This is a genomic window from Enterobacter sp. SECR19-1250 (assembly GCF_013391025.1).
Taxonomy (GTDB): domain Bacteria; phylum Pseudomonadota; class Gammaproteobacteria; order Enterobacterales; family Enterobacteriaceae; genus Enterobacter; species Enterobacter cloacae.
Window position 1 is genome coordinate 1 of sequence record NZ_JACASJ010000028.1, and the last position, 50,426, is coordinate 50,426.

General features: G+C 55.7%; 42 protein-coding genes, 1 pseudogene and 1 riboswitch. Of the genes and pseudogenes, 22 read left to right on the forward strand and 21 right to left on the reverse strand.

The genetic code is table 11. The annotated features are described in order from the left end of the window. Nucleotides 1-288 precede the first annotated feature (288 nt). Together murI and btuB are read right to left on the reverse strand one after the other, a co-directional pair. Nucleotides 289-1,140 (reverse strand): glutamate racemase, encoded by an 852-nt coding sequence (murI, locus tag HX884_RS09665; RefSeq protein WP_032618543.1) that lies wholly within the window; start codon nt 1,138-1,140, stop codon nt 289-291. After that, a complete protein-coding gene (gene btuB / locus HX884_RS09670) occupies nt 1,085-2,938 on the reverse strand; it encodes a TonB-dependent vitamin B12 receptor BtuB (RefSeq protein WP_045901652.1) in 1,854 nt (617 codons plus the stop codon). The genes murI and btuB overlap by 56 nt, the downstream gene beginning before the upstream one ends. A 65-nt stretch (nt 2,939-3,003) precedes the next feature. Beyond that, nucleotides 3,004-3,180, reverse strand: a riboswitch (cobalamin riboswitch). A gap of 104 nt (nt 3,181-3,284) precedes the next feature. On the opposite strand from btuB, the gene trmA reads away from it, so the two are divergent. After that, the gene (gene trmA / locus HX884_RS09675; RefSeq protein ID WP_013099295.1) at nt 3,285-4,385 is read left to right on the forward strand and encodes a tRNA (uridine(54)-C5)-methyltransferase TrmA; all 1,101 of its coding nucleotides are present in this window, start codon (nt 3,285-3,287) and stop codon (nt 4,383-4,385) included. A gap of 79 nt (nt 4,386-4,464) precedes the next feature. Here the strand turns inward: trmA and HX884_RS09680 are convergent, their stop codons facing one another. Further along, complete coding sequence (locus HX884_RS09680; RefSeq protein WP_008501783.1) at nt 4,465-4,824, reverse strand: YijD family membrane protein; 360 nt, start codon at nt 4,822-4,824, stop codon at nt 4,465-4,467. A 9-nt stretch (nt 4,825-4,833) separates the two neighbouring features. Continuing rightward, nucleotides 4,834-5,472: an HTH-type transcriptional repressor FabR gene (gene fabR / locus HX884_RS09685; protein WP_008501784.1), complete on the reverse strand. Its 639-nt coding sequence runs from the start codon at nt 5,470-5,472 to the stop codon at nt 4,834-4,836. 196 nt (nt 5,473-5,668) lie between these two features. Between fabR and sthA the strand changes: the two genes are divergently transcribed. Continuing rightward, nucleotides 5,669-7,069, forward strand: a complete 1,401-nt coding sequence (sthA, locus tag HX884_RS09690; protein ID WP_014833741.1) for a Si-specific NAD(P)(+) transhydrogenase — start codon at nt 5,669-5,671, stop codon at nt 7,067-7,069. Here sthA and oxyR read toward each other — a convergent pair. From oxyR to argC, 4 genes are all read right to left on the reverse strand, one after another. Beyond that, on the reverse strand, nt 7,052-7,969 hold the full coding sequence (oxyR, locus tag HX884_RS09695) for a DNA-binding transcriptional regulator OxyR (RefSeq protein WP_178328053.1): 918 nt from the start codon (nt 7,967-7,969) through the stop codon (nt 7,052-7,054). The two genes, sthA and oxyR, sit on opposite strands and share 18 nt — an antisense overlap. Before the next feature lie 326 nt (nt 7,970-8,295). Further along, nucleotides 8,296-9,669: an argininosuccinate lyase gene (gene argH / locus HX884_RS09700; RefSeq protein ID WP_095428051.1), complete on the reverse strand. Its 1,374-nt coding sequence runs from the start codon at nt 9,667-9,669 to the stop codon at nt 8,296-8,298. A gap of 74 nt (nt 9,670-9,743) precedes the next feature. Next, entirely contained in the window at nt 9,744-10,520 is a 777-nt protein-coding gene (gene argB, locus HX884_RS09705) for an acetylglutamate kinase (protein WP_095428052.1), read from the reverse strand. Between the two features lie 6 nt (nt 10,521-10,526). Continuing rightward, a complete protein-coding gene (gene argC, locus HX884_RS09710) occupies nt 10,527-11,531 on the reverse strand; it encodes an N-acetyl-gamma-glutamyl-phosphate reductase (RefSeq protein WP_178328054.1) in 1,005 nt (334 codons plus the stop codon). 88 nt (nt 11,532-11,619) lie between these two features. Here argC and argE point away from each other — a divergent pair, with 88 nt between their 5' ends. From argE to HX884_RS09725, 3 genes are all read left to right on the forward strand, one after another. Beyond that, nucleotides 11,620-12,771: an acetylornithine deacetylase gene (gene argE, locus HX884_RS09715; protein ID WP_013099301.1), complete on the forward strand. Its 1,152-nt coding sequence runs from the start codon at nt 11,620-11,622 to the stop codon at nt 12,769-12,771. Nucleotides 12,772-13,078: 307 nt separating this feature from the next. Continuing rightward, complete coding sequence (gene ppc / locus HX884_RS09720; protein WP_013099302.1) at nt 13,079-15,730, forward strand: phosphoenolpyruvate carboxylase; 2,652 nt, start codon at nt 13,079-13,081, stop codon at nt 15,728-15,730. 94 nt (nt 15,731-15,824) lie between these two features. Continuing rightward, nucleotides 15,825-16,673, forward strand: coding sequence for an AraC family transcriptional regulator (locus HX884_RS09725; protein WP_029882884.1), 849 nt, complete (start codon nt 15,825-15,827; stop codon nt 16,671-16,673). Here the strand turns inward: HX884_RS09725 and HX884_RS09730 are convergent. Genes HX884_RS09730 through HX884_RS09750 form a run of 5 tightly spaced genes read right to left on the reverse strand, consistent with a single transcriptional unit; the run spans nt 16,660 to nt 21,622 of the window. After that, nucleotides 16,660-17,016 carry a PTS fructose-like transporter subunit IIB gene (locus tag HX884_RS09730; RefSeq protein ID WP_029882885.1) on the reverse strand — a complete coding sequence of 119 codons (357 nt, stop codon included), beginning with the start codon at nt 17,014-17,016 and terminating at the stop codon, nt 16,660-16,662. The two genes, HX884_RS09725 and HX884_RS09730, sit on opposite strands and share 14 nt — an antisense overlap. A gap of 2 nt (nt 17,017-17,018) precedes the next feature. Continuing rightward, nucleotides 17,019-17,894, reverse strand: a complete 876-nt coding sequence (locus HX884_RS09735; RefSeq protein WP_178328055.1) for a [formate-C-acetyltransferase]-activating enzyme — start codon at nt 17,892-17,894, stop codon at nt 17,019-17,021. After that, nucleotides 17,860-20,154 (reverse strand): formate C-acetyltransferase, encoded by a 2,295-nt coding sequence (locus HX884_RS09740; RefSeq protein WP_178328056.1) that lies wholly within the window; start codon nt 20,152-20,154, stop codon nt 17,860-17,862. Before HX884_RS09740 ends, HX884_RS09735 begins: the two co-directional genes overlap by 35 nt. Nucleotides 20,155-20,207: 53 nt before the next feature. Continuing rightward, entirely contained in the window at nt 20,208-20,528 is a 321-nt protein-coding gene (locus HX884_RS09745; RefSeq protein WP_029882888.1) for a PTS fructose-like transporter subunit IIB, read from the reverse strand. A gap of 14 nt (nt 20,529-20,542) precedes the next feature. Beyond that, a complete protein-coding gene (locus tag HX884_RS09750) occupies nt 20,543-21,622 on the reverse strand; it encodes a PTS fructose transporter subunit EIIC (RefSeq protein ID WP_020686915.1) in 1,080 nt (359 codons plus the stop codon). A 302-nt stretch (nt 21,623-21,924) separates the two neighbouring features. Between HX884_RS09750 and ptsP the strand changes: the two genes are divergently transcribed. From ptsP to HX884_RS09765, 3 genes are read left to right on the forward strand one after another with little or no spacing between them, the layout of a single operon-like run. Beyond that, nucleotides 21,925-24,426 carry a phosphoenolpyruvate--protein phosphotransferase gene (gene ptsP, locus HX884_RS09755; RefSeq protein WP_178328057.1) on the forward strand — a complete coding sequence of 834 codons (2,502 nt, stop codon included), beginning with the start codon at nt 21,925-21,927 and terminating at the stop codon, nt 24,424-24,426. Between the two features lie 14 nt (nt 24,427-24,440). Next, nucleotides 24,441-25,103: a fructose-6-phosphate aldolase gene (gene fsa / locus HX884_RS09760; protein ID WP_040020293.1), complete on the forward strand. Its 663-nt coding sequence runs from the start codon at nt 24,441-24,443 to the stop codon at nt 25,101-25,103. A gap of 12 nt (nt 25,104-25,115) precedes the next feature. Beyond that, nucleotides 25,116-26,219 (forward strand): glycerol dehydrogenase, encoded by a 1,104-nt coding sequence (locus tag HX884_RS09765; RefSeq protein WP_045294674.1) that lies wholly within the window; start codon nt 25,116-25,118, stop codon nt 26,217-26,219. Between the two features lie 39 nt (nt 26,220-26,258). Here the strand turns inward: HX884_RS09765 and katG are convergent, their stop codons facing one another. The 4 genes from katG to metB all read right to left on the reverse strand — a co-directional run bounded on the left by katG (nt 26,259) and on the right by metB (nt 33,295). Then, the gene (gene katG, locus HX884_RS09770; RefSeq protein ID WP_023621815.1) at nt 26,259-28,439 is read right to left on the reverse strand and encodes a catalase/peroxidase HPI; all 2,181 of its coding nucleotides are present in this window, start codon (nt 28,437-28,439) and stop codon (nt 26,259-26,261) included. 147 nt (nt 28,440-28,586) lie between these two features. Continuing rightward, nucleotides 28,587-29,474 (reverse strand): methylenetetrahydrofolate reductase, encoded by an 888-nt coding sequence (gene metF, locus HX884_RS09775; protein WP_178328058.1) that lies wholly within the window; start codon nt 29,472-29,474, stop codon nt 28,587-28,589. 225 nt (nt 29,475-29,699) lie between these two features. Continuing rightward, nucleotides 29,700-32,132: a bifunctional aspartate kinase/homoserine dehydrogenase II gene (locus tag HX884_RS09780; protein ID WP_178328059.1), complete on the reverse strand. Its 2,433-nt coding sequence runs from the start codon at nt 32,130-32,132 to the stop codon at nt 29,700-29,702. Nucleotides 32,133-32,134: 2 nt separating this feature from the next. Then, the gene (gene metB / locus HX884_RS09785) at nt 32,135-33,295 is read right to left on the reverse strand and encodes a cystathionine gamma-synthase (protein ID WP_129327553.1); all 1,161 of its coding nucleotides are present in this window, start codon (nt 33,293-33,295) and stop codon (nt 32,135-32,137) included. Between the two features lie 276 nt (nt 33,296-33,571). On the opposite strand from metB, the gene metJ reads away from it, so the two are divergent. Further along, on the forward strand, nt 33,572-33,889 hold the full coding sequence (gene metJ / locus HX884_RS09790; protein WP_003862042.1) for a met regulon transcriptional regulator MetJ: 318 nt from the start codon (nt 33,572-33,574) through the stop codon (nt 33,887-33,889). A 48-nt stretch (nt 33,890-33,937) separates the two neighbouring features. On the opposite strand, the gene rpmE is transcribed toward metJ, so the two are convergent. After that, nucleotides 33,938-34,150 (reverse strand): 50S ribosomal protein L31, encoded by a 213-nt coding sequence (gene rpmE, locus HX884_RS09795; protein ID WP_003862040.1) that lies wholly within the window; start codon nt 34,148-34,150, stop codon nt 33,938-33,940. 200 nt (nt 34,151-34,350) lie between these two features. Between rpmE and priA the strand changes: the two genes are divergently transcribed. The 7 genes from priA (at nt 34,351) to rraA (ending at nt 42,318) form a co-directional block, all read left to right on the forward strand. Next, nucleotides 34,351-36,546 (forward strand): primosomal protein N', encoded by a 2,196-nt coding sequence (gene priA, locus HX884_RS09800; protein WP_178328060.1) that lies wholly within the window; start codon nt 34,351-34,353, stop codon nt 36,544-36,546. 119 nt (nt 36,547-36,665) lie between these two features. Then, nucleotides 36,666-37,691: a DNA-binding transcriptional regulator CytR gene (gene cytR / locus HX884_RS09805; RefSeq protein ID WP_178328061.1), complete on the forward strand. Its 1,026-nt coding sequence runs from the start codon at nt 36,666-36,668 to the stop codon at nt 37,689-37,691. Between the two features lie 93 nt (nt 37,692-37,784). Next, complete coding sequence (ftsN, locus tag HX884_RS09810) at nt 37,785-38,786, forward strand: cell division protein FtsN (RefSeq protein WP_028028089.1); 1,002 nt, start codon at nt 37,785-37,787, stop codon at nt 38,784-38,786. A 94-nt stretch (nt 38,787-38,880) separates the two neighbouring features. Further along, nucleotides 38,881-39,411 carry an ATP-dependent protease subunit HslV gene (hslV, locus tag HX884_RS09815; protein WP_008501802.1) on the forward strand — a complete coding sequence of 177 codons (531 nt, stop codon included), beginning with the start codon at nt 38,881-38,883 and terminating at the stop codon, nt 39,409-39,411. Nucleotides 39,412-39,420: 9 nt separating this feature from the next. Beyond that, nucleotides 39,421-40,752, forward strand: coding sequence for an HslU--HslV peptidase ATPase subunit (gene hslU, locus HX884_RS09820; protein ID WP_013099313.1), 1,332 nt, complete (start codon nt 39,421-39,423; stop codon nt 40,750-40,752). Nucleotides 40,753-40,819: 67 nt separating this feature from the next. Further along, a complete protein-coding gene (menA, locus tag HX884_RS09825) occupies nt 40,820-41,740 on the forward strand; it encodes a 1,4-dihydroxy-2-naphthoate polyprenyltransferase (protein ID WP_013099314.1) in 921 nt (306 codons plus the stop codon). A 92-nt stretch (nt 41,741-41,832) separates the two neighbouring features. Next, a complete protein-coding gene (rraA, locus tag HX884_RS09830) occupies nt 41,833-42,318 on the forward strand; it encodes a ribonuclease E activity regulator RraA (RefSeq protein ID WP_013099315.1) in 486 nt (161 codons plus the stop codon). A gap of 583 nt (nt 42,319-42,901) precedes the next feature. On the opposite strand, the gene zapB is transcribed toward rraA, so the two are convergent. Next, complete coding sequence (gene zapB / locus HX884_RS09835) at nt 42,902-43,141, reverse strand: septal ring assembly protein ZapB (RefSeq protein WP_013099316.1); 240 nt, start codon at nt 43,139-43,141, stop codon at nt 42,902-42,904. A 398-nt stretch (nt 43,142-43,539) separates the two neighbouring features. Between zapB and HX884_RS09840 the strand changes: the two genes are divergently transcribed. The 4 genes from HX884_RS09840 to fpr all read left to right on the forward strand — a co-directional run bounded on the left by HX884_RS09840 (nt 43,540) and on the right by fpr (nt 47,892). Further along, nucleotides 43,540-44,385 carry an MIP/aquaporin family protein gene (locus HX884_RS09840; RefSeq protein ID WP_013099317.1) on the forward strand — a complete coding sequence of 282 codons (846 nt, stop codon included), beginning with the start codon at nt 43,540-43,542 and terminating at the stop codon, nt 44,383-44,385. A 21-nt stretch (nt 44,386-44,406) separates the two neighbouring features. Next, the gene (gene glpK, locus HX884_RS09845) at nt 44,407-45,915 is read left to right on the forward strand and encodes a glycerol kinase GlpK (protein ID WP_038420817.1); all 1,509 of its coding nucleotides are present in this window, start codon (nt 44,407-44,409) and stop codon (nt 45,913-45,915) included. 123 nt (nt 45,916-46,038) lie between these two features. Further along, entirely contained in the window at nt 46,039-47,049 is a 1,011-nt protein-coding gene (gene glpX, locus HX884_RS09850; protein ID WP_013099319.1) for a class II fructose-bisphosphatase, read from the forward strand. Between the two features lie 96 nt (nt 47,050-47,145). Further along, complete coding sequence (gene fpr / locus HX884_RS09855) at nt 47,146-47,892, forward strand: ferredoxin--NADP(+) reductase (protein ID WP_013099320.1); 747 nt, start codon at nt 47,146-47,148, stop codon at nt 47,890-47,892. On the opposite strand, the gene HX884_RS09860 is transcribed toward fpr, so the two are convergent. Next, nucleotides 47,893-48,312, reverse strand: coding sequence for a DUF805 domain-containing protein (locus HX884_RS09860; protein WP_020686904.1), 420 nt, complete (start codon nt 48,310-48,312; stop codon nt 47,893-47,895). 112 nt (nt 48,313-48,424) lie between these two features. Here HX884_RS09860 and HX884_RS09865 point away from each other — a divergent pair, with 112 nt between their 5' ends. Together HX884_RS09865 and tpiA are read left to right on the forward strand one after the other, a co-directional pair. Continuing rightward, nucleotides 48,425-49,021 (forward strand): DUF1454 family protein, encoded by a 597-nt coding sequence (locus HX884_RS09865; protein ID WP_178328062.1) that lies wholly within the window; start codon nt 48,425-48,427, stop codon nt 49,019-49,021. A gap of 111 nt (nt 49,022-49,132) precedes the next feature. Further along, nucleotides 49,133-49,900 (forward strand): triose-phosphate isomerase, encoded by a 768-nt coding sequence (tpiA, locus tag HX884_RS09870; RefSeq protein ID WP_178328063.1) that lies wholly within the window; start codon nt 49,133-49,135, stop codon nt 49,898-49,900. 47 nt (nt 49,901-49,947) lie between these two features. On the opposite strand, the pseudogene HX884_RS09875 reads toward tpiA, so the two are convergent. Continuing rightward, a pseudogene (locus HX884_RS09875) lies at nt 49,948-50,370 on the reverse strand (citrate transporter); the annotation flags it as partial. Nucleotides 50,371-50,426 lie beyond the last annotated feature (56 nt).

The following is a 50,426-nucleotide window of genomic DNA, read 5'->3' on the forward strand; positions in this document are numbered from 1 at the left end:
CATGTCACTTTGAGTGCCCACACAGATTGTCTGATAAATTGTTAAAGAGCAGTGCAACGCGGCTTTCGCTCACCGTTGCGAGGTCCCGTATAATACGTTTTCCTCATTCAGAGTCAAGTGATTATTTTCACTTTTCTCTGTCGGCATTCATCTCTGAACCCCGCTAACCCGGCGGCTTGCAAGCCGTTTTTCCGTGTCAGTGGAGGCGCATTATAGGGAGTTCTCAGACGTTGACAACCCCTCTTTAAAAAAAAACGTTCAACCGTCTCTTTTTTGCTCAAAACCGTGCTACAGCGCGAGTTTTTCGAGCGTTTCAAACCCATAACGGCGCAAAACGGGTAAAAGTTGTTCAGTCTCGTTTGTTAGTGCCATACAAAACGCGATATTCGCATCGGCAGATTTGGCATCCGGCGCTTCATGTTCCAGCAGCCAGGCAGTACGACGGGCAATAGCCGCACCGGAATCCACCAGACGCGTCCCCTCCGGCAGTACTTCTAACAATTCTTCCTGTAAGAGCGGGAAATGAGTGCAGCCCAGAACGACGGTATCCGGCGGTTCCGGCATACGCAGCCACGGGCGAAGAATACGACGCAGCTCCTCAAGTGGCACCGTCTTGCCATGCAGCTTCGCTTCAGCCATCTCCACCAGCTCTGCCGAACCGAGCATCGCGATCTGACATTCATTGGCAAAACGATCGATCAATTCACGCGTATAAGGACGCTTCACCGTGCCGCGCGTAGCCAGCAGACCCACAATACCATTCGCAGTCAGGCGCGCAGCAGGCTTTATTGCGGGAACGACGCCCACAACCGGGAACTGAAATTTTGCGCGCAAGGCTGGCAGCGATACCGTGCTTGCCGTATTACAGGCGATGACCGCCAGCGCCAGAGGATAACGCTGCTGTACCGCGGTGACGATTTCAACGACACGCTCAACAATAAAGTCCTCGCTCTTCTCCCCATAAGGGAAAGCGACGTTATCGAAGGCGTAGATATAATGGAGATCCGGCAGGAGATGCCGAATCTCATCATAGACCGAAAGCCCACCGACACCGGAATCAAATACCAGCACGGTGGGACGCGGATTAGAAGGTGTAGCTGCCAGACAAGGTGTATTCCCGTCCTGCAGTTTGGTAGCCATAAACTGTCTCGTAATCTTTATCGAACAGGTTGGCTATTTTACCACGAACTGTAAGGTGAGAGGTGACAGGATATGAAACTGCGACATCCCACAGGCTTACCCCGCCCATTTTCACGCGTTCTGACGCATAAGTGTCTGGATCGATCGCGACATCATAGCGGGTGCCGAGGTAACGGTAAGCGAGGTTCCAGTCGAGATCCCATACCTGCCAGTCAAGTTGATACTTAACCTGCTGCTTAGAACGGCGGGCCAGCACTTCATGAGTTTTGGCGTTACGCGGGTCAACATAATCATAGGAGATCTGGTGTCTAACCGGTCCAGTTTCGAACTGTGCCGTCGCTTCCACACCTTTAATACGCGCTTCGTCAACGTTGTAGTACCGATACGTATGCGGATCGCTGCTGATCAGGTTATCAATATCATTACGATAACCGGTGATACGCCAGTTGACCGGTCCCGTCAGGCCTTCAAAGCCCCCTTCCCACTGTTTACTCTCCTCCGGTTTAAGGTCCGGATTGCCGTAAGAAGCGCTGTGGATCTGGCTCATCGTCGGTGCTTTAAAAGCGGTGCCGTAGGAGGCAATCACGCGATAACCATCCACAAACTCCCACGCTGCGCTGGTTTGCCACGTGCCATGGTTGCCAAAGTTGGAGTTGTCGTCATTACGCGCCGCCGCTTCCAGCGTCACGCTGTTGAACTGCTGCATCGCAGACGCGAACACACCGGTATTACGTTGCTCGTAACCTTTTTCCAGGTAACCGGTCCCGGCCTGCGTCTTCTGCTTTTGCCAGTCCAGGCCTGCGCCGATATTGCCATGGCCGACTTCTATAGTGTTGAGCCATTGGGTGGTGTACTGCTTCACGTCATCCATGGTTGCGGAATCAGCGTAGCGCCCTTTCTTCGGATCATAGTTCTGATCTTTACTGCGGCCGTAACCCGCCACCAGCTGTGACTGGAAAATCCCCTGGCTGTAACGCAAACCGGTATCCCAGTTCTGGCTGTAAAGCTGGCGAGTATCAGGTCGTCCATCCACCATAAAATTGGCGTCGTAATGATCGTAACCGTCATACGCGGTGCGGTTGTCATAACCAAAGCCACGGAAGAACCCGCTCACGCTGTCGGTAATTTGCTGTTCCACGGAGCCGTACAGCGATTTACTCATAAAACCATCGCGGTCAGGCTGGCGCGGCGCATCCTGGGCAGCAATATCAAAGCCGCGGGTATAGGTGTAGTTACCCGCCATAGTGATTTTGGTTTTATTCAGCACCTGCTGGAAAGCGCCATCATAGGTCTGGTAGCCCTTAGAGCCGACGCCCGCTGAGATTTCCGCACCCGGCTTATCACGCCCGGTGATGATGTTAATCACGCCGCCAATCGCGTCGGAGCCATACAGCGCAGAACGCGGGCCACGGACGTATTCGATTCGCTGAATCAGCGAGGTTGGGATTTGGCTCAGATCGGGAACGTTGCTAATCCCGGCGCTGTTCAACGGTACACCGTCAATCAGGACCAGAACATGACGGGATTCAGTGCCGCGAATAAAGGTAGAAGAGGTGGCACCCAGGCCACCGCTTTGCGCGATATCTACGCCCGGCAGACGTGACATAATCTCCACAACGCTCTTTGCCTGCCAGCGCTCAATATCTTCACGCGTCACCACGGACGTCGGTGCCAGAACTGTTTTTGCCGGTTGTTCAAAACGATTTGCTGTCACCACCAACGAGTCAGCGCTATCCTGCGCCCAGCCCGAAAATGCCGTAACGGACAACGCCGTTAACAGCGATACTTTTTTAATCATTGTTAAAGCATCCACAATATAAGAAGGATGCCGCAGGCCTCATCTATAGCACGCGATGATGAAACCAAATGCGACGTGATCCCGGCAGGTCTTCGGGCTGGGTGGCGTTTTGTGGATGAAGACTTCCCATTTTCACAGTGTCTGCAATTCTCATCCCGCCAGTCTTTACCGCTGCGCGTCAGCTCCAGATTTACACTGGATTCCCTTTTCACTCTCAGGAGACCGGAAACAGAATGCTACAATTAGACACGTATAGATGTCCAGATAGCTATTAGCCATTAAATCTGGACATCCACTGCACATTCCCTACAATCCCCGCGTAATTCTTTATCACTCAGGACGCATCATGACCCCCGAACACCTCCCGACAGAACAGTACGACGCACAGCTTGCAGAGAAAGTTGTCCGCCTGCAAAGTATGATGACGCCTTTCAACGCGCCCGTTCCTGAGGTGTTCCGTTCCCCCGTCAGCCACTACCGTATGCGCGCCGAGTTCCGCATCTGGCACGATGGCGACGACCTGTATCACATCATTTTCGATCAGCAGACTAAATCCCGTATCCGGGTTAACAGCTTCCCGGCGGCGAGTGAGCTGATTAACCAGCTCATGACTCTGATGATTGACGGTGTGCGCAACAACCCGGTGCTGCGCCATAAGCTGTTCCAGATTGACTACCTGACCACCCAAAGCAATCAGGCCATTGTCTCTCTGCTGTACCACAAGGCGCTTAACGACGAGTGGCGCGAGCAGGCAGAAGCGCTGCGCGATGCGCTACGGGCGCAAAACATCAACGTTCACCTGATTGGCCGCGCGACAAAAACCAAAATCATGCTGGATCAGGATTACATCGATGAGCGCCTGTCGGTGGCAGGAAAAGAGATGGTTTACCGTCAGGTAGAGAACAGCTTCACCCAACCTAACGCGGCGATGAACGTGCAAATGCTGGAGTGGGCGCTGAAAGCGACCGAAGGGTCAAAGGGCGATCTGCTTGAGCTGTACTGTGGGAATGGCAACTTCTCGCTGGCACTGGCGCGCAATTTCGAGCGCGTACTGGCAACGGAAATTGCCAAACCGTCCGTTGCGGCCGCGCAGTACAACATTGCCGCCAACCATATCGACAACGTGCAGATTATTCGTATGGCAGCAGAAGAGTTTACGCAGGCCATGAACGGCGTGCGCGAATTTAACCGTCTTGAGGGGATCGATCTGAAGGGCTATCAGTGCGAGACGATTTTTGTCGATCCGCCGCGCAGTGGCCTGGACAGCGAAACCGAGAAGATGGTGCAGGCATACCCGCGTATTTTGTACATTTCCTGTAACCCGGAAACGCTGTGCAAAAACCTGGAAACATTAAGCCAGACGCACAAGGTTGAACGTCTGGCGCTGTTCGATCAGTTCCCGTATACGCACCATATGGAGTGCGGTGTTTTACTTACCGCACGGTGATCTGTAGGCCGGATAAGCGTAGCGCCATCCGGCGTTTTTGGCAGGTGGCGCTTCGCTTACCTGCCCTACAAATAATTCCTTACTCTGGCAACTGGCTCTTGCGGCTGCGCATGCGAGAGCCAATCCAGAACACCAGCGCCACAGACAGAACAGCAGGGAAGAAGTTAGAGCCGATATCCGGGTACTCTGCGCGCACCACCGTGCTGTACAGCAACACACCCAGAATAAAGCAGGCTGCGGCCAGGCCCGGTAACCCCACCGGCATGGTGCGGTTCAGATAACGCTGGTGCAGGCAGTAAACCGTCAGCACCAGGGCGATAAGCGGGAAAATCGAGAAGGGTACGATGGAGCTAAAAATAGCGGCAAACGTACCATTAATGGATAAGCCAGCGATCAATGCCAGCAACAGCGTCCCTTTATCCTGACCTGACTGTTTCATTACTCACCTTCACTCTTCGGTTTGATGTGCCAGTTTCTCTTGTTCACGGCGATACCAGTAGTACGCACCTTTGGAGATCATCCTGAGCTGCAATACCAGTCGCTCTTCGAGTTGCTTACGTTGTTCAATGCTGACATCCAGCGCTTCGGCACCTGCACTGAAAACAATCGTCACCATCGCTTCAGCCTGTGCTTCGGTGAACGCACGCGGCATATGGTTTTCGAGTTCAAGATAGTCGGCAAGTTCCGCAATGAAATGCTGAATTTCACGCGCGACAGCGGCACGAAATGCCGCTGACGTCCCTGAACGCTCGCGCAGCAACAGGCGAAACGCGTTGGGGTTATTGCCGATAAATTCCATAAAGGTCGACACGGAGGTACGGATAACGCTACCGCCTTTCGCGATACGCTGCCGCGCCTGGCGCATCAGCTGGCGCAGCATGAGCCCACTCTCGTCGACCATGGTCAGACCCAGTTCATCCACATCACGGAAATGGCGATAGAAGGACGTTGGCGCAATCCCGGCCTCGCGTGCGACTTCACGCAGGCTCAAACTGGCAAAACTCCGCTCAGCACTCAGTTGACTGAATGCAGCTTCCACCAGCGAACGCCGGGTTTTCTCTTTTTGTTGTGCTCTTACGCCCATCACGATAGTTGAATCCTTCCAAAGGTCTGATGGCACTATACCAGAGAATAAAATTAATCTGTTTACCTGGCTTTGTGAATGATTGTTTACGCGCGCTTTGTGCTCCACTGCCGGAAAAAAGCACAACGATAATTGGGTTACCCTGGCAATGATGTTATGATTCTGTTGCTTTTATGTATAAGAACAGGTAAGCCTTGCCATGCCACATTCCTACGATTACGACGCAATAGTTATTGGTTCCGGCCCCGGCGGCGAAGGCGCTGCTATGGGTCTGGTAAAACAGGGAGCCAGAGTAGCGGTCATTGAGCGCTACCATAATGTTGGCGGCGGTTGCACCCACTGGGGCACCATCCCTTCCAAAGCCCTCCGCCACGCCGTTAGCCGCATTATTGAATTTAACCAGAACCCTCTTTACAGCGACCACTCCCGACTTCTTCGTTCCTCTTTTGCCGATATCCTGAATCACGCAGATACCGTTATTAACCAGCAGACACGCATGCGTCAGGGTTTTTATGAGCGTAACCATTGCGAAATTCTTCAGGGTAACGCGCATTTTGTGGATGAACATACGCTGGCGCTGGAGTGTCACGACGGTTCGGTTGAAACCCTCACCGCTGAAAAATTTGTTATCGCCTGTGGTTCCCGCCCGTATCATCCGGCAGACGTGGATTTCTCCCACCCACGCATTTACGACAGCGATTCCATCCTCAGCCTGCACCATGAACCTCGCCATGTGATTATCTATGGCGCGGGGGTGATCGGGTGTGAATATGCGTCTATCTTCCGCGGAATGGATGTCAAAGTTGATCTGATTAACACGCGCGACCGCCTGCTGGCTTTCCTGGATCAGGAGATGTCAGACTCGCTCTCCTACCACTTCTGGAACAGCGGTGTGGTGATTCGCCACAACGAAGAGTACGAGAAGATCGAAGGCTGCGACGACGGCGTGATCATGCATCTGAAGTCTGGCAAAAAGCTGAAAGCCGACTGCCTGCTGTATGCTAACGGCCGTACCGGTAACACCGATTCACTGGCGCTGGAAAACATCGGTCTGGAGACGGACAGCCGTGGTCAGTTGAAGGTTAACAGCATGTACCAGACTGCCCTGCCGCACGTTTACGCGGTCGGTGACGTGATTGGTTACCCGAGCCTCGCTTCCGCGGCCTATGACCAGGGGCGCATTGCGGCGCAGGCGCTGGTAAAAGGCGAAGCGACGGCGCATCTGATCGAAGACATTCCAACTGGGATTTACACCATTCCGGAAATCAGCTCCGTAGGGAAAACCGAGCAGCAGCTGACCTCCATGAAGGTGCCTTACGAGGTGGGTCGCGCCCAGTTTAAACATCTGGCACGGGCACAAATTGTTGGCATGAGCGTGGGAACGCTGAAGATCCTGTTCCATCGTGAGACGAAAGAGATCCTCGGTATTCACTGCTTTGGTGAACGCGCGGCGGAAATCATTCATATCGGCCAGGCGATAATGGAGCAAAAAGGTGGCGGTAACACCATTGAGTACTTCGTTAACACCACCTTTAACTACCCGACCATGGCGGAAGCCTATCGGGTTGCCGCGCTGAACGGTTTAAACCGCCTGTTTTAACGCATTGTCAAAATGGCCATCCATCGCACCACGGATGGCCTCTGCCAGCTGCTCATAGCGGCTGCGCAGCGGTGACCCCGGACGATAAACCAGACCTATAGTACGACGTGGCTCTGGTTTAATGCACGGCAGGTAAACCACACCGTCGCGTTTACGCTCGCGCGGCACGGCCAGCGCAGGCAGCAACGTAATACCACTTCCCGCCGCCACCATATTACGCAGCGTTTCCAGGCTGGTTGCGCGGAAATGGGTATCTTCATCCGCTCCCGCTTCAAAACAGAAGCCCATGGCCTGATCGCGCAGGCAGTGGCCATCTTCCAGCATCAGCAGCTTTTCACCGGCCAGATCGGCCATCGGCGCACGATCGCGGTTCGCCCACGGGTGATCTTCGTAGATCGCCAGCATCATCGGCTCGTCAAACAGCGGCACTTCGATAAAGGCTTCGCTCTCTTTTACCAGCGCCAGAATGGCGCAGTCGAGCTTGCCGCTATCTAACTGTGCCAGCAGCTGATGGGTTTGCGCTTCATGCAGATACATTTCGAGTTTCGGGAACGTCTGGTGCAGCATCGGAATGATGTGCGGCAGAAGGTACGGACCAACGGTTGGGATCAGGCCAATATGCAGCGGGCCGGACATGGTCTCCCCTTGCTGACTTGCCATTTCCTTGAGCACTTTGACCTCGCGCAGCACGGTGCGCGCCTGATCCACCAGCAGCAAACCCGCCTGAGTGAACAGCACTTTACGACTGGTGCGCTCCAGCAGCATCACGCCCAGCTCGTCTTCCAGCTTGCGGATCTGACCGCTCAGCGTAGGCTGGCTGACGTGGCAGGAATCTGCCGCACGGCGAAAGTGGCGATGCTCGGCTAACGCTACCAGGTATTCAAGATCACGAATATTCATTATTCATCCTCCGTCGCCACGATAGTTCATGGCGATAGATAGCATAGCAACGAACGATTATCCCTATCAAGCATTCTGTTGAATAATACACCACATAGACGAGGCGGCACGTGTTTGACCCTTGACGTCCCCGCACCGTCAGCGAGTTTCTCTCAAAACTCGAACAACTAAAGCCAACGTGAACTTTTGCGGACCCCGTGGTCCGCTTTTTTTTGCGTAAAAAAACCCGGGGGTAAAAGCAAAATGGCAACCGAAGTTGCCATTTTTAGGGTTTGCTCCCTCTCCCTGTGGGAGAGGGCCGGGGTGAGGGCACCAGCCCGCACAAATCAAACCAACCGGTTTTTCGCGTCCGCAATCGCCTGCGCCACCTGCTTCGGCGACACACCGCCTTTCGCCGCACGCTTATCCAGGCATGACTGCAACGACAGAATCGGGTACACATCCTCCCCGATAACCGCACTGAATTTCTGCAGGTCGGCAAGCGCCAGCTCTTCCAGCGGTTTCCCCTGACGAATCGCTTCCACTACCGCTTCGCCCACAATGTGGTGCGCTTCACGGAACGGTACGCCTTTCGCCACCAGGTAATCCGCCAGTTCGGTCGCGTTTGCATAACCCTGCTGCGCCGCTTCCTGACAACGAGAACGTTTCACCTGAATGCCGTCCAGCACCAGCGCACCCATATGCAGGCAGTCCAGCCAGGTGTCGAGCGCGTCGAACAGCCCTTCTTTGTCTTCCTGCATATCTTTGTTGTACGCCAGCGGCAGCCCTTTCAGGGTCATCATCATGCCGGTCAGTGCGCCCTGTACGCGGCCACACTTCCCGCGGATCAGCTCCAGCGCATCCGGGTTTTTCTTCTGCGGCATCAGGGAAGAGCCGGACGTCACACGGTCAGACAACTCCACAAATCCGGCTTCGCCAGAGTTAAAGAAGATTAGGTCTTCGGCAAAGCGTGACAGGTGGACCATCCCGATAGAAGCATTCGACAGCAGTTCCAGCACGTGGTCACGGTCAGAGACGCTGTCCAGACTGTTACGGGTGGCAGACGCAAAGCCCAGCCAGCCTGCCAGCTGCTCGCGGTCAATTTCATATGCCGTACCCGCCAGTGCACCGCTGCCCAGCGGGCTGACGTCCAGGCGCTTCAGGGTATCCTGCAGGCGGCTTTCGTCACGCGCCAGCATCTCGACATAGGCCAGACACCAGTGCGCAAAGGTCACCGGCTGCGCGCGCTGCAAATGGGTATAACCCGGCATCACCGCGTCCTGGTTGTTCTGTGCCGTGTCTACCAGAGCGCTCTGCAGCTGACGGTTAGCCGCCAGCAGCTCCGCGACGGTATCTTTACACCACAGCTTCAGATCGGTAGCGACCTGGTCGTTACGGCTACGGCCGGTGTGCAGCTTTTTACCCAGCTGGCCAACTTTGTCGATCAGTTTGCCTTCTACCCAGCTGTGAATATCTTCGGCATCGCTTTGCAGAATTTGCTGCGGATCCAGACGCACTTCTTCCAGCAGATTATTGAGCGCCTCTTCCAGCTGCTGCTGCTCCTCTGCGGTCAGCACGCCCACCGTCACCAGCGCTTTGGACCAGGCCACAGAGCCGACGATATCCTGTTCGGCCAGGCGGTAGTCGAAGCGCAAAGAGTCGTTGAACTGTTTGAACCGTTGATCCGCTGCCTGTGTAAAACGCCCACCCCAAAGTGCCATAACATCGTTCCTTTATTCGTTAGTTCCGCCGGGTGGCGCTGCGCTTACCCGGCCTACGGTCATTCATTAATAACTTACGCTAAAATACGCGTGCCAATTGGCGTGCCGTTAAACAGCGCCGGAAGCTGCTCCGCGTGACGCCAGGAGGCGATATCCACCGGTCGACCGAGCGTACGGGCGGCATCCAGCGCGGCATTCACTTTGACGATCATCCCGTCGGTAATAATGCCCTGGGCGATCAGCTGTTCGGCTTTTGCCGCGGTCATTTCCGCAATGCGCTGGCCTTTGCCGTCCAGAATACCGCTCACATCGGAGAGCAGGATCAGGTCCGCGCCCAGCGTTGCCGCCAGTGCCGTCGCCGCCTGGTCCGCATTCACGTTCATCAGCTCACCCTCTTCGGTCACCCCGATAGAGCTCACTACCGGCAGGAAACCGCCTTCCAGCAGCGTGTTAATCAGCTTAGGCGAACCTGGCTGCGCCAGTCCAACGTGGCCGAGTTCTTCATCAAGCTGGGTCACTTTTACGCTGTCGCCATCGCCCAGATAGAGGCCAACGGAGGCAATGTTGTGTTTCTTCGCCCAGGACAACAGAGTCTTATTCGCCGTACCTGCCAGCGCACCGGTGATGATGTCAATCTGGTCGGCAGGCGTCACGCGCAGGCCGTTTTTCTTTTTCACCGGCAGGTTGAGCCCTTTCATCAGCTCATCCACCACGCAGCCGCCGCCGTGCACAATCACCAGCGGACGCTGGTGTGATTCGCGATAGTTAACCAGCGCGGTAAACAGACGCTCCAGCGCTTCTTCGCTGTCCAGCAGTACACCACCGAGTTTGATAATTAATGGGTTCATCATCACACCTTAAATAAGAGCCTGCGTTTCCGGGAAACCGAAACGAATATTTGCACACTGCATTGCCTGAGCGGCAGCGCCTTTGAGTAAGTTATCTTCTGCTGCCACCACGATCAGATGCTCGCCCTGCACGGCATAGCCGATGTCGCAGAACGGCAGGCCAACCACGTTTTTCAGCGCGGGCACGCCTTTGTCGTAGAGACGCACCAACGGTTTATCCGCATACGCCTGAGTAAAGGCCTCGCTCACCTGGTCTTTGGTCACGCCCGGTTTCAGGCGGCAGGTAATGGTTTCGAGGATCCCACGCGGGAAGCTACCCAGGTGCGGTGTAAAGATGACATTGGCCCCCAGATGGGTAGTGATTTCCGGATGATGGCGGTGATTAAACACGCCATACGGCTGCAGGCTGACTTCACAGAAGCTGTTAGAAATAGCAGCCTTGCGTCCGGCACCGCTGACACCACTGGTGGCGTTGATCACCGGCCACTGGTTCAGATCCAGCAGGTCTGCGTCGATCAGCGGCTTCAGAGAAAGCTGTGCGGTCGTCGGGTAGCAGCCCGGCACGGCAATCAGATCCGCTTCTTTCAGCTTGTCTGCGCTCCACTCCGCCAGCCCATACACGGCTTTTGCAAGCAGGTCCGGGTGCTGATGGGTAAAGCCATAGTATTTTTCGTAGAACGCGCCGTCGTTAACACGGAACGCGCCGGAGAGGTCGAACACCACGCAACCGGCCGCCAGGAATTGCGGCGCCAGGTCGTGACTGACCTCGTGCGCGGTGGCCAAAAACACCACGTCGACGCCGTCAGTGAACTCGCTGATGTCAGACATTGGCTGCAGTGGCAAGTCGACAATGCCCAAAAGCCACGGATGCAAATCAGAAATTAACTTTCCTGCATCATTGCTTTGCGCTGACACGGTCAAAGCGGTTATGGTCATATGTGGATGGCGATTCACGTAGCTTACAAGCTCTGCGCCCGCATAACCGCTAGCGCCTACAATCAGCGTATTCAACATCGGGTTCCTTTATGCTCAACGTTAATGTATTTTTATTCACATTTATTGCATGAATATTGATACTATCACGACCTAAGGTGTGTCAACAATGAAAATGAACTTACCGCCATTTATCGAGATTTACCGCGCCCTGATTGCCACACCCTCCATCAGCGCGACCGAAGAAGCGCTGGATCAGAGCAATGAGTCTTTAATCAATCTGCTGGCGGGTTGGTTTAGCGATCTTGGCTTTAACGTTGAGGTTCAGCCTGTTCCCGGAACACGCCATAAATTTAACCTGCTCGCCAGTACCGGACACGGCGCAGGCGGACTGCTGCTGGCCGGTCATACCGACACTGTGCCGTTTGACGATGGCCGCTGGACCCGCGACCCGTTTACCCTGACCGAGCATGACAACAAGCTTTACGGCCTTGGCACCGCCGACATGAAAGGCTTCTTCGCCTTTATCCTTGACGCGCTACGTGACGTAGACGTGACAAAACTGAAAAAGCCGCTCTACATTCTGGCGACCGCCGATGAAGAGACCAGCATGGCGGGGGCGCGTTACTTCTCAGAAAACACATCGATTCGCCCGGATTGCGCCATCATCGGTGAGCCTACGTCATTACAACCGATCCGTGCGCATAAAGGCCATATTTCCACGGCAGTGCGCGTGATGGGCCAGTCTGGCCACTCCAGCGATCCGGCGCGTGGCGTGAACGCCATTGAACTGATGCACGACGCCATCGGCCGCATCATGACTCTGCGCGACGAACTGAAAGAGCGGTATCACTACGATGCCTTCACCGTGCCGTATCCGACGCTGAACCTCGGGAGCCTGCACGGTGGCGATGCCTCTAACCGTATCTGCGCTTGCTGTGAGCTGCACATGGATATCCGTCCGCTGCCGGGCATGACGCTAAGTGATCTCGACGGCTTGCTGACCGAAGCGCTGGCCCCGGTGAGTGAACGCTGGCCTGGCCGCCTGACGGTGTCTGAACTGCATCCACCGATCCCGGGTTATGAATGTCCACCGGATCATCAGCTGGTTGAAGTGGTGGAAAAACTGCTCGGCGAGAAAACCGACGTGGTGAACTACTGCACCGAAGCGCCGTTTATTCAGACGCTGTGCCCGACGCTGGTACTTGGCCCAGGCTCCATCAACCAGGCGCACCAGCCGGATGAATACCTGGAAACCCGCTTCATCAAGCCCACCCGCGAACTGATTACCCAGGTTGTGCATCACTTCTGCTGGCATTAAAAAATGCCCCTCACCCTAACCCTCTCCCCAGAGGGGAGAGGGAATTTGAACACCCTCTCCCCTCTGGGGAGAGGGCAGGGTGAGGGGAATAAATCCCGCGATCTCCGTCACATTCCCATAAGCATCTCTTATCTGACGCAATGCGAATTAAATTTCGTAAATTGCCCGCATTTATTCGTTTGCTGAACCGTTTTCGCAGCAATTGACGACAGGGGTTTTACGTGGCTTTATAAAGGGAGATGACAAAATAATGTCCAGAAGATTTTCGCATGGGCATAAACAAAAATGATGGGGTGACTGGGTTTTTATGAACGAACAATATTCCGCGTTGCGTAGTAATGTCAGTATGCTCGGCAAAGTGCTTGGAGATACCATCAAAGATGCGTTGGGGGAAAACATCCTCGACCGCGTTGAAACCATCCGCAAGCTGTCTAAATCTTCCCGTGCCGGTAACGAAGCGAGTCGTCAGGAGCTGCTCACTACCTTGCAGAACCTCTCTAACGATGAGCTGCTGCCCGTTGCACGCGCATTCAGCCAGTTCCTGAACCTGGCAAACACGGCTGAGCAATACCATAGCATTTCGCCAAACGGCGAAGCTGCCAGCAACCCGGAAGTCATTGCCCGTACGCTTCGTAAACTCAAAGACCAGCCAAACCTCAACGAAGCCACCATTAAAAAAGCGGTTGAGTCCCTTTCGCTGGAGCTGGTGCTGACCGCCCACCCAACCGAAATCACCCGTCGTACCCTGATCCACAAAATGGTTGAAGTGAACAACTGTCTGAAACAGTTGGATAACAAAGACATTGCCGACTACGAACGTAACCAGCTGATGCGCCGTCTGCGCCAGCTGATTGCGCAGTCCTGGCACACCGATGAAATTCGTAAGCATCGCCCAAGCCCGGTAGACGAGGCCAAATGGGGCTTTGCGGTGGTGGAAAATAGCCTGTGGGAAGGGGTTCCGAACTACCTGCGTGAGCTGAACGAACAGCTGGAAGCAAACCTGGGCTATCGCCTGCCAGTAGATTTTGTCCCGGTACGCTTTACCTCCTGGATGGGCGGTGACCGCGACGGTAACCCGAACGTGACGGCAGAAATCACCCGCCACGTGCTGCTGCTGAGCCGCTGGAAAGCCACCGATCTGTTCCTGAAAGACATTCAGGTGCTGATCTCCGAGCTGTCGATGGTGGAAGCAACGCCAGAACTGCGCGCGCTGGCCGGTGAAGAAGGTGCCAGCGAGCCGTATCGTTTCCTGATGAAAAAACTGCGTAGCCAGCTGATGGCGACCCAGGCCTGGCTGGAAGCACGCCTGAAAGGCCAGCGCCTGCCGAAGCCGGAAGGTCTGCTGAGCCAGAACGAACAGCTCTGGGAACCGCTATACGCTTGCTATAAATCACTACAGGCCTGCGGGATGGGCATCATCGCCAATGGCGAACTGCTCGACACCCTGCGCCGCGTGAAGTGTTTTGGCGTGCCGCTGGTGCGTATCGACGTGCGTCAGGAGAGCACCCGCCATACCGAAGCGCTGGGTGAACTGACCCGTTATCTTGGCATCGGCGACTATGAAAGCTGGTCTGAAGCCGACAAACAGGCCTTCCTGATCCGCGAGCTGAACTCCAAGCGTCCTCTGCTGCCGCGCAACTGGGAGCCAAGCAACGAAACCCGCGAAGTGCTCAACACCTGTAAAGCGATCGTGGATGCGCCAAAAGGATCGGTCGCCGCCTATGTGATCTCGATGGCGAAAACCCCGTCCGACGTGTTGGCCGTTCACCTGCTACTGAAAGAAGCCGGTATCGACTATGCCCTGCCTGTCGCCCCGCTGTTTGAAACCCTTGACGACCTGAACAACGCCAATGATGTAATGACCCAGCTGCTGAACATCGACTGGTATCGCGGCTTTATTCAGGGCAAACAGATGGTGATGATCGGCTATTCCGACTCCGCAAAAGATGCGGGCGTGATGGCGGCATCCTGGGCGCAGTATCAGGCGCAGGACGCGCTGATCAAAACCTGCGAGAAAGCCGGTATTGAGCTGACGCTGTTCCACGGTCGCGGTGGCTCCATTGGCCGTGGCGGTGCGCCTGCGCACGCGGCGCTGCTCTCTCAGCCGCCGGGAAGCCTGAAAGGCGGCCTGCGCGTGACCGAACAGGGCGAGATGATCCGCTTCAAATACGGCCTGCCGGAAGTGACCATCAGCAGCCTGTCGCTCTATACCAGTGCGATTCTCGAAGCAAACCTGCTGCCACCGCCGGAGCCGAAAGAGTCCTGGTGTCGCATTATGGATGAGCTGTCTGACATCTCGTGCGACCTGTACCGCGGCTACGTGCGTGAAAACAAAGACTTCGTACCTTACTTCCGCTCTGCTACGCCAGAGCAGGAGCTGGGCAAACTGCCGCTGGGTTCACGTCCGGCTAAGCGTCGTCCGACCGGCGGCGTGGAGTCTCTGCGTGCAATCCCGTGGATCTTCGCCTGGACGCAGAACCGTCTGATGCTGCCAGCCTGGCTGGGTGCCGGTGCGGCGCTGCAGAAGGTGGTGGAAGATGGCAAACAGAACGAACTGGAAACCATGTGCCGCGACTGGCCATTCTTCTCTACCCGTCTGGGTATGCTGGAGATGGTCTTCTCGAAAGCTGACCTGTGGCTGGCGGAATACTACGATCAGCGCCTGGTGAAACCAGAGCTGTGGGCGCTGGGTAAAGAGCTGCGCGAACTGCTGGAAGGCGACATCAAAGTGGTACTGGATATCGCCAACGACTCCCATCTGATGGCCGATCTGCCGTGGATTGCCGAGTCTATCCAGCTGCGTAACATCTATACCGACCCACTAAACGTCCTGCAGGCGGAGCTGCTGCACCGTTCGCGTCTGGCGGAAGAGGAAGGTAAAGATCCGGATCCACGCGTAGAACAAGCGCTGATGGTGACGATTGCGGGCGTTGCAGCGGGTATGCGTAACACCGGCTAATGCTCACTGCCCGGCGGCGCTTCGCTTGCCGGGCCTACGACAGGTAGGCCGGGTAAGCGTCAGCGCCACCCGGCAATACCTCGGTATTTACACCATGCAGCATGATATTACCCACATCCTGACTGACCTGATTAGCGGTACGATGCCGCTACGTCAGGTTCATTTCGCCAACCCCGCCCTCTGCGCACCCGAACTCGCCCTGCAGGTTGATTTCCCCCGTCTGGAGATCGTGCTCGAAGGCTCGGTGAAAGACCAGGCGGCTTGCGTATTACAGCAGGGTGATGTTTTATACGTCCCGGCGGGAGGCTGGAACGATCCGCAATGGCAAACGCCCGCGACAACGCTGAGCATCCTGTTTGGTAAACAGCAGCTTGGATTTAGTCTTTTACACTGGAACGGCGTGGATGCTCGTAATCTTGCAAAACAGCACGTCGCCCGTCGGGGGCCACGCATTGGATCCTTCCTGTTACAGACGCTTCATGAAATGCAGATGCAGCCGCACGAGCAGCAAACAGCGCGACTGATTGTTGCCAGCCTGCTTAGCCACTGCGTCGATTTGTTGGGTAGCCAGATCCAGACCGCCTCCCGAAGTCAGGCGCTGTTTGAAGCTATTCGCGTTTATATCGATGAACATTATGCGACCCCGCTTACCCGGGAATCCGTAGCGCAGGCGTTTTACATCTCTCCGAACTATTTATCGCATCTTTTTCAGAAAACCGGCGCGGTAGGTTTTAATGAGTACCTGACCCACACGCGGCTGGAGCACGCGCGTCAGTTGCTGAAAGGGTATGACTTAAAGGTAAAAGAAGTGGCGCATGCCTGCGGGTTTGTCGACAGTAACTATTTCTGCCGTTTATTCCGTAAAAACACGGAGCGCTCGCCGTCGGAATACCGTCGTCAGTATCACAGCCAGCTAATCGGAAAAGCGGCTAATCCAGAATGACCTGCGTATGCTGCGGTGCGGATACCATTTTTCGTACCGCTGCCATGACCTTTTGCGGGTCCCGCAGGAAAGCATTAATGCCGCATTTCACATAGCGGGCGGATTCGAAGCGTTCATTGCCCGCCAGCTCAATATCCGTGATAAGTAATACGACATCGGCGCGGCGGATATCGTCCTCCGTCAGCTCACTTTCAATGCCTAACGCCCCTTGCGTCTCAATGCGCACTGACCATTTCTCCTGCTGGCAAATCCGCTCCAGCCGTTCTGCGGCCATGTACGTATGCGCCACGCCGCTCACGCACGCGGTTACCGCCACCAGATGACGCCCTGCTATTACTGTCATTTTTAACCTCCAATGGTGACATGAAACCCTTTATCTTCGGCCATACGGCGCATTGCCGCGACCTCGTCAGCTGTCGGAGGACTCACCTCCCGCATCGACCATTGTTGCCCAAGCAGACGGTATTTTGGTTCACCATAAGAGTGAAACGGTAATAAATGCAGCTGCCGTATCCCTGAAGGTAATAAAAATGCCAGCACGCTCGCCATGTTGGTGTCAGTTAGCGTATAGCCCGGAATAAGCGGCACACGGGGGATGACGTTTATGCCTTCGGCCACCAGCTGCGTAAGGTTTTCCAGCACCCTAGGAAGATTTACTGCCGTCACCGAACGTGCCTGCTCAGGATCCATAATCTTCAGGTCAAACAGTACTTCATCACACTGGCGTGCCAGCGGCAGCAATCGGGACAGGGGCGCATCTCCCGCCGTCTCAATAGCGGTATGAATACCGTAGCGGCGCAAACGCTTAAGCAGCTGCGTCGCAAAGGGTGCCTGCATTAATACTTCCCCGCCTGACAGCGTCACCCCGCCTCCCGATGAGCGAAAGAAGACGTCATCCTTCATCACTTCGCGTTCAAGCTCGTCCAGCGTCACGTCGCGTCCGATGCGTTCAAACGCGCCGGACGGGCACTCGTCCGCATCACGCAGGCAGGGAGCGCAGTGCAAACATTTGCTCTCCCGGCGAACCGTCTCTTTTTTCGGCGAGATCGACTCAGGATTGGCGCACCACGGGCAACGGTGAGGACAGCCTTTGAAAAAGACTACCGTGCGAATACCTGCTCCGTCGTTCAACGAATAACGCTGAATATTGAAAATACGCGCTACGTCGGCGCGTGTTTCAACGACGTCACAGCTGATGCGCGGTCCGACGGATAATGTCATCCTGGATCTCCTTCGACAGCTCAACAAAGAAGGCGCTGTAGCCGGCAACGCGTACCACCAGCCCGGCAAAATCCTGAGGACGCCGCTGCGCCTCACGCAGGGTTTCCGCGTTGACCACGTTGAACTGGATATGCTGTAACTTAAGCTGCGTAAACGCACGGAGGAAGTCCGCCAGCTTCTGCAACCCGGCATCGCCTTCCAGCGTGGCGGGGGTGAATTTAACGTTTAGCAGCGTACCGTTAGATAACAGATAGTTATCCAGCTTGCTCACCGACTTCAGCACAGCTGTCGGCCCCTGCATATCCTGGCCGAGCATCGGAGAAAGCCCTCCATCTGCCAGTTGTTCGCCCGCCAGGCGCCCATCCGGCGTCGCCCCCACGACCGCGCCAAGCGGCACATGGGCGGAGACGGTGTACGAGCCAGGCGTGAAGATTCCACCACGCGGGTTGCGGTATTTTTCGACCTCTTTACAGTAATGGCGCAGCAGTTCTGCACTGATATTGTCGACATCGTCGATATCATTACCATATTTCTCAAAGCGATGGATCAGCCGCGCGCGTACCTTTTCGCCCTCCGGGGTGGCAAAATTCGCTTTTAACACCGCCAGCAGCTCGTCAAAACTTAAGCGCTGCTGTTCAAACACCAGCCCTTTCAAGGCGTGAAGCGAGTCGCTCAAATTAGCAATACCAATCCCCTGCACGCCGGAGAAGTTATAGCGCGCGCCACCGTCAGTAATGTCTTTCCCCGTTTCCAGACAGTCGCTGATAAAGGAGGAGAGCAACGGCACGGGTGCCCAGTCGCGATGGCCGATATCGCAAATGTTGCTTCCTTCCACCATCAGTGCAATGTAGTGATTAATCCTGGCGCGTATATGTTCAATTAACCCCTCGTACGTCAGCCCGCTATTGCCTTCGTTCTCCTGCATGGCGATTTCCATTACCTTCAGCAGGTTAAACATGGCGATATCATGCAGGCCGTAAGTTTTCCCTGGAATCGACAGTTCAACGCAGCCGACAACCGCATAGTCACGCGCATCTTCCAGCGACACGCCGCGATTCAAAAAGGCAGGTACTATCACTTCATCGTTAAAAATCTGTGGAATGCCGGTGCCCAGCCGAATAGTCTCCGCTGTTTTCAGCAGGAAAGGCCGGTCGATCAGTTCGTTTACCCGTACGCCGAGGTTAGGCTGGGGAAGCTGAACGCTCTGGTAGGCATCCAGACACAGGAACGAAAGCACGTTCACCGCGCTACGCCCGTTTTCCGTCAGGCCACCCAGCAGCGCGGTATACCCGGTCGGGAACCCGGCAAAATAACGGGCGCTGCTGGTCGAGCGCAAGAGCACCACATCGTTACACTTCACCCACAGCGACTCCAGCAACTCTTTCAGAAACGCTGGATCGTCTCCCTGCGTTAACGAGGCCTGATAAAACGGCAGCATATACTGGTCAAAACGCCCGATGGAGAGCGAACTGGCGTTAGATTCGTACTGCAAAATGACGTTCATGTACCAGAACAGCTGACACGCCTGCCAGAAGGTTTGCGGCTTATGCTGTGCGTTGTGTCGCGAGATGTCGGCCATTGCCAGCAATTCTTCGCGGCGAGTAGCATCGCTGCTCTGAGCCAGTTCTTCAGCGAGCGCCGCATAACGCAGAATATGGCGCTGGGACGCTTCGAGCAGAATGAGCGCCGCTGCATAGAACGTGTTTTGCGTATCACGAGCGCAGCGTTCACGCATTTCCGCCACCAGCGCGCCCAGCCCGTTATTAAGCAGGCGAGGATAATCAATAATGATATGCCCCTGCCCTTTATCCGTCTGGTTGACGCTAAAAATCTGCGTCCCTACGGCGGCCTTCACCTCCTCCGTCATCTGGCTGTTGATGAAATCCTTCATCGACCGGTTTTCCCAATAGGGATACAGCACCTCACGGTAGGTCTGCTTATCCTCATCGCTGATTTCAAAGCGATCCTGCGGACGGGTGGCGAACAGGTCCAGTTCCTTAAGCAACCAGTAGGGATCCATCTCCGGAGACATAATGCCTGCACGCGGCTTAACGGTGCGGTTTCCGGCAATCAGTTCTTCATCACGAATCGCGATTTCCACATGGTCGAGAATGTGCGCCGTTGCTTTCGCGCGACGGAGAATAACCGGTTCGCCTTCCGTCTGTTGATGGCTGGCTGTATAGAGCAGCGCACGTTCAAGCGAGATCTCGCGAGGGTTGGCAAAGAGCGCATTTTTCAAACGCGGTATACGATTCGTCATGAGGGAACTCCTGTAACGGAAAAAACCAGCCCGCCCCGAAGGGCGGGAGAGCATCAGGCGGTTTGCGCCAGGTGGGCATCGATTTTGTTCATGATGGCGTCGGCACGTTTTACCGCATCGCTGATATTGACGCGCACGATGGTTTTCCCGGCAAAACGCTCTTCGAATTTAATGCCGATATCTTTAGTCAGGATCACCATATCTGCTGCGGCAATATCCTCTGCCGTCAGTTCGTTCTCAAGACCAATCGACCCCTGCGTTTCTACCTTCACTTCCCAGCCTTTCGCTTTTGCGGCGCTTTCCAGCGCTTCGGCAGCCATATAGGTATGGGCAACGCCAGACGGACATGCGGTTACTGCGATAATTCGGGCCATGTTCTCTTCCTCACTTAGTTAATTTCGAAATCCAGATCCAGGTCATCCTCTTTTTCCTCGACCTGCTTTGTGTTCTTTCGGGCAATACGCTTTAGCACGTTGACGCTGACCGCCGTCACCACTGCACCCACGGCAACCGCCGCGATATAGCCGAGCTTGCCGTCCACCACGGGAAGCACAATTAACCCGCCCCATCCGGCATAGCATTGCGCGCCCATAACCGCAGCCGTGACCGCGCCGCAGGCGGAGCCCAACATAATGGAAGGAATCACGCGTAGCGGGTCCGCTGCGGCAAACGGAATCGCTCCCTCGGTGACACCCACGCAGCCCATCACCAGCGCCGCTTTACCTGCTTCACGTTCTTCACCGGTAAAATTCTTACGGCCGATAAGCGTTGCCAGGCCTAACCCCAGCGGCGGTATGCAAATAGCCACGGCGGCAATTGCAACGACGGTATAGACGCCTTGCGCAACGCAAATCAGCATGAAGGCATAAGCCACTTTGTTGACCGGGCCGCCCATGTCGAACGCCAGCATGAGACCGATAATAATGGCGAGTACCACAATGCTGCCCTGCTGCATGCCTTGCAGCCACTGGGTGAGACCGGTAGTAAGCGCGCCTACAGGCTCGCCCAGTCCCCACATCATGATGCCTGCGGTAATAAACGTGCCGATAATCGGGATGATGAAGATAGGCATAACGGAACGCAGCACTTTCGGCACGGGCAGCTTTTTCAGATACCAGACGACAATGCCACCGAAAATCCCGGCGATAATTGCGCCAAAGAACCCTGCACCGAAGCTGTTGCCCACCCAGGCGGCAATAGCACAGGGAGCAAGCGCGGCGCGTTCTGCAATGGAATAACCAATATAGGCGGCGAGGAATGGCACCATCAGTGTTAAACCCGCCACACCGATGTCAAAGAGCTTTTTCAGATTGGGATCGGTTGCGGCATCGGGCACCGCACCTTTGCCGTATAGCATGACCGAAACCGCCAGCAGAATGCCGCCCGAGACCACAAACGGGATCATGTGCGACACCCCTGTCATCAGATGCTGTCGCGTGTTCTTGAGAATATGCACCAACGCTTTCATATGCCGCTCCAGGCCTTTATCCACAAAGATGTTGTGGCAAACAATAGGCAATCAGGAAGACGGCGGACAGGAGACAAAAAGGCCATTTACTGGATTTTTGTAATATCGGAATGAAAATGCGATCCGCCTCGACATTTCTCATCGACTTCGCATTACGCAAACGGTCACAACTTGTGAGTGAAATCTCAATTTTAAGGTGACATTACATTTGTCCAGTTTTTGGCAGTTTTGTCACATGGCGCGCCTCATCATCACGCTCGTATGCTGTTCCGCATAATTGACGATTAGTTTCAGGAGTGTGTATGGCTCTGGTAGTGGAATTTACCTGTGAATTGCCCAACAGCGTTCACGCGCGTCCTGCAAGTCATGTAGAAACGCTGTGCAACACGTTTATCTCGCAAATTGAGTGGCATAACCTGCGTACGGATCGTAAAGGCGACGCCAAAAGCGCGCTGGCGCTGATTGGTACCGATACGCTGGCAGGCGATGCCTGCCGCCTGGTGATAAACGGTGAAGACGAGCAGCATGCCCGGCAGCGGCTGGAGCTGTGGCTCAGAGAGGAGTTTCCGCATTGCGACGCGCCGCTTGAAGGGGTAATCAGCACGGAGCTGGATCCCTTACCTGAATCCCTGACACGCCTGAACCCGACGCTGTTTCGCGCTACTCCGGTATGCAGCGGGAGTGCACATGGCGTCCTGACGTTATTGTCCTCGCTCGATCTCAACGCCCTGACCGATTTGCCCGACGCGCAAAGCGTGGAAACTGAGCAGTCGGCGCTGGATAACGGCCTGACGCAGCTGATCAAACACATTGAGCTGCGCGCCCTGGACAGCGACAGTACTGCCAGCACTATTCTTGAAGCCCACCGCTCGCTGGCTACAGATACCTCGCTGCGTAAGCACCTCCTGTCAGGGGTCAGCCAGGGTCTAAGCTGCGCCCAGGCCATCATCGCCACGGCGAACCATTTCTGCGACACGTTCTCCCGTTCCAGCAGCACCTATTTGCAGGAGCGGGTGCTCGACGTGCGCGACATCTGCTACCAGCTTTTACAACATATCTATGGTGAAGCGCGTTTCCCGGCTCACGGCCAGCTGACGCAGCCGAGCATCTGCCTTGCTGACGATCTGACTCCCGGTCAGTTTCTTGAACTCGATAAAACGCAGCTTAAAGGACTGCTGCTGAAAAGTGGCGGCACCACCTCGCATACCGTGATCCTCGCGCGTTCCTTCAATATTCCGACGCTGGTTGGCGTCAACAGTGAAAGCCTGCTGCAATGGCGCAATCAGCCTGTATTTGTGGACGGCAATGCCGGTGCGGTGGTCGTCAATGGCAGCGACGCCGTAGCGCGTTACTATCAGCAGGAAGCGCGCGTCCAGCAGGCGATACGCGAGCAACAGCGCGTCTGGCTTGACCGTGAAGCCAGAACCGCCGACGGCCTGCGGGTAGAAATTGCCGCCAATATTGCCCACGCGGTGGAGGCCCAGGCAGCATTTGGAAATGGTGCCGAAGGCGTGGGCCTGTTCCGCACCGAAATGCTCTATATGGATCGTGCCAGCGCACCCGGCGAAAACGAGTTATACAACATTTTCTGTCAGGCACTGGAAAGTGCAAATAGCCGTAGCATTATTGTGCGCACTATGGATATCGGCGGCGACAAGCCGGTGGAGTACCTGAATATTCCAGCTGAGAACAATCCCTTCCTCGGCTACCGTGCCGTACGCATATATGAAGAGTATTCTTCGCTGTTCACGACCCAGCTTCGGGCGATCCTTCGCGCCTCTGCCCACGGAAACCTTAAAATCATGATCCCGATGATCTCCTCCATGGAGGAGATCCTGTGGGTAAAAGAGAAGCTCGCCGACGCGAAGCAACAGCTCCGGGCTGAACATATTCCGTTTGATGAGAAAATCCCACTCGGCATTATGCTGGAAGTCCCCTCGGTGATGTTCATCATCGATCAGTGCTGCGAAGAGATTGATTTCTTTAGCATCGGCAGCAATGACCTGACACAGTATCTGCTTGCCGTCGACCGCGACAACGCCAAAGTCACGCGCCATTACAACAGCCTGAACCCCGCCTTTCTGCGGGCGCTGGACTACGCGGTGCAGGCCGTTCACCGTCAGGGTAAGTGGATTGGCCTCTGCGGTGAGTTAGGCGCGAAAGGGTCGGTGCTGCCGCTGCTGGTGGGTCTGGGGCTGGACGAACTGAGCATGGGCTCCCCTGCCATTCCTGCCACCAAAGCACGCCTGGCGCAGCTTGATAGCCGCGCCTGTCGCCAGCTGTTGAACCAGGCCATGGCGTGTCGCACCTCGCTTGAAGTAGAACATCTGCTCGCCCAGTTCCGTATGAATCAGCAGGATACGCCACTGGTGACGCCACGCTGTATTTCTCTGGATAACGACTGGAACAGTAAAGAAGAGGTCATGAAAGGCATGACCGATAACCTTTTGCTCGCCGGGCGATGCCGCTATCCGCGCAAGCTGGAAGCCGATTTATGGGCACGCGAAGCCGTATTTTCCACCGGGTTGGGTTTTGGATTCGCCATTCCACACAGCAAATCAGAACACATTGAGCAATCCACTATCAGCGTCGCACGCCTGAAAGCGCCCGTTATGTGGGGTGACGAGGAGGCGCAATTTATCATCATGCTGACGCTGAATAAACACGCTGCTGGCGACCAGCATATGCGTATTTTCTCCCGCCTGGCCCGTCGCATCATGCATAACGATTTTCGCAGTGCTCTGGTTAATGCCAGTTCCCAGGAGGCTATCGCTTCCCTGCTGCAACACGAATTAGAACTCTAAAACGAGGAAAAATAATGGAACTGTATCTCGATACCGCCAACGTGGCAGAAGTAGAACGCCTTGCGCGCGTTTTCCCCCTTGCAGGCGTCACCACCAATCCGAGCATCATTGCCGCCAGCCGTGAGTCAATCTGGGAGGTGCTGCCGCGCCTGCAAAGCGCCATTGGTCCGAAAGGCAGGCTATTCGCCCAGACAATGAGCCGCGACGCAGAAGGCATGGTGGCCGAAGCCAAACGCCTGAGCAATGCTATCCCGGATATCGTGGTGAAAATCCCGGTCACCGCCCAGGGGCTTATCGCCATTAAGGCGCTAAAAACAGCGGGCATCACTACGCTGGGTACCGCCGTGTACAGCGCCGCGCAAGGCCTGCTGGCCGCGCTGGCCGGGGCAAAATATGTCGCGCCATACGTAAACCGCGTGGATGCCCAGGGCGGGGACGGCATTCGCATGGTTCAGGAGCTGCAATCCCTGCTGGAACAGCATGCACCGGAGAGCAAGGTGCTGGCAGCCAGCTTCAAAACGCCACGCCAGGCGCTGGACTGCCTGCTCGCCGGATGTGAAGCAATCACGCTTCCCTTAGATGTAGCGCAACAAATGCTCGGCACGCCGGCGGTAGAGTCAGCAATAGAGAAGTTCGAGCAGGACTGGAAAAACGCGTTTGGTAACCTCAACCTATAAGGGAGATATGTTATGGACCGTATCATTCAATCGCCGGGAAAATATATCCAGGGCGCTGATGTTCTCACCCGTCTCGGCGACTATCTGAAACCTCTGGCTACACGCTGGCTGGTTGTTGGCGATAAATTTGTGCTGGGTTTTGCCGAAGAGACCCTGCGCCAGAGTTTTAAAAATGCAGAGCTACATGCCGAAATCGCGCCGTTTGGCGGCGAATGTTCGCAAAATGAGATCGATCGTCTGAAAAAACTGGCCGACAGTGCGGACTGCATGGCGGTGCTGGGTATTGGCGGCGGTAAAACGCTGGATACCGCCAAAGCGCTGGCACATTTTATGGACGTGCCGGTCGCTATCGCCCCGACTATCGCCTCCACCGATGCCCCGTGCAGCGCCCTTTCTGTGATTTACACCGACAGCGGCGAATTCGAACGCTATCTGATGCTGCCGCATAACCCCAATATGGTGATTGTCGACACCAAAGTGGTGGCTGGTGCGCCGCCGCGTCTGCTGGCCGCCGGGATTGGTGATGCCCTTGCCACCTGGTTTGAAGCACGCGCCTGCTCGCGCAGCGGCGCGACCACCATGGCGGGCGGCAAGTGCACGCAGGCCGCGTTAGCGCTTGCCGAGCTGTGCTACAACACGCTGATTGAAGAGGGCGAGAAAGCGATGCTGGCCGCCGAGCAGCACGTAGTAACCCCGGCGCTGGAACGCATTATCGAAGCCAATACCTATCTGAGCGGCGTAGGGTTTGAAAGCGGCGGGCTGGCGGCAGCGCATGCCATTCACAACGGGATGACGGCAGTGCCGGATGCGCATCACTTCTACCACGGTGAAAAAGTGGCGTTTGGTACGCTGACGCAACTGGTGCTGGAAAACGCGCCGGTTGAGGAGATCGAAACCGTCGCGGCGCTTTGCCACAGCGTTGGATTGCCGATCACGCTGGCGCAGCTGAATATCAAAGAAGACATTCCGGCCAAAATGCGCCTGATTGCCGAAGCGTCTTGCGCTGAGGGAGAGACCATTCACAACATGCCGGGTGGCGTGTCGCCGGATCAGGTTTACGCGGCACTGCTAGTTGCCGACCAGTATGGACAGCGTTACCTGCAGGAGTGGGAGTAACAAAAACGCCGGGTGCGCTATGCGTACCCGGCTCAATGGTTATTTCACGTCAAAACGGTCCAGATCCATCACCTTCGCCCACGCTGCAACGAAGTCGCGAACGAACTTCTCGTGAGCATCACTGCTGGCGTACACCTCTGCCAGCGCGCGAAGGACAGCGTTAGAGCCGAAGACCAGGTCAGCGCGAGTGGCAGTGTATTTCACTTCACCGCTGGTGCGATCGCTTCCGGCAAACAGCTCGTTCGATTCATCGGTCGCCTTCCACTGAGTGTTCATATCCAGCAGATTCACGAAGAAGTCATTGCTCAGCACGCCTTCGCGGTTGGTGAACACACCATTTTTACTGCCGTCAAAGTTTGCACCCAGTACGCGCAGGCCGCCGATCAGCACCGTCATTTCTGGTGCGGTTAACGTCAACTGCTGGGCTTTATCAATCAGCAGCGATTCGGTGGTGGAAACATCAACCTGCGCACGATAGTTACGGAAACCGTCAGCAATCGGTTCAAGCAGGTTAAACATATCGATATCCGTCTGATCCTGACGTGCATCCACACGGCCCGGCGTGAACGGTACGGTGACGTAAACGCCTGCCGCTTTCGCCGCCTGCTCAACGCCTACCACACCCGCGAGCACGATGATATCGGCCAGTGAGGCTTTATTGGTGGTGCGCTGAATAGCTTCCAGAGCAGGCAATGCACGTACGGCTGCGGCGTTAACATCCCAGTTGCGCTGAGGCGCAAGCGCCAGACGCGCACCGTTGGCACCGCCACGCTTGTCACCGCCGCGGAAGGTTGAGGCCGACGCCCATGCCACGGAAATCAGTTCGCTGACGGAGAGCCCGGATGCTGCAATTTCCGCCTTCAGGCTCTCAATGTCCTCTTTGGTCGGATTGAATACTGCCTCCGGCAGCGGATCCTGCCAGATCAGATCTTCTTTCGGCACTTCCGGGCCAAGATAACGCGATTTTGGCCCCATATCGCGGTGGGTCAGTTTGAACCACGCGCGGGCGAAGGCTTCGTTGAAAGCCTGCGGATCGTTCAGGAAGCGACGGGAAATTTTTTCGAATTCCGGGTCAAAACGCAGCGTCAGGTCGGTAACCAGCATAGTCGGTTTGCGTTTTTTCGACGGGTCGAACGGGTCTGGCATGATCTCAGGCGCGTCCACGGCTTCAAACTGAATCGCACCGGCCGGGCTACGGGTTTGTACCCATTCGTATTTGAACAGGTTCTCGAAGAAGTAGTTGCTCCACTGGGTCGGGGTTTGTGACCAGATGACTTCCAGACCGGAAGTAATGGCGTCAGCGCCAATACCGGTACCGTGCGTGCTGGCCCAGCCCAGGCCCTGCGCTTCAATCGGTGACGCTTCCGGGTCTGTGCCAACGTGCGTTGCTTCACCCGCACCATGAGTTTTACCGAGCGTATGCCCCCCGGCAATCAGCGCCACGGTCTCTTCGTCGTTCATTCCCATGTTACCGAAGGTGGCGCGAATGGCTGCCGCCGCGGACAGCGGTTCACCGCTGGCGTTTGGTCCTTCCGGGTTAACGTAGATCAGCCCCATTTCAGTGGCCGCCAGCGGACGTTTCGCCAGCGCTTCCGGGTCACGATGGGTCAGCCAGGCTTTTTCATCCCCCCAGTTAACGTCGAGATCCGGTTCCCAGACATCTTCACGCCCGGCACCAAAACCAAAGGTGCGGAAGCCGGAGTTTTCCAGCGCCACGTTACCCGCAAGAATAAACAGGTCGGCCCAGGAGATTTTTTGACCATATTTTTGCTTGATCGGCCACAGCAGACGGCGAGCTTTATCCAGACTGACGTTATCTGGCCAGGAGTTCAGCGGCGCAAAGCGCTGTTGACCTCGTCCGGCACCGCCGCGTCCGTCAACGGAGCGATAGGTTCCCGCACCGTGCCAGGCCATGCGAATAAACAGGCCCGCATAGCTGCCCCAGTCGGCAGGCCACCACGGTTGAGAGTCGGTTAAGAGTGCTTTGAGATCGCCCTTGAGGGCGGAGTAATCCAGCTTGCTAAATTCTTTGCGGTAGTCGAAGTCTTCGCCCAGAGGGTTCGAACGATTGGAATGTTGGTTAAGAAGATCGATGCGGAGTTGTTTTGGCCACCAGTCGCGGCTGCCTGTACCTGCCCCCGCGCTGTGATCGACGCCGCCCTGGTGGAACGGGCATTTGCCGACTGATGCCGCTTTATTGCTCTCGTCTGACGTGCTCATCGCTATGCTCCCTTTTACAGTGTTACCGTTACGATATACACCACTAGCAATAAGATATAGTTGAATTAATCCACAGATTCGATAGCTAATACCTTTTAACTTTTAGCCAGACTAAAAAGCCCTCCATTCAGGAGGGCTTGATGTTTATTACGCCGGGCGAACACCGAGCGTATGACAAATGGCGTAGCTCATTTCCGCGCGGTTCAGCGTGTAGAAGTGGAAATCTTTTACCCCTTCCCGACTTAAAATTTTCACCATGTCCATTGCGATATTGGCACCCACCAGCTTGCGCGTTTCCGGATCATCGTCCAGCCCTTCGTACATTTTGGACATCCACAGCGGAATGCGTACGTTGGTCATATCGGCAAATTTCTTCGCCTGTTTGAAGTTAGAGACCGGCAGAATACCCGGGATGATTTCCACGTCGATACCCGCAGAAACGCAGCGGTCGCGGAAGCGCAGGTAGCTTTCCACATCAAAGAAGAACTGAGTAATGGCCCGGTTCGCACCGGCATCCACTTTACGCTTCAGATTAAGGAGGTCGGCCTGAGCGCTTTTCGCTTCCGGATGCACTTCCGGGTACGCCGCCACGGAGATATCAAAATCGGCAACGTCTTTCAGCAGCGCGACCAGATCCGCCGCATACATTTCCGGCTTACCGCTACCCGGCGGCAGGTCGCCGCGCAGGGCGACGATATGACGAATCCCGTTATTCCAGTAATCCTGGGCGATAGCACGCAGCTCGTCACCGATGGCGTCGATACAGGTCAGATGCGGCGCCGCTTCCAGACCGGTTCTGTCTTTAATGCCTTTAATAATGCTGTGCGTACGGTCACGCTCGCCGGAGTTCGCGCCGTAGGTCACGGAGACAAATTTCGGTTTCAGGCTGCTCAGGCGATCGATAGAGCTCCAGAGGGTTTGCTCCATTTCACTGGTGCGCGGCGGGAAAAATTCAAAAGAGACGTTAATCTGGCCGTTTACTTCGGCCAGGCTCTGATTCAGGGCTTCCCGCTGGTTGGCGTGAAAAAAGCTCATACCTTACCTCTATCTTTCGCGTGTCGTTGTTTGTTGTGTTGTGAACTTCTATACGTTTAGACGTCCAGATGTAAAAATGACGGAAAAGCGGAGTGACGTCAACAGAAATAATCAACAATAACGGTGAGGAATGCTCAGGGAAGATGAAGGAAATTCATGATGGGGTGAGTGCGGTTGGTTGCCCTCACCCTGGCCCTCTCCCGCCGGGAGAGGGAACACGCGGGATTACAGCAACTTAGCGAGACGATTGATGTCCGACTGGATCGCCCCGGCGGTGACATCACGCCCTGCACCCGGGCCACGGATCACCAGTGGGTTATCGCGGTACCAGCGGCTTTCGATTGCAAAGACGTTATCGCAAGGCAGCAGCGCCGCCAGCGGATGTTCAGGACGCACCGCCTCAACCCCCACACGCGCTTTACCGTTGGCCTCGAAACGCGCCACATAGCGCAGCACCAGCCCCATCTCGTTTGCGGCTTCCAGACGTTGCAGCATCTGCTCGTTCAGTTCATCACCGTTTTCAAAGAAGTGATCAATGGATCCTTCCTCGCAGCCTGCCGGCACCAGCGACTCGACGCGAACAGCGCCGGGTTCAATGTCATAACCGGCTTCACGCGCCAGGATCACCAGCTTACGCATCACATCTTTACCGGAAAGATCGACGCGGGGATCGGGTTCGGTTAGCCCCTGCTGCCACGCCTGATCCACCAGGTCAGTGAACGGTACGGTGCCATCAAACTGCAGGAACAGCCAGGAGAGCGTACCGGAGAAAATACCGCTCAGCGCCAGAATGCTGTCGCCGCTTTCAATCAGATCGCGCACGGTATGGTTAACCGGCAGACCCGCGCCTACGGTGGCGTTATAGAGCCAGTGACGACCGGTTTTTTCGAACGCGTCGTGGATCTGACGGTACTTATCGGTGCTGCTTGCCCCCGCCAGTTTGTTCGCACTGATGACGTGGAAACCGTGGCTGGCGAAATCAAGATACTGATCGGCAAGCTGTTCGCTGGCAGTAACGTCCAGCACCACCAGATCGTCATACGGGTGCGCGCGCATCCACAGGAACAGCGACTCTTCGTCCTGTTCAACCGCTTCATCATTAAAGAAGGCAAGTGCGCGGCTGGCATCCAGCCCCTCGTAGTTCAACAGACTGCGGCGGCTGTCCACCACTCCGGCGAGGATAAATTCAAAGCCGGTACGTGCTGAGAGCGTGACCTGCTCGCGCGCGAACAGCTCCAGCCAGCGAGAACCGATGTTGCCTTTACCGAACAACACCAGGCCGATGCGTTTTTCCGCACGGAACAGAGAGGTATGCAGACCCTGAATCAGGCTCTCAGTTGGCCCTTTACGCAGGACGGCAACGAGGCTGATGCCCTCTTCCGACTGCCAGGTAAATTCAACCGGTTGCCCTTTCAGCTGTTGCCAGAAGCGGTGGCAGTGCAGTGGGTTACGGGTGACGCCCGCGCCCACCATCGCCACCAGCGCCAGCCCCTGACGCAGACGAAGCTCGCCCGGCAGGCCCGCTTCATCCAAAATTTTTAGCGCGCTGTCCGCCACTTCGGCGGTGTAGCAGAACTGCAGCAGTTGACGGTCGTTATGTACGCCAACCGCCAGCGGACGCACCTGAGCACGTTTGAGGATCGTGTCGATATCTTTATGCGCCAGTTTGAAGTCCTGGCCCGCCGGGACCTGGAACTCAATCAGGCAGATGTCGTCGTGGCTGGTGACAATACGCGCCCCCGTACCGGATGCCAGCACGCGTTCGATGCGCGTGGAGCCCTGATCCGGGGTGTAACTGCAGCGCAACTGCAAATCGATATCGCTGCCGGAAACCGGCTGCAGCGTACGCGCGTGCAGAACCGGCGCGGCCAGACGTGCCAGCTCGCTGGCTTCATCCAGGCGCAGCAGCGGCAGCAGGCAGGCGTCTTTCACCTTGCGTGGATCAGCGCTGTAAACACCGGCGACGTCACTCCAGATGGTGACGCGGGACACGCCTGCCAGGGCACCGATTTGCGTCGCCGAGTAGTCAGAGCCGTTACGCCCCAACAGCACGGTTTCCCCGGCATTGCTGCGGCTGATAAAGCCGGTCACCACAATGCGTTTACCCGGATGCTGTACCAGCAACTGTTGCAGCAGCGGGTAGGATAGACCTTCGTCCACCTGTGGCTGTGCGGCGCGTTCGGCACGCAGGAAATCACGCGCGTCGAGCCAGTCAGCCTCAACGCCCAGATGTTGCAGCACGGCGGCCATCAGGCGCGCAGACCACACTTCACCGTGCCCCACCACTTCGGCGTACACCGCATCGGTAATACCGCTGTCCAGCAGGGCGGCCAGACGTTCAAGGTCATGCGTAAAAGCGCTAATCAGCCCATCCGCCACGTCTGCGGGCAGCAAACCGGCAATCAGCTCGCTCTGGTAACGGCGTAAGGACTGTTGCACCTGATGCGCAGAGAGGCGATCGGTCTGGCTCAATTTCAGCCAGCTAATCAGCTGGTTGGTGGTGCTGCCCGCCGCAGAGACAACCATCATGTCACCCGGCTGTGAATACTCTGTCATGATCCCTGCAACGCGCAGGTAACACTTCACATCAGCAAGACTACTACCACCAAACTTGTGCAGTTGACGACCCTTCGCCCCTGCCTGCGCTATCACACTCATGATTACCCCTTGGCTGCGACCCGGAAGCCATTTTCCAGATCGGCAATTAAATCTTCAGAATCTTCAATACCGGTTGAGATCCGCAGCAGCGTCTCAGAAATCCCGGCGGCGGCACGTGCCTCTGGTGCCATACCTGCGTGCGTCATGGTCGCAGCGTGGGAGATCAAACTTTCAACCCCACCTAACGATTCCGCCAGCGTAAACAATGACAGCCCGCTCAGGAAGCGACGCAGCATTTGCTCGTCACCGTCCAGTTCAAAACTTAACATCGCGCCAAACCCTTTCTGCTGACGCGCGGCAATCTCGTGCCCCTGGTTTTCAGGCAGCGACGGGTGATAAAGCTTCTTCACCAGCGGCTGCGTTTTCAGGAAATCGACAATCGCCTGGGCATTGCGCTGTGCCACCTCCATACGCGGCGACAGCGTGCGAATCCCGCGTAACAGCAGATAGCTGTCGAAGGCCCCGGCGGTGACGCCAATGTTATTGGCCCACCATGCCAGTTCGGTGACAACGTCGGGATCTTTTGCAATCACCACGCCTGCGACGACATCAGAATGACCGTTCAGATATTTAGTGCATGAATGCAATACCAGATCTGCACCCAGCGCCAGTGGGTTCTGAAGGGCCGGACTGAGGAACGTATTATCCACTACACTTATCGCTCCCGCATCCCTTGTGAGCTGACAAATTTTCGCAATATCGACAACGCGCAACAATGGATTGCTTGGACTTTCCACCAGCACCAGCTTCGGCTTCTCTGCCAGCGCCTGTTTCAGCGCCTGTTCGTCATTTTGATCGACAAACAGTACCCGGTAACAGCCGCGTTTTGCCAAGCTATCAAACAGACGATAGCTGCCGCCGTAACAGTCGTGCGGCGCAACCAGCAGATCGCCCGGCTTCAGGAACACGGTAGTCACCAGATGAATGGCAGACATGCCGGTATTGGTTAATACTGCCCCTGCGCCACCTTCCAGTTCCGCCAGCGCGCGCTGGGTAACATCACGCGTAGGGTTGCCACGACGCGAGTAGTCATGCGCACGGGGTTCATTAAATCCGGTGAAATTATAGGTACTGGAAAGATGAATCGGCGGGACAACACAGCCGTACTGCTCGTCATCATTCAATCCGCTACGCACTGCGATGGTGGCCTGTTTACGCGTCATGGTGAAGGCTTCCTGGCTAATTAGGTGAAAAGTCAGGCACCAGAGTAAACATTGAAAGTATGGACGTCAATACATCTGGACATCTAAACTTCTTTGCGTATAGATTGAGCAATGCGCAAATAGCCGTTAAAATTATATGCTTTAGTGCACGCTGCAGCGGCAATATCCGTGCCACGGTATCGTCTCTACGGTAAACTACGCAGGTTTACGGTTCAAAACCGACGGTTACAGGTTTTGCACCTTTAGATTAATGACTGAGAGGATTAAAGGTATCTCATGGCTGAATGGAGCGGCGAATATATCAGCCCATACGCTGAGCACGGTAAGAAGAGTGAGCAAGTAAAGAAAATTACGGTTTCCATTCCTCTGAAGGTGTTGAAGATCCTCACCGATGAACGTACGCGTCGTCAGGTGAACAACCTGCGCCACGCAACCAACAGCGAACTGCTGTGCGAAGCGTTTCTGCATGCGTTTACCGGCCAACCGTTGCCGAACGATGACGACCTGCGCAAAGAGCGTAGCGACGAAATCCCGGAAGAGGCGAAGGTGATCATGCGTGAACTGGGTATCGACCCGGAGACGTGGGAATACTGATAAGCGGATACAAAAAAGGCACCTTGCGGTGCCTTTTTTTCGGGAAACTTATTTAGCGCCCGGGATGCTGAAACGCTTGTTGAAGCGGTCAACACGGCCACCGGTTGCAACGTCACGCTGCTTACCAGTGTAGAACGGGTGGCATTTGCCGCACACGTCCAGGTTCAGATCGTGACCCACGGTAGAGCGGATCTGGATAGAGTTACCGCAAGAGCAGTTTGCAGTAATCATTTCGTATTTCGGGTGAATATCTTTTTTCATGGGAGAACCTCAGTTAAGGCCGCGTCGCTCTTCCAGCCCTAACGCCAGACACCACGCGATGTTGAATGTAAGTTCTTTGGCGTAAAGTACACCAAAGGCGGCGAATCATACAGAATTTGACCAACGTATGCAAACTGATCCGCACGCCGCTTTCACTAATGTGTATACTAACGCGCCACTTTTCAAGTCAGGAAGATTCGATGCCCGTCGCTCACGTTGCCCTGCCCGTTCCGCTTCCCCGCACGTTTGACTATCTGCTGCCCGACAGCATGAGCGTTAAAGCGGGCTGTCGCGTGACCGTGCCCTTTGGCAAACAGCAGCGCGTAGGGATCGTCGTCTCCGTCAGCGACAAGAGCGAATTGCCGCTTAACGAACTGAAATCGGTCGTTGAGGTGCTCGACAGCGAGCCCGTTTACTCCACCAGCACCTGGCGACTGCTACTATGGGCGGCGGATTATTATCATCATCCGATTGGCGATGTTCTGTTCCACGCTTTACCGATTATGCTGCGCCAGGGCAAAAGCGCCAGCCACGCGCCAATGTGGTACTGGTTTGCGACCGAACAGGGCCAGGCGGTGGACATTAACAGCCTGAAGCGCTCCCAGAAACAACAGCAGGCGCTGGCCGCCCTGCGTCAGGGGAAAATCTGGCGCCATCAGGTCGATGAGCTGGAAGTCAGCGAAACCGCGCTCCAGGCACTACGAAAAAAAGGGCTGAGCGAACTGGCAAGCGAGGCTCCGGCCCTGTATGACTGGCGGGAGCGATTTTCCGTCTCTGGCGATCGCCTGCGCCTGAACACCGAGCAGGCCACCGCCGTGGGGGCGATCCACAGTGCCTCCGGCCATTTCTCCGCCTGGCTACTGGCCGGGGTCACCGGTTCCGGCAAGACAGAAGTCTATCTCAGTGTGCTGGAAAACGTGCTCGCGCAGGGCAAACAGGCGCTGGTGATGGTGCCGGAAATTGGCCTGACGCCGCAAACCATCGCGCGCTTTCGCGAGCGGTTTAATGCGCCAGTTGAGGTGCTGCACTCTGGCCTGAATGACAGCGAACGCCTCAGCGCCTGGCTGAAAGCGAAAAACGGCGAAGCGGCGATCGTGATTGGCACCCGTTCATCACTGTTTACACCGTTCAAAAATCTTGGCGTCATCGTCATTGATGAAGAACACGACAGCTCTTATAAGCAGCAGGAAGGCTGGCGGTATCACGCCCGCGATCTGGCCGTCTATCGGGCGCACAGCGAGCAAATCCCCATTATTCTGGGCTCTGCTACCCCGGCGCTCGAAACGCTGCATAATGTTCGTCAGCGTAAATACCATATGCTGCGCCTGACGCGTCGCGCGGGGAATGCGCGTCCGGCCATTCAACACGTGCTGGATCTGAAAGGTCAGCAGGTGCAGGTGGGGTTAGCACCTGCCCTTATCACCCGGATGCGTCAGCATTTGCAGGCGGGCAATCAGGTTATTTTGTTCCTCAACAGACGCGGCTTTGCCCCGGCACTGCTGTGTCACGACTGCGGCTGGATCGCAGAATGCCCGCGTTGCGACCACTACTACACCTTCCATCAGGCCCAGCGCCATTTGCGCTGCCACCACTGCGACAGCCAGCGCCCGGTGCCGCGTCAGTGCCCGTCGTGCGGGTCAACGCACATCGTGCCGGTCGGTCTGGGCACTGAACAACTGGAACAGGCCCTGGAGCCGTTCTTCCCGGATGTGCCCATTTCCCGAATCGACAGGGACACCACCAGCCGTAAAGGGGCGCTGGAGCAGCAGCTGGCAGAAGTGCATCGCGGTGGCGCGCGCATCCTGATTGGCACCCAGATGCTGGCCAAAGGTCATCACTTCCCGGACGTGACGCTGGTTGCCCTGCTGGATGTCGATGGCGCACTGTTCTCTGCCGATTTCCGCTCAGCCGAGCGTTTTGCCCAGCTTTATACCCAGGTGGCCGGACGCGCGGGACGCGCCGGGAAACAGGGCGAAGTGGTACTGCAAACGCACCATCCTGAGCATCCGTTGCTGCAAACCCTGCTGCACAAAGGCTATGACGCGTTTGCCGAGCAGGCGCTGGCTGAACGCCAGACCATGCAGCTTCCCCCGTGGACCAGCCACGTGATCATCCGCGCGGAAGATCATAACAACCAGCAGGCGCCGCTTTTCCTGCAGCAGTTGAGAAACCTTCTGCAGGCCAGCCCGCTGGTCGATAATCAATTGTGGATTTTAGGGCCGGTTCCGGCGCTGGCCCCCAAGCGCGGCGGACGTTTTCGCTGGCAGATTTTGCTGCAACACCCTTCGCGCATCCGTTTACAGCACATCGTCAGCGGCACGCTGGCCTTGATCAACACCCTGCCAGAAGCGCGCAAAGTGAAGTGGGTGCTTGACGTTGATCCCATCGAAGGCTGAAGCCGGATCGAAAAATTTAACGTCCCTCACACTTTTTATGAAAATTCTGTAACCGATTCCATTAACTATCTGTAAAAATGGTGGCGTCAGAAGTTCGGTGTTCAGGCGAGGAGAAGACGTTGAAGTCCAGGAAAGAGGTTGCCACGGCGACCATGAAAGACGTTGCCCAGAAAGCACAAGTCTCTACGGCAACCGTGTCCCGCGCATTAATGAACCCGGATAAAGTCTCTCAGGCGACCCGCAACCGGGTAGAACAGGCCGCGCTGGAAGTGGGGTATTTCCCACAGGCGATGGGGCGTAACGTTAAACGTAATGAGTCGCGGACCATCCTGGTGATTGTGCCGGACATCTGCGATCCCTTCTTCAGCGAAATTATTCGCGGCATCGAAGTGACCGCTGCGGAGCAAGGGTATCTGGTGCTCATTGGCGACTGCGCGCACCAGAATCAGCAGGAAAAAACCTTTATCGACCTCATTATCACCAAGCAGATCGACGGCATGCTGCTGCTTGGTTCGCGCCTGCCGTTTGATGCCAGCATTGAAGAGCAGCGCAATTTACCGCCGATGGTGATGGCCAACGAGTTTGCGCCGGAGCTGGAACTGCCAACGGTGCATATTGATAACCTGACCGCCGCGTTCAACGCCGTTAACTACCTGCAGGAGCTGGGGCTTAAACGGATTGGCTGCATTGCCGGGCCAGAAGAGATGCCGCTGTGTCACTATCGCCTGCAGGGCTATGTTCAGGCGCTTCGCCGAACCGGCGTGACGGTTGATCCGCACTACATTGCGCGCGGTAATTTTTCCTTCGAAGCCGGTGGTCAGGCGCTGGAAAAACTACTGGCGTTGCCTGAGCCGCCTACCGCAGTGTTCTGCCACAGCGACGTGATGGCGCTGGGGGCATTATCGTATGCGAAACGCCGCGGCCTGCGCATACCGAAAGATTTGTCGATTATCGGTTTCGATAATATTTCGCTTTCAGAATTTTGCGATCCCCCGCTCTCAACCGTTTCGCAACCACGCTACGACATTGGCCGTGAAGCGATGCTTCTTTTGCTCGATCAGTTGCAGGGTCAAACAGTTAGCAGCGGATCGAGATTGCTGGACTGCGAACTGATTATTCGTGGTTCTACCCAGGCATTGACTTAAAGTAAATGTCTTTAGGACACCCTTATCTGGTCAAAGCCCCGCCGCTTAAGTAACATGGCGGACTGACGAACGAATAAATACAGCGAAACGATAGTGGCACAACGAGATTATGTACGTCGCGGCCAGCCGGCACCTTCGCGACGCAAAAAGAGTAGCGCAAAGAAAAAGCAACGTAACCTGCCTGCTGTCTCGCCAGCAATGGTCGCTATTGCTGCGGCGGTACTGGTGGCCTTCATCGGCGGCCTGTACTTTATCACGCACCATAAAAAAGAAGAGGCTGAGGCCCTTCAGGGCAACAAAGTGGTTGGAAATGGTCTGCCACCGAAGCCTGAAGAGCGCTGGCGCTATATTAAAGAGCTGGAAAGCCGTCAGCCTGGCGTGCGTGCGCCGACCGAGCCATCCGCCGGTGGCGAGGTGAAAAATGCCGATCAGCTAACGGACGAACAGCGTCAGTTGCTGGCACAGATGCAGGCAGATATGCGCCAGCAGCCTACGCAGCTGAATGAAGTGCCGTGGAATGAACAAACGCCGGCGCAGCGTCAGCAAACACTGCAACTGCAGCGCCAGCGTCAGGCACAGATTCAGCAGCAACAACAACAGCAGCAGTGGACGCAAAACCAGCCGGTACAGCAGCCTAAAGCGCAGCCGCGCGTGACGGAACAGCCGTACCAGCAGCCGCAAACGCGAACGGCGCAGTCTCAGCCTGCTCAGCAGCCAAAGGCCCAGACGCAGAAGCAAACGGCTCAACCGTATCAGGATCTGCTGCAGACACCTGCGCATACCACCGCGCAGCAGCCGAAAACACAGCAGGCCGCACCGGTCACCAAAGAGACCGAGGCACCGAAGCAAACGGCTGAGAAGAAAGACGAACGCCGCTGGATGGTGCAGTGCGGTTCGTTCAAAGGTGCCGAGCAGGCCGAAACGGTCCGTGCTCAGCTGGCATTTGAAGGATTTGACTCGCGCATTACCACCAATAACGGCTGGAATCGCGTGGTGATTGGCCCGGTCAAAGGCAAAGAAAATGCCGATGGCACCATTTCTCGTTTGAAAGTCGCCGGTCACACAAACTGCATCCGACTTGCTTCCGGGGGTTGAAACCCCCAAATTCCCCCCCATCTATCTTTCTATTCAGCCCTGAGCACAGGCTCAGGGCTTCTGTTTCCCGATTCTGTAACCAGGGGGTCTGCTCGTGACAACAATAGTAAGTGTACGCCGTAACGGCCACGTGGTAATCGCCGGTGATGGCCAGGCCACGCTGGGTAATACCGTAATGAAAGGCAACGTGAAAAAAGTCCGTCGTTTATACAACGACAAAGTGATCGCCGGTTTTGCAGGCGGCACGGCTGATGCTTTCACGCTGTTTGAACTGTTTGAACGTAAACTGGAAATGCACCAGGGTCATCTGGTGAAAGCCGCCGTGGAGCTGGCGAAAGACTGGCGAACCGACCGCATGCTGCGCAAACTCGAAGCGCTGCTGGCCGTGGCCGATGAAACCGCATCGCTGATCATCACCGGTAACGGTGACGTCATTCAGCCGGAAAACGACCTGATTGCCATCGGCTCTGGCGGCCCTTATGCCCAGGCTGCGGCTCGCGCACTGTTGGAGAATACCGACATGAATGCGCGTGATATCGCTGTGAAGGCGTTGGATATTGCGGGTGATATCTGCATCTATACCAACCACAACCACACCATCGAAGAATTGACCTCTAAAGCGTAAGGATCTCCCATGTCTGAAATGACCCCACGCGAAATTGTCAGCGAACTGGACAAACATATTATCGGCCAGGATAACGCCAAGCGTTCCGTGGCTATTGCTCTGCGTAACCGCTGGCGCCGCATGCAGCTCGACGAAGAGCTGCGCCATGAAGTGACGCCAAAAAACATTCTGATGATCGGCCCAACCGGTGTCGGTAAAACCGAAATCGCTCGCCGTCTGGCGAAACTGGCTAACGCGCCGTTCATCAAAGTTGAAGCCACTAAGTTCACCGAAGTGGGCTATGTAGGTAAAGAAGTTGACTCTATCATCCGCGATCTGACCGACTCGGCAATCAAGATGGTTCGCGTTCAGGCGATCGAGAAAAACCGCTATCGCGCGGAAGAGATGGCTGAAGAGCGTATTCTTGACGTGCTGATCCCGCCGGCGAAAAACAACTGGGGCCAGGCTGAACAGCAGGCTGAACCGTCTGCGGCACGTCAGGCATTCCGCAAAAAGCTGCGCGAAGGCCAGCTGGATGACAAAGAGATTGAGATCGATCTCGCCGCCGCGCCAATGGGTGTGGAAATCATGGCACCTCCTGGCATGGAGGAGATGACCAGCCAGCTGCAGTCCATGTTCCAGAACCTGGGCGGTCAGAAACAGAAAGCGCGTAAGCTGAAAATCAAAGATGCGATGAAGCTGCTGATTGAAGAAGAAGCAGCAAAGCTGGTGAACCCGGAAGAGCTGAAGCAGGATGCGATCGACGCGGTTGAGCAGCACGGTATCGTGTTTATCGACGAAATCGATAAGATCTGTAAGCGCGGTAACGCGTCCGGCCCGGACGTCTCCCGTGAAGGCGTGCAGCGCGACCTGCTGCCGCTGGTAGAAGGTTGCACCGTCTCCACCAAGCACGGCATGGTCAAAACGGACCACATCCTGTTTATCGCGTCCGGTGCGTTCCAGATTGCCAGCCCGTCTGACCTGATCCCGGAACTGCAGGGTCGTCTGCCTATCCGCGTTGAGCTGCAGGCGCTGACCACTGAAGATTTCGAACGTATCCTGACCGAGCCAAACGCGTCTGTGACCGTACAGTACAAAGCGCTGATGGCGACCGAAGGCGTGAACATTGAGTTCACCGAAGACGGTATCAAACGCATCGCCCAAGCGGCCTGGCAGGTCAACGAAACCACCGAGAACATCGGTGCGCGTCGTCTGCACACGGTGCTGGAACGCCTGATGGAAGATATCTCTTATGATGCGAGCGACCTGAACGGTCAAACCATTACTATTGACGCAGAATATGTGGGTAAACACCTGGATGCGTTAGTGGCAGATGAAGATCTGAGCCGTTTTATCCTATAATCGCGGTTACTGCATTCTCATCACATTTAATGGGGGCTAACGCCCCCATTTTTTTGGCTTAATAACTATGACTGATATCAGCCGTACTCAGGCGTGGCTCGAAAGTCTGCGCCCTAAAACCCTTCCTCTGGCCTTTGCCGCGATTATCGTCGGTACCGTCCTTGCCTGGTGGCAGGGGTATTTCAATCCGCTGGTTGCCGTGCTGGCGCTGGTCACCGCCGGTTTGTTGCAGATCCTCTCTAATCTCGCCAACGACTACGGCGATGCGGTTAAGGGTAGCGATAAGCCTGACCGTATCGGCCCTCTGCGCGGGATGCAGAAAGGGGTGATTACGCAGGCACAGATGAAGCGCGCGTTGATTATCACCGTGGTACTGATTTGTTTATCCGGCCTGGCGCTGGTGACGGTCGCCTCGAAAACCACCAGTGATTTCATTGGTTTTCTGGTGCTGGGCCTGCTCGCTATTATCGCCGCCATTACCTATACCGTCGGCACGCGCCCTTACGGTTATATCGGCCTGGGTGATATTTCCGTGCTGGTATTTTTTGGCTGGCTGAGCGTGATGGGCAGCTGGTACTTACAGGCGCATACGCTTATTCCTGCCCTGTTCCTGCCCGCCACCGCCTGCGGTCTGCTGGCAACGGCGGTACTTAATATCAACAACCTGCGCGATATCGACAGCGACCGTGAGAACGGCAAAAACACGCTGGCCGTGCGTCTGGGGCCGGTTAACGCGCGTCGCTATCATGCCTGTCTGCTGATGGGCGCCCTGCTCTGCCTCGCACTGTTCAACCTGATCTCACTGCATAGTCTCTGGGGCTGGCTGTTTGTGCTCGCCGCGCCGCTGCTGATTAAACAGGCCCGCTTTGTGATGCGTGAGCTCAGCCCGGCAGCCATGCCACCGATGCTTGAGCGCACGGTAAAAGGCGCACTGCTCACTAACCTGTTGTTCGTGATAGGGATTGTCCTGAGCCAGACGCTGAGTTAACTGACAAATATCAATTAACAATTGATGATTTTGCCAACAACGCATTTCGCACGATATACTGAACACATTCGCAGCAACAGAGCGTTAAACCTATGAAATACGATACCTCCGAGCTTTGTGACATCTACCAGGAAGATGTCAACGTCGTTGAACCGCTGTTCTCCAACTTTGGTGGACGGTCTTCGTTTGGCGGACAAATCATCACGGTGAAATGTTTCGAGGATAACGGGTTGCTGTACGATCTGCTCGAACAGAACGGTCGTGGTCGCGTGCTGCTGGTTGATGGCGGCGGCTCCGTACGTCGTGCATTGATTGACGCAGAACTGGCCGGAATTGCCGTGCAAAACGAATGGGAAGGCATTGTGGTCTACGGTTCAGTACGCCAGGTGGACGATCTCGAAGACCTCGATATCGGCATTCAGGCGATTGCCGCCATTCCGGTAGGCGCCGCAGGTGAAGGCATTGGCGAAAGCGATATCCGCGTCAATTTCGGCGGCGTGACCTTCTTCTCCGGCGACCATCTCTATGCCGATAACACCGGCATTATCCTCTCCGAAGATCCGCTGGATATTGAGTAGTAAACAGTAAGCGAGCGCCATAAAAAAACCGCCAACAGCAATGTGGCGGTTTTTTTGTCCCTCGGGATTCGCGGTCCGTTGGGAAGGCTTGCAGGCTAACACCAAGGATCTTCATCATACTCTCGTCCAAACCTTGGGCAACCCCTCAGAAGCTTTATAAAATCCTAATTGTTTATGAATACCTTAACACCACGGTTGCTGCTTATTATGATGCAGCGTCCCTTTCCGCCATCTCGCAAATGGGCATCGGTCCAGGGAAAGGTGTATTCACAACCGTAAAACAGGCTAATACCAGGGCTTGTGTCCACCGACTTATCACCGGTGGTGAACGGTGGAGCGGTTAGCTGCAGGGACCGCATAATGAAACGCTATTTATGTATCGCGTTCATTGTCGCCAGCGTACTCGTTGTGAAGAGTGATGAACCCAATGTGTTCTTTGCTTTTGCTACGACAGCGCAGGACAAGTAGCGTTAAGGCCGCCTTGGGCGGCCTTTTTTATGGTTATTACCAATTCGCGATAACCATAAAAAAGCCGGGTGGCGGCTTCGCCTTACCCGGCCTACTCAGTTCAATCCCAGGGGAATTAAACCTCTTCCATACGTCCCAGCAGCGCCTGCAGACGTTCCTGCCAGCCGTTCTGCTGTTCACGCAGCTGGTTGTTTTCGCGCTCCAGTTCTTCACGGCCGTGCTGAGCTGTCTGCACTTCTTGCGCCAGGCTGTTGTTCTTTTCTTTCAGCTCTTCAATTTCCATCTGCAGCAGCGTGATGGTGTCAATCGCCTGCTGTACTTTCGATTCCAGTTTCTCAAACACTTCTAAAGACATGATCCTACCTCTCCTGAATTGCAAGGCGACGCTTTAACGTAAACGCGCACAACATCTATGCCGATTGTATGAAGCCCCGTCGCCCCTGTCCAGCGACACACCGCGCAGATCGCGGTTTGCAACACTTTTCGGCCTCGTCCTGGTGCGTTCGCGGCAATTACCCCTAAGTTGTTAACTCATTAGTTAATGAAATGATTCAGCTCACACTCTCGCGCTGATGCAAAAATGCGCTTTATGGCGCGTAAACGCTCATTTTATTGACGCAGACCACACATTTTGATTTCGATATTTCTCGTTTTTGCTCGTTAACGATAAATTAACACTATGTCTACAGGACATCATGGCTGTCACGGGCGGCCATGCTAACAATAAACATCAATCTCTTCAGGATTCCGATTATGAGTCAGACATCAACCTTAAAAGGCCAGTGCATTGCCGAGTTCCTTGGTACCGGGTTGTTGATATTCTTCGGAGTGGGCTGTGTTGCTGCACTGAAAGTGGCGGGTGCCAGTTTTGGTCAGTGGGAAATCAGTATTATCTGGGGTCTGGGTGTGGCAATGGCCATCTACCTGACTGCGGGGGTTTCTGGCGCACATCTTAACCCGGCGGTGACCATCGCACTGTGGCTGTTCGCGTGCTTCGACGGACGCAAAGTTGTTCCTTTCATTATTTCTCAATTTGCCGGCGCGTTTTGCGCAGCGGCGTTAGTTTACGGGCTTTATTACAATCTTTTCATCGACTTCGAACAGACGCATCATATGGTGCGCGGCAGCGTCGAAAGTCTGGATCTGGCAGGTATCTTCTCTACATATCCAAACCCGCATATCAATTTTGTGCAGGCGTTCGCAGTTGAAATGGTGATTACCGCTATTCTGATGGGCGTTATCCTGGCGCTGACCGACGACGGAAACGGCATTCCGCGCGGCCCGCTGGCACCTCTGCTGATTGGCCTGCTGATTGCGGTGATCGGCGCATCCATGGGCCCGCTGACCGGCTTCGCGATGAACCCGGCGCGTGATATCGGACCAAAAGCGTTCGCCTTTATCGCAGGCTGGGGCGACGTGGCCTTCACCGGTGGCAAAGACATTCCTTACTTCCTGGTTCCGCTGTTTGCGCCGGTTGTCGGGGCTGCGCTGGGTGCGTTTAGCTATCGCAAATTAATTGGTCGCCACTTACCGTGCGACACCTGTGTGGACGAGGAGAAAGAGACGACTTCTACCGCACAACAAAAAGCTTCGCTGTAATCTGACTACGGGACTTACACCATGACCGAAAAAAAATATATCGTTGCGCTCGACCAGGGCACCACCAGCTCCCGCGCTGTCGTAATGGATCATGACGCGAACATTGTCAGCGTGTCACAGCGTGAATTTGAGCAAATCTATCCTCGTCCAGGCTGGGTAGAGCACGACCCGATGGAGATCTGGGCATCGCAAAGCTCCACGCTGGTCGAAGTGCTGGCGAAAGCCGATATCAGTTCTGACGAAATAGCCGCGATTGGTATTACCAACCAGCGTGAAACGACAATCGTCTGGGAACGTGAAACCGGCAAGCCAATTTATAACGCCATCGTCTGGCAGTGTCGTCGTACGTCAGAGATTTGCGAACAGCTGAAGCGCGACGGTATGGAAGAGTACGTCCGCAGCGCCACGGGCCTGGTGGTCGACCCGTATTTCTCGGGTACCAAAGTGAAGTGGATCCTTGACCACGTGGAAGGTTCACGTGAGCGTGCAAAACGCGGCGAACTGCTGTTCGGTACCGTCGATACCTGGCTTATCTGGAAGATGACCCAGGGTCGCGTCCACGTCACGGACTACACCAACGCCTCGCGTACCATGCTGTTCAACATCAACACGCTGGAATGGGATGACAAGATGCTGGACGCGCTGGATATTCCACGCGCTATGCTGCCAGAAGTACGTAAATCTTCTGAAGTGTACGGTCAGACCAACATCGGTGGTAAAGGCGGCACGCGTATTCCTATCGCCGGTATCGCCGGTGACCAGCAGGCGGCGCTGTTCGGCCAGCTGTGCGTTAAAGAAGGGATGGCGAAAAACACCTACGGTACCGGCTGCTTTATGCTGATGAACACCGGCGAGAAAGCGGTGAAATCAGAAAACGGTCTGCTGACCACCATCGCCTGCGGCCCACGCGGTGAAGTGAACTATGCGCTGGAAGGTGCGGTGTTCATGGCGGGTGCATCCATCCAGTGGCTGCGCGACGAGATGAAGCTTATCAGCGATGCGTTCGACTCCGAGTACTTCGCCACCAAAGTGAAGGATACCAACGGCGTGTACGTGGTACCTGCGTTTACCGGTCTGGGCGCACCGTACTGGGATCCGTATGCACGCGGCGCGATTTTCGGCCTGACGCGTGGTGTGAATGCTAACCACATTATTCGCGCCACCCTGGAATCTATCGCTTACCAGACGCGCGACGTACTGGAAGCGATGCAGGCTGACTCCGGCATCCGTCTGCACGCGCTGCGCGTGGACGGCGGTGCGGTCGCGAACAACTTCCTGATGCAGTTCCAGTCCGACATTCTGGGCACCCGCGTGGAACGCCCGGAAGTGCGCGAAGTGACCGCGCTGGGTGCGGCGTACCTTGCGGGTCTGGCGGTCGGCTTCTGGCAGAATCTGGACGAGCTGCAGGAAAAAGCGGTTATCGAACGTGAATTCCGCCCTGGCATCGAAACCACCGAGCGTAACTACCGCTACAGCGGCTGGAAGAAAGCGGTGAAACGCGCCCTGGCGTGGGAAGAGCACGAAGAGTAATCATACATTCCCTCTCCCCCGGGGAGAGGGTCAGGGTGAGGGGCTCCGGCTGCACCGGTCCCCTCGCCTCGCCCCACTCTGTGATAAACTTCGTGCAATTCCTTTTGATTGCACGAGTACCTCATGAAACGTGAACTTGCTATCGAGTTTTCCCGCGTTACCGAAGCCGCTGCCCTGGCAGGCTATAAATGGCTTGGCCGTGGCGACAAAAATACCGCCGACGGTGCGGCTGTCCATGCCATGCGCATTGTCCTCAATCAGGTCAATATTGACGGCACTATTGTGATCGGCGAAGGCGAGATCGACGAAGCGCCAATGCTCTACATCGGTGAAAAAGTGGGTACCGGCAAAGGCGATGCCGTGGATATCGCCGTCGACCCGATCGAAGGCACACGCATGACGGCGATGGGTCAGGCCAACGCGCTGGCCGTGCTGGCCGTGGGTGATAAAGGCTGCTTCCTCAACGCACCGGATATGTACATGGAAAAGCTGATCGTCGGTCCAGGCGCGAAAGGCGCCATCGACCTCAGCCTGCCGCTGGAAGAGAACCTGCGTAACGTCGCCAGCGCGCTGAACAAACCGCTGAGCGAACTCACCGTCACCATTCTGGCGAAACCGCGTCACGACGCTACCATCGCGCAGATGCAAAAGCTGGGCGTACGCGTGTTTGCCATCCCGGATGGCGACGTGGCGGCCTCCATTCTGACCTGCATGCCAGACAGTGAAGTGGATGTCCTGTACGGTATTGGCGGCGCGCCGGAAGGCGTGGTCTCTGCTGCGGTGATCCGCGCGCTGGATGGCGACATGCAGGCCCGCCTGCTGCCTCGTCATGAGGTCAAAGGCGACAACGAAGAGAATCGCCGCATTGGCGAAGATGAGCTGGCGCGCTGTGAGGCAATGGGTATCGAAGCCAATAAAGTCCTCGCACTTCACGAAATGGCCCGCAGCGACAACGTTGTTTTCTCCGCGACCGGCATCACCAAAGGCGATCTGCTGGATGGCATCACCCGCAAAGGCAACATGGCGACCACGGAAACGCTGCTGATCCGCGGTAAATCGCGCACCATTCGTCGCATTCAGTCAATTCACTATCTCGACCGTAAAGACCCGGACGTACAGACGCACATTCTGTAAAACCGTTTGATCGATAGAGCTTTCCGGCCCGAATGGGCTGGATATCTTCATCACAAATACGGAAGATAGATCCGAGAAACAGCACAGGAGAAGATCATGGCGGACTGGGTAACAGGTAAAGTCACTAAGATAAAATTCTGGACCGATGCGCTATTTAGTCTCACCGTGCACGCCCCCATCCATCCGTTTACGGCCGGACAGTTTGCCAAACTGGGGCTGGATATCGACGGCGAACGCGTGCAGCGCGCTTACTCGTACGTCAACGCGCCCGATAATCCGGATCTCGAGTTCTATCTGGTTACCGTCCCGGACGGCAAACTCAGCCCGCGCTTGGCGGCGCTTAAACCCGGTGATGATGTCCAGATTGTGAGTGACGCAGCAGGTTTCTTCGTCCTTGACGAAATTCCGGACTGCGAAACCCTGTGGATGCTGGCAACCGGCACGGCCATCGGCCCCTATCTCTCCATTCTGCAGTACGGCAAAGACCTGGAGCGGTTTAAAAACATCGTGCTGGTGCATGCCGCGCGTTACGCCGCAGACTTAAGCTATCTGCCGCAGATGCAGGAGCTGGAGCGGCAGTATGCCGGAAAGCTGAAAATCCAGACCGTGGTAAGCCGCGAAACGGCAGCAGGTTCGCTGACCGGCCGCGTGCCGGCATTAATTGAGAGTGGAGCCCTGGAAGAAGCCGTTGGCTTGCCGATGCGTGCCGAAACCAGCCACGTGATGCTGTGTGGTAACCCGCAGATGGTACGGGACACTCAGCAGCTTCTGAAAGATACCCGGCAGATGACGAAACACCTTCGCCGCCGACCGGGTCATATGACCGCCGAACACTACTGGTGATCAGCGGTATTTCACCTCAAGAGTGTCTTTACCGTATTTGTTTTCGCTCTGGGTGCCGATGAACGCACCCAGATCGATAACCATCATCACAAAGATAATGGTCGGTAGCAGTCTGCCCACCACCCAGGGGAGGATGGACGGAAGTATTGACCAGTTCCCGGCGACCAGCATCCACGCCAGAATAATCAGAAAAGCCCATGCACCGGAACGACCGCGATCGTGCAGGCGTTTCACCACCACGGCCGCGGTTGGCCATAGTAAACAAACCAGCGCAAACGCCGCGGTTTGTGTGCTCAGCCATGCGTTATAGGCCACAAAAAACAGAAGCAGCATAGCGATAATCCACGTCGCCATCCAGATCCAGAAATCACGGCGTCCAATACGCCCTTTGAATGAAAACAACCACTGCTGTATGGTCATGTAAGGTTCCTTATTATCATATCATGCGCATTTTACCCTGGAGTTGTGACCTTTTGACAAGCCGACCAGATATCGATTTAATCATGAGCACTTACGGCCAGGGACAATGTTGATGAAAAATTCGGCACACCTTCTTTTCCTGTGTTTCGCGATGCTGAGCGCCGGTCTCCCCCTGCACGCCGCCGAACCCCCTGCTCCGACAACCGCGCCCTACCTCCTGGCGGGTGCGCCATCGTTCGATCAGTCCATCAGTCAGTTTCGTGAAACGTTTAACAAAACCAATCCAACGCTGCCGCTGGATGAATTTCGCGCCATTGATGGCGCACGCGATACTCCAAACCTGACCCGTGCCGCCAGCAAGATTAACGAAAACTTGTACGCTTCCACTGCGCTGGAGCGCGGTACGCTAAAAATCAAAAGTATGCAGATCACCTGGCTGCCGATTCAGGGGCCAGAGCAGAAAGCCGCCAAGGCGAAGGCGCTGGAGTACATGAGCGCGGTGCTGCAGGCATTTACGCCCGCACTGACAAAAAAACAGAGCCAACAAAAGCTGCAAAAACTGCTGGTTACGGGTAAAAACAAGCGCTATTACACCGAAACCGAAGGCGCGGTGCGCTATGTGGTGGCGGATAACGGCGAAAAAGGCCTGACCTTCGCTGTTGAACCGATTAAGCTGGCACTATCTGACACACCCGGAGGGGCGAATTAATGACAAAAAGCAAAGCCTTTCGAGGGAAAATCTCTATACTGATTCACAGACCATGCTGCCCGTCAGGGTGGCCATATTCCTTAATTCGCTTATTTAGCGTGGAGAATTGAAATGCGACATCCTTTAGTGATGGGTAACTGGAAACTGAACGGCAGCCGCCACATGGTAAACGAACTGGTTGCGAACCTGCGTAAAGAGCTGGCTGGCGTGACTGGCTGCACGGTTGCTATCGCTCCGCCGGATATGTACCTGGATCTGGCTAAACGTGCCGCTGACGGCAGCCACATCATTCTGGGCGCACAGAACGTTGACGTTAACCTGTCTGGCGCATTCACCGGTGAAACCTCCGCTGAAATGCTGAAAGATATCGGCGCCAAATACATCATCATCGGCCACTCTGAGCGTCGCACCTACCACAAAGAATCCGACGAGTTCATCGCGAAGAAATTTGCGGTGCTGAAAGAGCAGGGTCTGATCCCGGTTCTGTGCATCGGTGAAACCGAAGCAGAAAACGAAGCAGGCAAAACGGAAGAAGTGTGCGCACGTCAGATCGACGCTGTGCTGAAAACGCAGGACGCGGCAGCATTCGAAGGCGCGGTTATCGCTTACGAGCCAGTCTGGGCGATCGGTACCGGCAAATCTGCAACCCCAGCGCAGGCTCAGGCGGTTCACAAATTCATCCGTGACCACATTGCGAAAGCCGACGCTAAAGTGGCAGAGCAGGTCATCATCCAGTACGGCGGTTCCGTAAATGCCTCTAACGCGGCAGAACTGTTCACCCAGCCAGACATCGATGGCGCGCTGGTTGGCGGTGCATCCCTGAAAGCTGACGCTTTCGCGGTGATCGTTAAAGCGGCAGAAGCGGCTAAACAGGCGTAATGCTGTTGTGGCGGGTGGCGCTTGCGCTTACCCGCCCTACAAAATCGCTACAAACGACCTAAAACGCTAAACCACAGATAATCCAGCGGCAGCAGCACCAGATACGTGGCAATTGCCAGCGCCAGACAGAGCACCATCCCCGCCCTTGCAGGCACCTTTCCTAAGCCCATCGCCACCACTATCGGCGACGCCTGATACGGCAGCAGCGGCGTGGAATAGCCCAGCACCTGAATCATGATGACAGACAATAGCGGAAAGCCCGTCGCCTCCGAAAAGTTTTGCGCCAGCGTGGTGTAGAGCGCCGGAACGCCGTTAGCCGTCATAATAAAGTTCAGTGCCGTGGTGATCCCGGTCAGCGCCAGGAAACTGGTAAACGGTCTGTCGGCGTCCAGCGGCATTATCTTCAGCAACGCCTCCCCCACCGCCGGACCGATACCGGTTTGCGTCACCACAATCGCCAAACCGAGGATGGGTGATGCTGCCAACTTACTGATTTAGTGTATGATGGTGTTTTTGAGGTGCTCCA

Excerpts from the sequence above, each read along its gene's own strand:
- murI (WP_032618543.1), bottom strand. The coding sequence starts at position 1,140 with ATGGCTACCAAACTGCAGGACGGGAATACACCTTGTCTGGCAGCTACA.
- btuB (WP_045901652.1), bottom strand. The coding sequence starts at position 2,938 with ATGATTAAAAAAGTATCGCTGTTAACGGCGTTGTCCGTTACGGCATTT.
- argB (WP_095428052.1), bottom strand. The coding sequence starts at position 10,520 with ATGATGAACCCATTAATTATCAAACTCGGTGGTGTACTGCTGGACAGC.
- HX884_RS09680 (WP_008501783.1), bottom strand. The coding sequence starts at position 4,824 with ATGAAACAGTCAGGTCAGGATAAAGGGACGCTGTTGCTGGCATTGATC.
- zapB (WP_013099316.1), bottom strand. The coding sequence starts at position 43,141 with ATGTCTTTAGAAGTGTTTGAGAAACTGGAATCGAAAGTACAGCAGGCG.
- metB (WP_129327553.1), bottom strand. The coding sequence starts at position 33,295 with ATGACGCGTAAACAGGCCACCATCGCAGTGCGTAGCGGATTGAATGAT.
- ptsP (WP_178328057.1), top strand. The coding sequence starts at position 21,925 with ATGGCTCTGGTAGTGGAATTTACCTGTGAATTGCCCAACAGCGTTCAC.
- glpK (WP_038420817.1), top strand. The coding sequence starts at position 44,407 with ATGACCGAAAAAAAATATATCGTTGCGCTCGACCAGGGCACCACCAGC.
- argH (WP_095428051.1), bottom strand. The coding sequence starts at position 9,669 with ATGGCACTTTGGGGTGGGCGTTTTACACAGGCAGCGGATCAACGGTTC.
- HX884_RS09730 (WP_029882885.1), bottom strand. The coding sequence starts at position 17,016 with ATGACAGTAATAGCAGGGCGTCATCTGGTGGCGGTAACCGCGTGCGTG.
- argC (WP_178328054.1), bottom strand. The coding sequence starts at position 11,531 with ATGTTGAATACGCTGATTGTAGGCGCTAGCGGTTATGCGGGCGCAGAG.
- tpiA (WP_178328063.1), top strand. The coding sequence starts at position 49,133 with ATGCGACATCCTTTAGTGATGGGTAACTGGAAACTGAACGGCAGCCGC.
- HX884_RS09780 (WP_178328059.1), bottom strand. The coding sequence starts at position 32,132 with ATGAGTGTGATAGCGCAGGCAGGGGCGAAGGGTCGTCAACTGCACAAG.
- metJ (WP_003862042.1), top strand. The coding sequence starts at position 33,572 with ATGGCTGAATGGAGCGGCGAATATATCAGCCCATACGCTGAGCACGGT.
- menA (WP_013099314.1), top strand. The coding sequence starts at position 40,820 with ATGACTGATATCAGCCGTACTCAGGCGTGGCTCGAAAGTCTGCGCCCT.
- fpr (WP_013099320.1), top strand. The coding sequence starts at position 47,146 with ATGGCGGACTGGGTAACAGGTAAAGTCACTAAGATAAAATTCTGGACC.
- argE (WP_013099301.1), top strand. The coding sequence starts at position 11,620 with ATGAAAATGAACTTACCGCCATTTATCGAGATTTACCGCGCCCTGATT.
- oxyR (WP_178328053.1), bottom strand. The coding sequence starts at position 7,969 with ATGAATATTCGTGATCTTGAATACCTGGTAGCGTTAGCCGAGCATCGC.
- hslU (WP_013099313.1), top strand. The coding sequence starts at position 39,421 with ATGTCTGAAATGACCCCACGCGAAATTGTCAGCGAACTGGACAAACAT.
- HX884_RS09840 (WP_013099317.1), top strand. The coding sequence starts at position 43,540 with ATGAGTCAGACATCAACCTTAAAAGGCCAGTGCATTGCCGAGTTCCTT.
- rpmE (WP_003862040.1), bottom strand. The coding sequence starts at position 34,150 with ATGAAAAAAGATATTCACCCGAAATACGAAATGATTACTGCAAACTGC.
- rraA (WP_013099315.1), top strand. The coding sequence starts at position 41,833 with ATGAAATACGATACCTCCGAGCTTTGTGACATCTACCAGGAAGATGTC.
- glpX (WP_013099319.1), top strand. The coding sequence starts at position 46,039 with ATGAAACGTGAACTTGCTATCGAGTTTTCCCGCGTTACCGAAGCCGCT.
- HX884_RS09735 (WP_178328055.1), bottom strand. The coding sequence starts at position 17,894 with ATGACATTATCCGTCGGACCGCGCATCAGCTGTGACGTCGTTGAAACA.
- fsa (WP_040020293.1), top strand. The coding sequence starts at position 24,441 with ATGGAACTGTATCTCGATACCGCCAACGTGGCAGAAGTAGAACGCCTT.
- sthA (WP_014833741.1), top strand. The coding sequence starts at position 5,669 with ATGCCACATTCCTACGATTACGACGCAATAGTTATTGGTTCCGGCCCC.
- HX884_RS09740 (WP_178328056.1), bottom strand. The coding sequence starts at position 20,154 with ATGACGAATCGTATACCGCGTTTGAAAAATGCGCTCTTTGCCAACCCT.
- HX884_RS09725 (WP_029882884.1), top strand. The coding sequence starts at position 15,825 with ATGCAGCATGATATTACCCACATCCTGACTGACCTGATTAGCGGTACG.
- HX884_RS09860 (WP_020686904.1), bottom strand. The coding sequence starts at position 48,312 with ATGACCATACAGCAGTGGTTGTTTTCATTCAAAGGGCGTATTGGACGC.
- HX884_RS09750 (WP_020686915.1), bottom strand. The coding sequence starts at position 21,622 with ATGAAAGCGTTGGTGCATATTCTCAAGAACACGCGACAGCATCTGATG.
- ppc (WP_013099302.1), top strand. The coding sequence starts at position 13,079 with ATGAACGAACAATATTCCGCGTTGCGTAGTAATGTCAGTATGCTCGGC.
- HX884_RS09745 (WP_029882888.1), bottom strand. The coding sequence starts at position 20,528 with ATGGCCCGAATTATCGCAGTAACCGCATGTCCGTCTGGCGTTGCCCAT.
- trmA (WP_013099295.1), top strand. The coding sequence starts at position 3,285 with ATGACCCCCGAACACCTCCCGACAGAACAGTACGACGCACAGCTTGCA.
- katG (WP_023621815.1), bottom strand. The coding sequence starts at position 28,439 with ATGAGCACGTCAGACGAGAGCAATAAAGCGGCATCAGTCGGCAAATGC.
- priA (WP_178328060.1), top strand. The coding sequence starts at position 34,351 with ATGCCCGTCGCTCACGTTGCCCTGCCCGTTCCGCTTCCCCGCACGTTT.
- HX884_RS09865 (WP_178328062.1), top strand. The coding sequence starts at position 48,425 with ATGAAAAATTCGGCACACCTTCTTTTCCTGTGTTTCGCGATGCTGAGC.
- metF (WP_178328058.1), bottom strand. The coding sequence starts at position 29,474 with ATGAGCTTTTTTCACGCCAACCAGCGGGAAGCCCTGAATCAGAGCCTG.
- HX884_RS09765 (WP_045294674.1), top strand. The coding sequence starts at position 25,116 with ATGGACCGTATCATTCAATCGCCGGGAAAATATATCCAGGGCGCTGAT.